Below are 57,671 nucleotides of genomic sequence, written 5' to 3'. Positions count from 1 at the left end.
GATTTTAGCTGATGCAGTAGGAACAAATGTCGTTTCGACCATAAATTCGTCACCGTATTTTAAAGGTAGCTTATGCTCACAGGAAGATTTTACGATAGGCGTTGCAAAGCCATTGGCTTTCGCGTCTAAATACGAAATATGGTGTCTGCGGGCAAAATCTTCGCGACCTTCTTCAAAATATTTCAGATAGTTGCCATGCCAGACAATTTGTAAAGAATCACACTCGCTAAAACGCACCTTTAATTGAGTTTGTATGTTTAATTCTTTATTCATTTAAGTAACATTGATCATAAACTTCCGGGCAAGTCTAAAAAGGAGGATTTTGAAAAGAATTTTATAGCTTCGAAGCCTCGCGGTAATGAAAGCAACGGGTAATGATAACAACGGGATCATCTGATTACCCCCTTAAAGCTTTAATCTACCGTTACGGTTTTCATTTCTGAAGTAGCGATCACCTGCTCGTTTTTATCTAAGGTTTTTGCCGTTACCAGGGTCACCTTCATTACTTCATGCAAAATTTCGACATGCGTGGTCAGTTCTTCCCCTGCTTTTGGTAATCTAAAGATTTCAACCGATTTGATCGCGCCTATAAACCCGGTTTGTGGTTTTTCCAGTCCGCTGATATAGCCCTGATAGCCGCGGTGCAGCGACATACTTTGTGCCATGTGCTCTATAAGGCCTGGTTCAGAAAAAATACCATTATCCACCAGGATATTATCATCCGGCACGAGGAAGCCCGTGATTCCGGTAAGTTTCGTATAATCATGCAACTTATCCACCATAACAAATGGTGGTTTCTGCGGAATTAATTTTATAATTTCCTGTGGATCTAAAATAGGAGCCTGAAGTAATTTTTCTGCCATAAAAATTGATTAGCTAAAATCGTTCCAATAATCGTAAAAATTATACCATTGATGTGGATAGGTTTTGACCATTTTTTCAAGATTTTCAAGATACGCTTTTAAAACTTCTTTTGGGGTATTTTTTTCGGGAATATAAGGCCTGGCATAAAAATGATAATGAAAATTTCGTTCGCGCATGATATGTACAAACAATACCGGAATATCATTTCTTACACCTAATTTAAAGGGGCCTTGTGGAAATTTAGCTTTAGCCCCCAGAAAATCAGCTTCCCAGGTTTTGGCTTCCTCCATATACCGATCTGCCGCAAATACCAAGAGCTCATTATTTTTTAGCGCCTGGTTCATTTTAAAAATATGGGATAAATCTTTTTGAAGCACGATAATTTTCACCGCCGATTTGCCGGTAACCGACTCCATATAATTTTTGATGTTTTCATGTTCAAAATCGCTAATCACCAGATTGATCACAGCGCTGGTATGCTGCTCGTCAAAAAAATGCTTTGCCAAATTAAAATTACCGATATGTGCAGTAAGCAGGATACCACCGCTATTTAATTTTCGAAGATTTTCAATATGTTCTATCCCATCAAAATCGAAGCTATAGCGTTCTTTCATTCCGGCCGTAATCAATACCCTATCTAATTGAACTTTCCCGTATTTGAAATAACTTTTGTATACATTTATAAAAGCACTGAACCCGGAGAATCCTAATCTTCTGCGGAAATAGTAATAGATGCTTCGGGTAGAGCTTGGTGCAAAGATGAAGAAATACAACGTGATAAAAATCAATAAAAAATAGGCCGGATATACCCCAAACGTCCGAATAATAAATACATATATTCGAATGCTTAAAAGCGTTCCGCGTGATTTTCCACTCCAACCTGCCATGGGTTATGAATATAATCCACCGTTGATATTAATGACTTCGCCCGTAATATACGATGCTTTTTTTGAGGCCAGAAAACTTACCAGCTCCGCAACTTCTTCAGCTTCTCCGAAACGTTGTAACGGAATCATTTTCTTTAATTCTTTTTCATCGAAATCGGCCGTCATATCTGAAGTTATAAATCCCGGTGCCACGGCATTTACCGTAACTTTACGTTTGCCGATTTCCTGCGCTAAAGCTTTTGTTGCAGCGATTATCGCGCCTTTTGCTGCCGAATAGTTTACCTGTCCCGGATTTCCTTTTACTCCCGATAAAGACACGATATTGATAATCCTGCCGTATCGTTTTTGCAGCATACTTTTTACAAACTGCTGGGTAACATTGTAAAATCCGTTTAAAGAGGTGTTGATCACCGAATGCCAATCGTCTTCTCCCATCCACATAAACAGTCCGTCTTTAGTGATTCCGGCATTATTTACAATAACTTCAACGACTGCTTCAGGATTCGATTTTTGCCAGTTTCCAAGGACATTCTTAGTCGCTTTGGCATCCGCAACATCAAAAGCTAAAAGTTCGCATTTTACATGGTTTTCTTCAATAATTTTAGCGGTAACTTTAGCCGCCTGGGTATTGGAATGATAATTCAGTAAAATATGATAGCCTAAATCCTGCGCCAGCTTTATGGCGATTGCTTTTCCTATGCCGCGGGAACCTCCTGTAACTAAAGCGTATTTCATTTATAAACGTCGTTTTCTTTTAAAGACTTTGTAACCTCCTTTATCGTTGCATATAACGGAAAATCATGTTGTTTTTTCAAAACTATTTTATCCTGAAATTGCTTAAAAACAGCCTTCGATCGTTCACTAAAGCCCTCTAAATCATCAATATATTTTATACCCTGTATAATCGCCATCATTTCTATCGCCAGTACCTGATAAGCATTATCGATCACCGTTTTAGTCATCGTTGCAGCATTGGTGCCCATACTTACGATATCCTGATTGTCATTATTATTCGGGATGCTATGCACATACATGCTATTAGAAAGCGTTTGATTTTCTGCTGTGGTGGAGACTGCGGTAAATTGTGCGCCTTGCAGACCAAAATTAAGTCCCAAGGTACCCAAATTGACAAATGGCGGGAATATTTCGTTGAGTTTGCTATTTAGCAGGTAATTTAACTGCCGCTCGGCCAACATCGATAATCGTGTAATGACCAGTTTTAATTTATCCATTTCCAGCGAGATAAAATCGCCGTGAAAATTTCCGCCGTGATAGACCATTTGCTTTTCTACGGAAACAATGGGGTTATCGTTAGCTGAATTTACTTCGTCCATCAAAATCTTTTCCGCAGCATTAATCGTGTTTAAAACCGGTCCCAGTATCTGTGGGATACAACGTAAACTATAATATTCCTGAACTTTCTCTGAAAAAATAGCTTCCGTATTCGACGAATCTCGATAGAGATGATCCTGTCGATTTTTAATGCGTTTACTATCCTTTAAGTGCTTCCGCATCATTTCAGCAATGCTATGCTGACTTTCATGTACTTTCGAAGCATTTAATTCTGCCGAAAAATGATCTGAATAGGCCGCCACTAATTCATTAAGCATTGAAGAACAACAAACCGACCATTCCAGTAATCGTCTGGCGTGAATTATATTTACAATTCCAATCCCCGTCATTACAGAAGTGCCGTTGATCAAGGCCAGGCCTTCACGTAATTTAATTTGGATAGGTTTAATATGTAACTTTTCAAAAACCGATATTGTTGATTTTCGCTCACCTTTATAAAAAACCTCGCCTTCACCGATAAGTACCAGGGCCAGGTGTGCCAGTTGCACTAAATCTCCCGAAGCCCCTACTCCACCATGTTCGAATATAAGTGGGGTAATATCCTGATTGATAAGCTGCTGCATGGTTTCTAAAACCGAGGTATGAACCCCGGAATATCCTAGTGAAAGCGTATGTAAACGCGCCAACATCGAGGCTTTAACATATAATGGGGCTATAGGTTTTCCGGTCCCTGAAGCATGACTTCTAATTAAATTATACTGTAATTGCAGGCGATCTTCGTCTTTTATTCGATACTGGGCCATCGGGCCAAAACCGGTATTTACTCCGTAAATCACTTTATCTTTCGCGAATTCCTGAAGAAAATGAAATGAATTTTCCGCTTTTTGCCGAATTTCGTTCGAAATTTCAAGTTTTTGGTTTTCAAACAAAACCTTTTGAAAATCAACTAATTTTAATGGAGCTTTGATGCTAAGCATAGTATTTAGAATAGATGTCACCGTATTGGTTAATCCGCAAATGTACTATATTTACTCGATAATCGAGATGAAATGCGCTGCGGCTTGCCTCGAATTAAAAACAATTTTATAATAAATGCTTCATGAATTTATGCTGAGCAGTTTATTACGAACGCTAATAAATTCCGTCTATTTCGAAAATGATGAAAAGAGAATTTACTGATATCCTAATCATTGGTGCCGGGCCATCGGGAATGGTTTCTGCCGGTTATCTTCAGCAACATAATGTTCAACTCAAAGTGGTCGAAAAACAACAATTCCCAAGGTTTAGCATTGGCGAAAGTTTGATTCCGCGTTGTATGGATAATTTTGCTGAAGCCGGCTTACTGGAAATTATCGAAAAACATGGATTTCAGAAAAAATTTGGGGCTCGTTTTATCAAAGATGATAAAGTGGGAGAATTTGATTTTAGTCAGAAATTCGGTGAAGGTTGGGATTGGACCTGGCAGGTGCCCAGAGCCGATTTTGATCATGTCTTAGCAAAAGAAATACAGTTTCGTGGCGTGGATATAGCTTTTGAAACCGAAGTTACTGCCGCAGATTTTAGTAACGAAAATCCCGTAATCACGATCCAGCATAAAGACGGAAAACAATCTGAAATCGAAGCAAAATTTGTGATCGATAGTAGTGGTTTTGGCCGCGTATTGCCAAAGTTATTGGATTTAGAACAGGCTTCTACGCTAGAATCTCACTCGTCTGTGTTCACTCATATCCAAGAAACGAATCGGCCCCAAGGGAAAGAAGGTGAATTGATCACTTTTGAGGTTTTAGAGACCCAAGTTTGGTTTTGGTATATCCCCTTCTCTAACGGAAAAACAAGTTTAGGTTTTGTGGCGCCAACTGAATGGTTTGATCAATTTGATAAAGATCCCGAAGTTAGCCTTACACAAATGATCTCAAAATTAAACTATTATAAAGGCAGATTTGATAATTATCCATTGGAGTTTATTCCGAAGAACATCAAACACATCGCTAAAAGCGTTAAATGTCTTTACGGAGATAAATTTGCTTTGACGGGTAATAGTGCCGAATTTTTAGATCCTGTATTTTCCTCTGGCGTTAGTTTTGCGACCGAATCCGGGCTTAGAGCCGCTAAACTTGCCTTAAAAGAGCTAAATGGCGAGCAACCAGACTGGCAAGCTGATTATGCCGAGTATATGAAGCAAGGTATTGCCGTTTTTTCCAGTTATGTAAGAGACTGGTATAATGGTGATTTACAGGATATTTTCTTTCATAAGTCTCCTAATCCCGAGTTTAAGCGACAAATTTGTGCGGTTTTAGCGGGTTATGTTTGGAATACGGACAATCCATTTGTCAAAAAACACGAGCGCATTATCGGTGCGGTGGCAAAATTTATACAACTGGAAAATTGATAAATTTTTATTGAATTTTAACTTACTGATAAAAAGAATCTTAAGGCCAAAATGAACGGAAGTACCGAAAAATAAAGAGAAAAAAGCGACAAAAGGTTTGCAGGCTTCGTAAGTTTGATATACATTTGCAACCGCAAAAATGCTTGCGAAACGTTCTTTTTAAGACTAAACGGAGAGGTGGCAGAGTGGTAATGCAGCAGCCTGCTAAGCTGTCATCCTTTTTGGATGCCTGGGTTCGAATCCCAGTCTCTCCGCTTCATCGCGTCCAAGTCGCGATTCATAAATAACTCGGGGTGTAGCGTAGCCCGGTCATCGCGCCTGCTTTGGGAGCAGGAGGTCGCAGGTTCGAATCCTGCCACCCCGACAATTACGGTGTCAATGGACACCAAATTATAGCTAATCTTATGAAAATCAAGGATTTTCATTTTTCTTGAAATCCTAAGATTGGCTTTAATATCAATTCAAAGGTTACCTATTCGGTTACCTAAATTGTTACCAGAATTTTTACTACATTGGTAATTCAATATACTTGACTTTCGCAGCGATTTGACTTTCGTAAACAAATCGATTATTCACTTAAAGCGAGAGTTTATGCAGACTTCAAAGACTTTTACCATTCATTTTTGGCTGAGTATGGCCAAGAAAAAAGATGATTTCGCCCCCATTTATGCCCGAATCACGGTCGATGGAAAACGTGCAGAAATCAGTTTAAAACGATTTACATCGGTTACCTATTGGGATACCCGTTCCAAAAGGTCAACACTTAGGACTTCCGATGGCAAGGCACTAAATGTTTACCTTGACCAAGTGTATTCCGATTTGTTGGCTTGCCACAAACAGCTTCTGGGCGAATCCAAATATGTTACCGCCCAAGCAATCAAGGCCCGTTACCTTGGGGAAGATGAACAGCACAAATCGCTGCTTCAACTGGTTACCTACCACAACAAGAATATGGTTTCGGTACTCAAGCCGGGAACGCTGAAAAATTATTTCACTACGGAACGCTACATTAAAAGGTATTTGAAGCACAAATTGAAAACCAATGACGTTTTCCTGAAACATCTTTCCTATAAATTCATCATTGACTTTGAACAGTTCCTGCGCAACGGAAAATCCATAAACCGTTCCCAGCCCCTAAAGAACAACGGGGTTATGAAACATCTGGAACGTTTGAAAAAGATGATGAACCTTGCACTTCGATTGGAATGGATCGAGAAAGACCCTTTTGTGAGATTCTCGCTAAAGTTCACAAAACACCAACGGGCATTTTTATCCCAGTCGGAACTTGAAGTTTTGGAATCCGGTAAGCTTTCCAAAGGGATGCACCAGAAAACAAGGGACGTTTTTGTTTTTGCCTGTTATACGGGCTTGTCCTATATTGATGTGAAATTGCTCTGTGATGACCATATTGTACGTGGCATTGATGGGGATTACTGGATATTTACTAAGAGGGAAAAGAACGGTGAGGCGGTTAAAATCCCCCTGTTGGATAAAGCCCTTGACATCCTGAAAAAGTATGACCAAGAACCTAAAGGCAAGCAAGAAGAACTGTTGCCGGTGTTTTCCAATCAGAAAATCAACAAGTATTTGAAGGAAATTGCGGCAATTCTAAAAATTAATAAAAAGCTTACGTTCCACGCGGCAAGGCATACGTTTGCAACCACCGTCACGCTTTCCAACGGGGTGCCCATTGAGACCGTTTCAAAATTGTTGGGGCATACAAAGCTTTCCACAACGCAAATCTACGCGAGGGTCATCGAACAAAAAGTGTCATCGGATATGCGTTCGTTGCGCAGTAAATTAAACACCACGGACAAGGCCGAAACAAGGGTGCATTATCAATAATTCGGTTTGTAAAATTCCTTTTAGGTTCTAATCCAGTCGGCACTCTTATTTTTTCTTGCCTGATCCCTTGCAGATTTCAGTTTTTATTGAGCCATAAATTTCTGCGTTAAGTCATTTTATTTTTCGGTCAGCTGAGGCCACCAAAACCAAACCGTGGGCAAATGTAGCCACATCCACCGCTTGTTCAAGGTCAAGCCCTTCGGGATGCCGAACATTTTTCTGCGAAAAATAACCGCTCATACCTTGCCCCTTCCTCCCCGTGGCTGTTGATGCCCTGTTTTGGTATTGCTAGTTGCCTAACAAGCTGCCAAAACGATTTAAAATAATGTTTAACTTAAAATTTTTAATTATGGCAACAACAGTAAAACAAAACGGAACTTCAAAAAAGGATACTGCATCCGTTAAAAAGGAAGTACAGAAAAAGCTGACAGATGAAGCTATCGGAAAAGCTGCTTCGACAGAAAAAACGGTAGCATCCAAAAAAGCTACCATCAGTTTGGATGACAGGATCCAAAATTTTGAAAAACTGAGAGGATTGGCCACCCAACGGGAACGGTTAACCCAGACCTTGAACGAATTGACGAAATTCAACTACAACCAAGGGGATTCAGCTTCATTTTACATCAGGGATTCCCACAATTTGGAGTTTAAAACGACCAATACGAACCTTATCAAATTGGTCACAACACACTTGCAATCCACTTTGGAGGAAAGAAAGTCTGAAATTGAGGAACAGATTTTACAATTTGAGCTCTAAGCTACTTTCAAATCCTTAAAAGAGGAAAGCCTACTTCACAAGAGTAGGTTTTTTTTTCTTAAAAGAGAGAGAGAGAGAGTATTCAATCAATATATGCGCAAAGGTAAACCCGTAAAATACTCCCATCAAAAGACTACGGCATAATCGGGCTCGTTTCTCGCTCCTTTTATATCCGTTTCCTTTTGAGCCGAGATTTTATCTTCCGTTTGGTTCTAGCTTAAATATTTATTGTTTAACTAAAATCAAATGTTATGTATTTATCAAATTTACAGCAGGATGACATCTTCGTTCCATCAGAAATGAAATCCTTGAAAAGCCTGACCCAGATGGAATCCCGACGGGGACTTGAAAATGCCATAATTTCCAATGGTAAAATTGTCAACGTAATATCAAACAGCTACGGCCACGTACCCAATGAGCTCTTCTTCAAGAAAGCCGAAGAAATGTTGACCGATGCCAAGCTGAATTATCAGAAACGAACGATCAACAGGGATGACAGGTCATTTATAACCGATTTTATCATCGATGACAACAGCCAATTCTCGGTCAAGAATGAAAAAGACCTGATATTGCCAATGCTGCGGTTCAAGAATTCCTATGATGGTAGCGAAAAGACATCGGGACATTTTGGCTTTTATAGGGAGGTTTGCTCCAATGGCCTGCACGTTTCACAGGCCGAAATCGAGTTCGCCATCAAGCATAGTAAGAACAATACCGACCTGATAATGCCAAGGTTGAATAATCTGTTCGATAAGTTCGTAGATAATGAATTCTACACGATTACTGAGAAGTTCGACAGAATGAGGGAATTTCAAATCATCGACACCAAAGAATTTGTAAGGAAAATTCTGGAAAGCACTAAATTGTTCCGGTATGAATGTAGCGATAAGAACAACGATCCTTCAAAGAAATCCCGTGAAGTCCTTGAAATTTTGGATAATGAAGCGTTGTTGCTCAATGAAGCTCCAAATTTGTGGATAGGCTATAATGCTTTTAATCAAATGCTTCACAATACATTGAAGAAAAGCTTTTCACAACAGGAACGCTTGGACAAAAAACTGTTCGATGCCGTTTATGAAATGGCTTAATGCCGATAAAGGTTTATCCAGTACCTTAAACTGGATTTTTTTTATTCTGAGCGAAAGAGTTTATTTGGAAAGTTGGTTTTGCAATCCCATTCAGCATATTCCCCTGCATTTCGCGAAATGCTACATTCCGGGCAAAGAACTTTCCTAACAAGATCTTGGACACAACCCCAAAGCTTCCGATTCCCATTCCACTTGCCCGCTTGTTCCCGAGAAAAGTCGGGAAGCGGCCAAACTCCATTCCCATCTACACCTTTGAAGTCAAGTCCGCTTTAAACCCTACTTCAAGAGGATAATGCGTTTTCATATTTCAGAGCGGAATTTCTGCATTGGCAGAACTGTTTTTATGATTTAATCATAACTTTTCTTAACTTTAAAAAAATCATTTTCAAGATGAAAAAGCTACTGATTGTATTAAGTATTTTGGGATTATTAGTTGCCTGCAATAATCGCAATGAAAAACCCAAAGAAGATAAAAACCCAAAAATTGAAAAATCTGTTTCTCGGGATTCAATGAATTTGGTTCAGCAAAATTCATTTAATGTTAATGAAATAGACGGTTTCTGGAACAAAAAACTTGCGGACAATAAAGAATTTTACAAAGTTACCTTTCCCCGTACCGATATTCACCTAAAAATTGATGGGGTGTCTGTGGAGGCGGGCTTGGCTTATACTTCCTGGATAGCCTACCGCCCAATGGGGAAGAATACGCAAATTATGGGGGATATGGTTTTGTTGGACAACGAAATTCCCAAGGTCATACCTTATTTAAAAGAAAACGGCATTTTAATAACCGCCGTTCATAACCATTTGTTACGGGAACAACCACGGCTGATTTATATGCACATCGCGGGAAATGGTGATGCTTTGGAGCTATCTAAAATTATGAAAGGTGCCTACGCGCTTACCGCCACGCCATTGACCGAAACATCAAATAAAAACGAAAACAAGGGAATGGATTGGGCTCCGGTTAAGAAGATCCTGGGGGAGAATGGCAAAGAAGGTGGAAATTTATTGAAATATGGTTTCCCCAGGAAAGGGGCTATTACTATGAACGGCAACACTATGCCTTCAACATTTGGGATTGCCACCGCAATTGGCTTTCAGGCCATCAATAAAAACGAGGCTGTTATCACGGGCGATTTTGTAATGAAGGCTGAAGAAGTAAATGCGGTCATTACAGAATTGGCAAAAAACAATATTGAAGTTGCAGCACTCCATAACCATATGCTTTTTGAGAAGCCCCGATTGTTTTATATGCATTTTTGGGCCAAGGGAAACCCGGAAGAACTTGCAAAAGGATTTAAGGCTGCATTAGATCAGACTTCTTCCGTGCAATAATTCGGAAAAACCCGAAATGGCCGGTAAAAATTACTGCGGTATTGTTCCCCAATGCAGCGATATAAATTATTTGTTGATTGTTGTATAACTTATTCGACCTCTCACTTCAGATAAAGTAACTGTTGCAATTAATTTAAGTGAATTGCTTTGATCCTGTGCCTTACATCCATTAAACAAGAGAAGGAACAAAAAGGAAAAATTTAGAATTACTTTGGTTTTCATTCATTGAAATTTAATGGCTTGGGACCATCTTGTCTTACTGTTTTCATATTCCCTTCAAGTCGTTTGAATCCCTACAAGATACAAATTTATAAGCCCAAATTCCAAAAAAAGTTATGAGTCAACTTCCCTTTTAATCCGAGGTTATTGGCACCATTAAATGGCAGTTTCATCCCACTCAGCCCATTCCCCTGCATTTTGCGAAATGCTCCCTTCCGGGAAAAGCGCTTCATTACAAAGGTCTTGGACCCAACTCCAAAGCCTCCGGTTCCCATTTCCCTTGCCCGCTTGTTCCCAAGAAAATTCGGGAAGCGGTCAAACTCCATTCCTATCTACACTTTTGAAGTCAAGTCCGCTTTACATCCTACTTCAAGGGGATAATCCGTTTTCATAGGACGGTCAGCACATTGCCTCTTCATTCCGCAAAAAGCTGCATTCCGGGCAAAGCGCTTTCCTACAATGGTCTTGGACACAACTCTAAAGATTCCGATTTCCATTGCGTTAACCCTGCCTGAAAAATGGCAGGGACACTTCATTCCCAATCTACATCTTTAAAGTTAAGTCCGCCTGATAGGAATTCCATTTATCATTTAGTCCCACTTCCTATGTTTTGGTACTTCACAAAAGTCATTTAGAAATACTCCCGAGCCACCGCTGTCCCTACCGTTTTTTTGTAAGCAAAATACCAACATTTGGAAGTTAAACGGAGTGCATAACCGGTCGTGCCTCCCTTTTATAACTCCTTATTAATTCCAAATATTGAAAATGTATCAGCAACAAAAAAAGGTAACAGCGGACGGCTCTATGGGAAGTAAATCTAAATCGAAAATTATGAAATCTTACAAAAACATCAAAAAGGAAGCGGGACTAAAAAAACAAAAAAAGGAAAACGCTCTGGATATAATAAGTAAATCACTTCAAAAAAACATAAACGCAAACTATCCGAAGGGTTCGGGTAGCATTTTAATTAATCTTTAAATTTTTTATTATGAGCACTTTAAAAAATCACGTACAGTTGATCGGAAACGTTGGCCAAGAGCCACAGATCACGAACCTTGAAAGCGGTAAAAAGGTAGCCCGTCTTTCACTCGCCACGAACGAGTATTACAAAGATGCCAAAGGCGAGAAAGTCCAAAGTACCGAATGGCACACGATTGTGGCCTGGGGCAAAACTGCCGAAATCATCGAGAAATATGCCGGAAAGGGCAAGGAAATCGGGGTAACGGGAAAACTAAAATCCCGAAGCTACGAGGACAAGGACGGTATCAAAAGATACGTTACCGAAGTGGAAGCCAACGAAATCCTTTTGTTGGGAGCTAAAAACGGTACTAATTCTGCCGAGTAATCTAAAATTAAAGAGGGCGTTCCTCTCGAAAGTTGCGCCCTCTTTTTCATTATTAACACTTTAAATAAATTTAAAATGAAAGCACAAGTTAAAGAAATCAAAGACGGATTACAACATTTTCACGGATCGGAAACCGTGTTTCAAATCCCATTATTAAGAACCCGTTACACCAACGGACTGAAATATTTGGCGGAAGCTGCGGAATGTTTTTGGTTGATAACCGATACCTCTGCATTTGCGAAAACCTTGATGGATAAAAGCTATTTTATAACCATCGACTTTCAAAGGTTGCCCAAGGAAAGACAGGATTATTCTGGGTACGAAGCCGAGATAACGTACAGCGATGGAAACGGGAACATTTTTGGAAAACACGGCTATCGAATAACGGATTTTCCACTTGATGAACTGCGGTTATTTTTTGTGGATAATACGTTGATGTTACCGAACGAATATTAACCCATTCAAAAACCTAAAAATTATGATCTACTTAAATTTTTCAGACCTGAACGGGGAAGCCCAAGAACGTCTTTTGGAAAGTTCAAAAAAGGACGTTGAGCATAAATTTGGCGATGATATTCGAAACTATGCAAAGGAGCATTGCACCAATTTTGAGGTGATGATCGAAGAGGAGGCACTTCGGAATCTATACAGTTATACCTATGTGTTTAATATCTGAAATTATCCAAATATGAACGGAAAGACCTTTGAAATTTCAAGGGTCTTTTTTCATTCTGTTGACATCAATTCAATAAAAAGCCTTATCTTTATTTCGCTGAAATTCAGCATTCAATTTTACGCAGGGGTATCCCATTTTTGACTTTCGCCGATAACCCTGCCCATCGAAAAATTACATAACGGGAAATCTTTTCCCTGAAATTGGCAATTGGCATTTAGCCAAATTGTACGAAATTTTTGTCCCGCCGGGCGGGACGAAAAGGAGTAGCAAGAGGGTAACACGCGATGCGATGTTAAGCATTCCTATTCCTTATTAATCATCTGATTTTTAGACACTTAAAAATTATCCGATTATTTAGATTTCTACAATTTGCGACAAATGCCACGTGAACGCCCATTTTTAGATAGGAATTTGCGACAAATCGGCGAAATATGGATTCATTTATCGGCATCAGATTCAAAAAGGAAACGGCGAAACGTTTCCAGCAATTTTCAAGAATACACTTCAAATCGCACACCGAGGCAATGGCCACGATGCTCGATTTTTTCTTCTACAACGAAATCTCGCCACGGGAAAAACTGGGCCCGACCGGAAGGACGATCGAGGCCAATTTAAAGAAACGGATCAATGCGGTAATCGCCATTATGCGGGATATGGAAAAGACCCAGACCAAACCCACCGTGGCGATGATCGAATCTCTTTTTCAGACCGAAGAACCTGTGAAAAAACCGTTGATCCTGGAGAAAAGATTTGCGGAAGAAAAGAAGAAGGTACGCTTTCGCGAAAAACGAAATCCTAATAACGAACTGTAAAATTTTGAGCTATGTACATCACGATCACACCTCAAAAATTGGGCGGGAACTACTCCCAAAGTTCCGTCGATTTTGTGGGCTATCTGGAAAAGGAAAACCAAGGTCTGGAGCAGGAGGATATGGAACATTTTTTCAATCAATATTACGATGAAATTTCAGCCGAGGAAGTGGTAAAGGAAATTGATGGAAACGGTGCCAAACTGAAAAAGAAAGAACCGAAATTTTATTCGATTACCGTCAGTCCTTCCAAATGCGAATTGAACAGGTTACAGAACAGCAGCGAAGATCTCAAAAAGTATACCCGTGAACTGATGAAGGATTATGTGGCATTCTTCAACCGGGAAATCAATGGGCGACCTGTAAACATAAATGATGTGAAGTATTACGCTAAAATAGAGCATCAACGAATGTTTAAGGGGACAGACAAACAGATCAGGGAAAATCAACCCTTTGCCACCAAAATACTTCAGCTAAAGAATGAAATCCGAAATATTGAAAATGGCTCGATGGAAGGAAGTGTCAGAAAGCGGGAAAGGCAAATCGCAAAATTAGAAAAGCAGGCCCCGCACCAACAGGACGGGAAACGGATTGTGCAGGGAATGTCCAAAGCCGGAAGCCAAAGCCATATCCACATTATCGTAAGCCGCAAGGATGCCAGCAACTCGTTCAGCCTTTCGCCCGGGAGCAAATACAAAGCTTCCAATGTTGAGATGAGAGGAAAAAAGGTCAAACGGGGCTTTGACAGGGACAGATTTTTTGAGCAAGCGGAAAAAACCTTTGACAAAACTTTTGGCTATCAGCGGAACTTTGCGGAAACCTATAAGGCCCGAAAGGATTTTATCAAAAATCCCAAAATCTATTTTGCTTCCCTAATGAAATTGCCCACCAATGAAAAGGTGATCGCTTTCAAGCTGATGCGGGAAACGGGCCTCCCGATAATGCCAAGCATCCCGACCAATCAGGCACAGTTTGCCCTAAAAGCTTTCAACAAGCTGCGCAAGGGTTTGGATGTGGCAATTAAATCAAGTTCAATCGGTATTTAAATTAGGATGATGGAAATAGATAATCTTTTTACAGTACTCTCGGTTATTGGCTTGACCAGTTTACTATTTTATTCGTTTTTCAGGATCAGTCGGTATGCGTTCGCACTGAATATACTGCTAATCGCAGGTCTGATTTTTTATCTTTCCGAAGAAAATCGGTTGATATTGACCCTGCTTTATTTAGGTTGTCCGATGATGCTAATTAATACAGGACTGTACGTTTTTTTGCACAAAACGGACAAGCCAAAAAATGACGATAGTAAATACCGCGTTAATTTTGCCACAGATAACGGAAGTTTTAAACTGGAAAACGTAAAACGTGGGGCATCTGTTATCGGCTCTGCCGGAAGTGGCAAGACCGAAAGCGTGGTTTATGGTTTTTTAAAACATTTCCGTAAAGAAGGATTTTGCGGAATTATCCACGACTATAAGGATTTTGAACTGACCGAAATGGCGCACCCACTTTTTAAGGATAGCGATATCCCATTTAAGGTTATTTCTTTTGATAAAATCATCCACAGGGTAAATCCTATTGCGCCACGCTATTTAGAGAACGAGGAAAGCGTAAACGAAGTGTCAAGGGTATTAATCGAAAACCTTTTAGAACAAAGAGAAAGTGGCGCTACCGGAACAACAAAATTCTTTAATGATGCTGCGGAAGGTTTGATTGGTGGGTTGATTTGGAAACTGAAAACCACCTATCCACAGTTCTGTACACTTCCCCATTTGATTGCCATTTACCAATATCTGGACACGGACAGCCTTATCCAATTTTTAGAAACCAACACCACATCGAAGGCGATGGCAGATGCTTTTATTAGTGGAAAGGATTCCGATAGGCAGACCGCAGGCGTTAAAAGCACGCTGGCCAATGCGCTGAAACGAATTAGTACACAACGGATTTTTATGGCTTTGTCAGCAGATGAAGTACCGCTCAATATCAATAATGAGGAAAATCCAGCAGTAATTTCTATCGTAAATAATCCCAAATTTGAAACGTCTTATTCGCCAGTAATCGCCACCATTATCCACACCATTACCAAGCAAATGAGTGTGCGCAATTCTCGACCATCATTCTTATTGATGGAAGAAGCACCGACCATTCGACTATTGAATATGCATCGCATTCCTGCAACGTTGCGTAGCTATGATATAGCGACCATCTACGTGATGCAGGACAAAATTCAGAACGATATGATGTATGGCGACAAGGCAAGCAAAGCGATTCTCAGTAATTTATCCTATCAGTTTTTCGGAAAGGTCAACGACCCGGACACCGCTAAATATTACGAACGCTTTTTTGAAATCATCAAGGATCCAACCAAAAGTATAAGTCGTGGTCATAACCTTGATTTTGACACCCGAATTACTACAGGCGAAAAGGAAATACCGAAAATACGGGCTGATGTTTTCTTTAGGTTGAAACAAGGCGAATTCATTACCTATGCTGATGGGAAGGATAAGAAAGTGCAGTTCAAACTATCTAAAATAAACAGGAAACTACCAGAAGAAGCCAAGCAATATTCAATTGCTGATATGAATGCTAATTTTGAGCGTGTTTATGAAGAAGTGCGGTCGATATTTAAATAATATGCTGTGCTTTCATTTTTATTGAAATCATTAACACTTTTATTAATTACAGTTCATTTAATTGGATAATCAATTACCTATCCGATTTTATGGAATATATCCAAATAATAGTAAAACTTCGATTATCAAAATCGCAAAATCATTTGTACCTTTGGAGTTAATTTAGTATGTAACTAACTATCAGATATTTTGGACAACTTTCGATATGATTGATTTTGATATAATAGAAAATTTAGGCTTGGACAAGGCCGTCTCTGTTACTTCGGAATCTAATCAAATTTCTGAAAGTCAGCTAGTTGTAATTAATCAAGTGAAAGACTTCGGTATTGATGAAATTTATTTCAGTACCGACGAAAATCATAATAGTTATCCTGCGGTTTTTTTAAAAAAGGTTGAAAAATTTGATGACCGTGCTCTTCATCAAATTGCAAAGACTCAAAAAAAAATCTGGAACTTCAAAAAGGTAATTTTTCTTTACGTTTATTCGGAAACTGAAATCCGTATATACAATTGTGCCGAGAAACCTCTTATAATCAAATCAGATGATTTTGACTATAAGAAGGAACTTAAAACGCTCGAAATTGAGTCTTATAAGCTCAAAGATAAAACCAAACTCACACAGCTTCAAAATCTTTTTTCCACTATTGCTATTGATACAGGTATCATATGGACATTAGAAGAAGCTTATGAGATTAGAAAGAAGATAAGCCTTCAGCGAAGGGTTGATAAATACCTTGTAGAGAGCCTTACCTATACCGCTAAGCAATTACAAGCGGAAGGCTTAGAAATAGACCTAATTCATAAAATAATAATGCGTTCTCTATTCCTATTGTATTTAGAGGATAGAGGCGCAACCGATGAAAAGTTCTATTCAGAAATCAAAAAAGGAGCGAAGTCTTATTTTGACATTCTAGACGATGCAGATAAAACATACTCACTATTTAAGAAACTGGAAGAATATTTTAATGGTAATGTGTTTACCATAGATAGCAATGAGTCAATTTCTAGAGAACATCTAAAAATTATCCGAAAGTGTTTTATCAACGGTAATGATAATACCTTACAGCAGAATCTTTTTGAAGATCTACGCCTATTCGATTTTAGCATTATTCAAATAGAATTATTAAGTGAAATCTATGAAAATTTCTTGGCTGAAATAAACCCTACTTTAAAACAAGATACTGGCACTTATTATACACCACCGTCACTAGTTGAACTCATATTAAATGAGAAATTACCAATCTCTAGGACAGAAAAAGAATTTAACATTAAGGTCTTAGACCCAACGTGTGGTTCGGGGATTTTTTTGGTTGAAAGTTTCAAACGTTTGGTAAAGCGTTACGAAAATGCCAATTCGGAAAAACTTACGGATTTTAATAAGCTGAAGAAGCTACTAACGGATAATATATTTGGTATAGAAATACATCCCCAATCCATCAAGGTAGCAGCTTTTAGTCTTTATCTGGCTTTAGTTGACAACTTGAATCCTAAGACGATTTGGCAAAACAAAGATTATCGCTTACCATATTTGATAAATGACCCTTTGGATGAGACTCTAGTTGAACAAGGTAATAATCTATTCCGAAGTGATACTATTCAACAAAATCCTGAAGTAGAACAAATCGAGTTTGATTTGGTGGTTGGAAACCCGCCTTTCGGCACTAAGAATCTATCTCAATCTATTCGAGATTATAGCGATAAATATGGATTCGCGAAGGAAATGGTTCTACCGTTTTTACACAAGGCAACCAAAATTGCAGAGAATGGCGAAATTGCCTTAATATTTAATACTAAGGTATTGACAAACACTAATGGTAAATATCAATCATTTCGACAATGGCTTTTTAATGAATGCTATGTAGAAAAGATATATAATTTTTCAATTCTAAGGAAAGTGCCTGAGGATTTTGGGGGTCAATTATTTGGTTCAGCAACTGGACCGATTAGCGTAATATTTTACAGAAAAAATGCCCCTAAAAAGAAATCTAACACAATTATTTATTACGCCCCAAAAACATATATAAAATCAAATGTTATTGAAGGTGTAAGTATTGATAGTACTGATTTAAAATATCTTCCTAGAGAGGAATGTCAAAAACCATCCACTAAAATTTGGAAGGTTGCTATGTGGGGCGGAATGAGCGACTTCGATATTATCAAGAGAATATCAAAGAAAACAGTCTCAATGGAGGCTTTTTTGAAAAACAACAAAAATGGTTGGAGCTTGCCTAGGGCAGGACTAAATGGAGACAGAGAGCATCAAGATTTTATTCCAGAGCAAGTAATTAATTCAAGGTACATCCAAAGATTTTATACACCTACTGATGCCTTGCAAAAGAATGATAAGTATTTTAGGAATATAGACCAAAATCTGTTTAAACCGCCATATGTATTATTTAAAAAAGGACAGAAGAATAGAAAGTTAACCGCATCATATATTGATTACTTCGCATATTGTACAACAGCCTGTTACATATTTAACGGAAATGTAGAGAGTGATGAAAAGAAAGCGCTGACAGCTATTTTCAACTCAAAAATTACTACCTATATTTTATTTATGGTTAGTTCTTCCTGGGGAATAGAAAGAGAGCAAATTTTTATGGATGAAGTGATGGATACGCCAGCAATTATAAATTTGCTCAATCAAGAAAACTTATCGAAAATTGTAGGTCATTTTGATAAAATTATGAGTGGGATTAAATCAGATTTTCTGAAAAAGGATTATTCCCAGTTAGAAGAAAAGATTGACAAGGTAATTTTGAAAGATGTTTTGGGAATGACTGATAGAGAAATGGTCATAATAAATGATAGTCTGGAATATAGTCTTGACCTATTCGAAAATAAGCAAAAATCCAAAGCTCTATTACCGATAGCAGATGTAACAAACTATGCAAAACGAATCTCTTCGGAAATAAACGAATTTCTTAATAATCAAGAAATCATTTGTGGTGCTACAACTTTTAGAATGCCATACTATTCACCATTGATGATGATTAAATTGTCTTTTGGAACTAAAAAGGGAGGTTTAATAAAATCTAAGGAAAATTTAGATAATGAACTAAGACAACTCGACAAGGTACTATGGCAAAAGAAGGCAACTAACATCTATTTCAGAAAAAAATTAAATTATAAAACAGGCAACGAGATTTTTATTGTTCGTCCCAATCAGAGACGATTCTGGACTCAATCTATGGCGATTGAAGACGCTTCGGAATTAATACTGGAAATTCTTAATGAGGTATAGTAAATGGGATTAAACAAAGTCATAGTTGCCAGCTTTAAAAGAGGCTTTGAAGAAAAATGCTTTCAGCTGATAACAGAATCTTATGTTTCAGCTATGGAAACAAAAGTCATCAAACTCAACTGGGATGAAAATGACATTACTTGGGAATTGCACAAATGCATTAAGGAAAATCCACTAAGATTAAAGTGGCGAATCGTTACAAATGTTGAGCAGCATTTGCCGAAAGACGATATAGAAAAGGAAAAAGGTTTTGCAGCGAAATTTCCTAGAATAGATCTTAGATTGGTAACTATAAATTCATCCCTAGAATTCGAATACCATATGGAAGCCAAAAACCTTAAGGAAAAAGATTCTGGTTTAAAACGACGATATATTGATACCGGAATTAACAGTTTTGTTACTAATAAATATGAGAACGGATGCCTACTTGGGTATGTACTCGAAGGAGATTTAGACAAAACCGTAAATGGGGTTAATAAACTTTTGAAAAAAGACGAAAGGGAACTTGAATTTTTGAAACTCAAACCCTATCATTTTCACGACAAGTATTACGAATCAGAGCATCCTGACGATATGTTAATAAAACATTTTATGTTTGATTTCACTTCTTTGAGTAGCGCCTAAAGGACTCTGGTATCCCGCGTATTTTGAAACACTATGGAAAAGAGAGCTTTAGTTTTTCAGATAACTTTCTTAGAATGACATTTATGGCCAGAGAAACTGCTGTTGAAGAAAGTGGCCAAATAGGTGGTGTAAGGGGTGGTCTAAAAGGTGGTCAAATCGAAAAAATCATAGATGCTATTTCAGAATTGACCCTTTGGCAAAAGCAAGTACTAAAATTGATTGCCGCAGATAACCGCATAAGCCGTTCAGGAATAGCAGAAGTCCTAAATGTAAATGAATCCGCAATTCAGAAGCATCTAAACAACTTAAAGGATGCTGGATATATAGAGCGTCAAGGGGGAACAAGGGGTTATTGGGAAGTTAATCTCGCAAAAAAAATAATACAGTCTATTAAAAAGGCCCTTTTTCTCTTGGTCCTTTATTAGTGACTTTCCATTGACTATTTTCCTTTATCAATTTGAAAACACCAGACTTTCCATCATAAGAGGTGGTATATTTTACCCAACCAGTTTCCCCATCTACAACTTCATCTAAAATTTCTACCTCAATGTCTTTATCAGAATCAGGCATCATATTTTGAACCGTAATCAAACTGGCATACCCTTCTGATGTGGTATGTTTTTTTAGAACTGATTCATCTTTTGAGAAAAAGCTTTCTGCAACAATCTTGGCAGTTTCTGAAGGCGACACATTCTTGTTTTCTGAACAGGAAATGAATAGAAGTACGAGTGAGCAAATGACGTTTTTTTTCATAACAGTATTAATTTGGGTTATTAATATATCTGTGTGATAGTTTCATTTCAATATTCCGTTCGCCATCCTTTTCATTCAGTTCTAAAATTGCCCTACGGTCATTGGATAATGAAAATTTGGGCAACACATAAACGAACCGTACCGTTTGACCTTCTACAATTTTTGAAGCCAGATTATGTTTATAAATTGGCTCTTGATACAAACGTTGTAGCGATTTTCTTTTTCCTTTCTGTCGTGTCTCAATCGAAAGGTTCAAGAAATTCAAATCATAATCCAAAGTAGAATTATTCTCAATCCGGATAACGAAGTACAGTTCTTCTTTATCAAAAACGATATTCTCAACATTCAAAACTATACCTTCACTTCGCTTTTTGATTCTACCTATGCGCTGTTTTCTGTTGAGCAAATACGAGCAGAATTTTTGGTAATAATAGGTTCTGTTATCTACACGCTCTTCAGAGGATTCAGCAAGAATTGAATCGGTTACAATCGGCCTTTCATTCCCGATACTATTGGATGCTGGAATGAAATAATTGAGCTTAGAAAGCTGTTTTTTATACCTTACAATATACGAAAAAATCGAGCCATTTCGGTTGACTACCAGTAAATTACTTTCCTTTCCAGGCTTGGCTTGTAACAGGCCAAAATACTGTTCTTTCTCACGATTGTAGGTAAAGACGAAATTATCTGAACCGGTTATGCCTTGCCGAATAGGTTCTGGAAAGAATAGTGCAACGTTTTTGGTGTCGTTCGCATAAATGGTATCAAGTAGGTACGTCTTTTGTGCATTCGCTGTAGCCTGCGCCGAGCAAGGTCGAGGTACGAAAGTGGAAATCATTATTGCTAATATTATAATTTTTGCTCTCATAATTTAGGTTTTAGAATTAATCTGTAATTGTTCAGTACGGTTACTTTTACCCTTCGGTTAGAACGCCTGAAAACTTGTGTAAGTTCGCCAACTTGTGGTACACTCGGGATATTAATATCACCAATAACATCATCGAGTACCTCTCTTGTAGCTTCTTCTCTAAAGTTGTTCTCAACATAGATACCCTCGCTACCGTCTTGCAAATCGAAGGCTTTAAGTTTGGTGGGATGGTGTTTTATATTCTCAATCTCAATCAATGCACGATTAGGCTGAAAACTGATAAACCCGAAAATGGGTGTGTTCTTTGGCATCAGTTTACCATTGATAGTAGCAGATTTGGTAAGGCGCATCCGTAATCGGGTATTTGCTTGAACAACTTGGTCGCCATCCACTACTACATAAATCGTTTCGTCCGTGTTGCCGATAATTGAAACTTCATTGGGTTTTGGCGCAGCGGCAAAGAACAGTTGATGTTCCAAGCCCAGTTCCTTAGCTTCAATTTTTTGAGTTCTTTTAACTTCAGCTGAATCCACTTTTGGTATAGTTTTTTGGGGTGCTCGCCTTTGCCCCAAATTTTGATATCGCTTTTCGGAATACTTAATCTTGCCTGCATCATAGATACTGTCAACAATGCGTTCTTTTTCACGTTCTATTAAATCTGGGTCGTAAAAGCCCAAGGAATCAATCAACTTTTCATCATAGATGCTGGGTGCATTGGTTTCGCGCACTTCCTTCAGGTCGTTAATCGCATCGAGCTTGGACTCGTATTCTTTCTGGTCTTCTTCCAAATCAGGCACTAAAGTCTGTTGTAGGCTTTCGTTCTCGCTGTCATCATCGCCCATTACCATTACGGAATAGGAAATGAGGAATATGAAAATCACGGCCAATACCGCTGCAAATACTATTTTGTTTTTCTCAACTTTCATCATTCAGTTTTTTTAAAGTGTTTTCGAAGTAATTCGTAATCAAAAGTCCGTGCGGATTATTGGGAAAGTTCCGGTCCACCATAATTAGGTTTCCGGTGGAAACCAATTCGTAGGTATCGATGATAGATCCTCTATTGATTTCAAAAATGGTAGTCGTAGTGAAACTGTACGCACCGTTGCTTTCTGAAATTTTTGAATCAATACTCAATACTTTTTGAACGAGCGAATATTGTAGTAACCGATTATAGACACCATCCGCTTTTTTCTGGCGATATAAGTTATCGACAGAACTATTGCCCAACCACAGCGCCTTTTCCAAGTTACGTTCATAATTGCTCGCATCTATGTTATAGAAGTAGTTGTGAAACAATTCCAGATGCGCCAAAGCTTCCACCCTGAAATTTTCTTTTTGTGTAACGAGTTTCAGCGGAATAATACTGCCATCAGTATTAATCGCAAATGCACTATTGAGCGCCTTTTGATTGGTGTTGAATACCATCCAAACCGAAAAAGTGCTTGATAATAACGAACATAAAACGACTGCTAAAACGATAAACCGATTCAGTTTTAGGACGTTGTAAATATTCTTATATGGTGTTTTCATTTTGAATTGAATTAGTTGGTAAATAATCTCAATGTGAAAGAGGTTGCCCGTCTGTACAATTTAAATTTCAGGAAGACGATAAAGCCAACAGAACCCAATTGAACGACTGGTGCAAAGAATCCACTTCCAACATCAGTACCGAATAAATTTGTCCAAAAGTTCGTGTTGATTTCAGTATATAGCGTATTTATGAATACATTGACAAGAAAAAAAGCTGGTACAAGCATATAAACCGCAGCATACAATTTGAAAAATGTATAGGCAAGCGAACGGAACTTTTCAAATACTGCCAAACTAATGACCAAAGGAAAAAATGCCTGCATTATTCCCAAAAGGAAAAAACGCTCTGCCAAAAACAGCGGATAGATAAACAAATCCAAAATCCAGAGGAAAAGACTAATAATAAAAGCAAATATTTTGAAGCCGTAAAGGGGTGTTACCAAGGCTTCGTATAAGAGCGTCATAGCTGCTTGCGCAACTTCAATGATGCTAACGTCTTCTTCAATAGGAATATCCTGCATTTGCAATGGAAGCAACGCAGGTGCCGTGCCCCTATATTGTCCCTCGATGGCTACCAATATACCATCAAAGAATCCTAGCACCTGCGTTGAAAATATGACCAATAGGACGATTGCGAAGTTCTTGGCCAGTTCGCCCGGACTCAATCCCCAAGTGTAACCATCTTTGTCTGCAATACCTTCGTTGTATTTTTTAAGAATATTGACCAAGAAAAATAGGACAGCAAGCGTTTTCATTCCAGCAATAGTATATTGCGAAAAGTCGCTGGCCTGTATGGTCTGAAACACCGTATCGATGTATTCCAACCCAATCCCTAAAATGATGGTCGCGGTCATTTTTAATATTCTGTTTCTCGGTTATTGACTTTATCCTGCATTTTTCTGAAAGAAATAATGTCACGATAGCGTTTCGTTTTTGTAGTGATGTTGGAAACCATTTGTTTGGATTCCAGTTCTTTTGCTTTCAATATTTCAGCACGTTCGGCATCGCTCATTTTCAGGTAATCGCTGGAAAGGACTTCGTCTATAAAATCCACCGTATCCAATGAATTTTGGACAATGGTTTCGAACGAGGCCACCACCCTATCAATTTCCTCGGGTTTGATGTATGGCGAATTCAGAATATCCTGAAGGTCATTTTGCATTACATTGATAAGGCGCTGATTGTTTTGTGCGATTTCCTCAACCGCCCTAAGCTGTTGCACAACGCTTGATACTTTCTCAATAGCTTCTTTAGCATCCTTTAAAAATTTGACGGACTTTATCATTTCTGCCGTCTGTTTTCCCGATTCCAAAAGTTGCTTTACCAAACTGATAAAGTTGGTATTGTCATAAACAGGCATTCCTTGGCACGCAGCGCGTGCAGGCAGTAAAAAGATGAATGCCGTTGCGATAATTAAGATTTTTGTCTTCATAATATTATGTTTTAGATGTGAATTGAATGATTGCTTTTTGCATATCCCGATGCTCGTTGTAGAGATTCATTATTTCCTCATTTTCCTTACCGTCTGTTAGGTAAGCGGCATATACTTCCTTCGGAACTTCGAGACGGAAAATGTTGCTTTCCCTACCTATTTTGATGAACATTTCGGTGTATTTCCGTGGTCCGGTAAGATTATTCTTGATGGATTTTAATTGGTTTAGGTCGTGGCTGGACAGATTGAGCCTTTTGACCAATTCGTCATAACCCTTCTCATTGTTTAGGCTATAAATGACCTGTGTGTTTTCAAGAATACTTGCCGAGGTGGAATTATTTGGAAGCTGATTGATAGACTGAAGAATAATCCCAATCGCACCATTCTGTTTTCGGATGGCTTGATAGTAGAACTCGACACTTTCCAGTACGTTATCAAACTTCAGTTGCTTGGCAAACTCATCAAAGAGGATGATACCTTTTTCTGCCCTGTTTTTCCAAATCGTTCTTTGAATAGCGGACTTAATCAGTTTCAACATCACGGACAAAATTTCCTTATTATCCTTGACTTCGTCCAGTTCAAAAACGATCAATCGCTTGTCCTCGATTTTATAGGTCTGGTCTTCGCTTACTTCAAATAGAAAACTATATAGACCATCGCCGACATATTCGGACATCACGTGCAAGAAGCTCGTAACATTGAAATAGTCGGGATGGATTTTAAGGGTGCTCAAAAGGTCTTTCTGATTCCTTTCTATAAAGCTGTAAAAACCATCCAAAGAGTGGTTTTCTGAAGTGCTGTCATAATAATGGCGCAGTATCTTTTTGACGGAAACCGATTGCGCTTTTGTCACTTTCAGATCCGAAGCAAACAGTTCAAAAAGGAACACCGACAAATCCTCTAACCGTTCCGGTGTGAGGTCATTTGCATTGCTGATGTAAAATGGATTTATGCCCAAGTTCTTTCCACTTTCATAGCGAAGCACGGTATATTTTTCAGGATAGAGTTTGGCAAACTTGGTGTAAGAACCACCCAAATCGATAATGACAAGGCGGACACCACTCTCAAAATATTGGCGTAAAATATTATTGGCCAAAAACGATTTGCCTTCGCCCGTTGGTGCAAAAATGGCAAAGTTCCGTGCCTTGATGCGTTTCTTGCGCTCGTCCCAGACATCTTTTAAAACAGGAATGTTATGCTCACGGTCGTTAAAGATGATTCCGGTTGGATCGGACTTGTAATTGGTGTTATTGATAAACAGGCAGAGTGCGTGTTTTAAATCTGTTACATATAAATCATTATTCGAGAAATTGGATGAAAAACAGCAGTAGCTGTTCAGAATATAATTCTTCCGTTCTTCGCCTCGTGGATAGTATGGGATGATATCCAGTTCCTTAAACTCGGTCTTGATTTTTGAGGTTATCTTATCGAGTTCTTTGGCATCTTTAGACCAATACACGATGTTCAAATGACCACGAATGATTCGTGCATTGTCATCTGCATTTATTTGGTCAAGGATACGTTGAATCTTCCCAAGCACCACTTTGTTCTGCGAACCGAAATTTGAACTTTTGTTCAGTTCCTCGATTTTCTTATCCAGCAGTTTTCGCCATTTCTGTTTGTCATCCAGATACAGGATTTGGTTGACGATGTGGTTCTCGTTTAGCGTAAGCCCTAAACCATCAATAAACCCTTGATGAAACACAAAATCGTCAGAAGTGAATTTCTCATTGGTCTTGCTACTCTGTACACTTTCGCCAAAGCACAGTTCGCTATTGATGGCCAGGGCATCAAAATGGTTTTTGCCAATATTGACGCTTTTCTTTTCTAATATGATGTCGGTATCAAAGCCTTCATTGAAACCATTGAAATAGTCATTTGTGAGTTGCTGAATCTCTTTCGCTTTAAGCGAAATGAATTCCATCTTTCGGCTATTATTGATAAAGGATACAGAATCACTTACCGAGTTGACAAAGCTCTTAACGTTGTCATCCAGTTCTTGCACGATTCCCTTTGAAACTTTTCTGAAAGGATTAACATATTTTGAATTATTAAGTGCCTTGTTCTTGGTCAAAATGAAGAACAGATAACACTTATGTTTTATGTATCCACGACCTTTAAAATGCTCGTGTGTTACTTTCTCTAAAAAAGTTTTATTCGGAAGCTGTTCTGAAGAATAGGATTTTTTGAGGTAGATATCCTGTTTATGAACCACAGTCCCAACAGGCAATGATTTCAGAGCCTGAAACCAAGCACCGTGCATATCCTCAAAATCCTTTTCGGACAACGAATAAATTTCGGGTAGATTCCCTTTATAGCACAAAACCACATTGCCATTATTGACAAACACGATATTGTCCTGAATATCTGCAATCGGTTGATATTTAGAAAGGTTAATCTTATTCATAGTTGAAGCCTGAATTTCTTTTGTTGCTTATAATTTTCGGGAATGCGTTGGCAGTTTGAAATAGCTGAGGGTTGTGGGTAATTCTTGTCAATGCTACATAGAGCGCAGCGTTAAAAACCAGTACGCCTATAATTATCCCAAATCTGAAAGAGAAAATAATGACCAAAAGGGAAGCAAGAATGGAAACCATCATCAATGCAAAAAGGGAAATGGGCAAGCCAAAAATGACTGCCCTTTTCCTTATGTTTTTATACGGTTCGAACTGCTTCATTATACCACGATTCCTATGAGATACGTGAATATGCCGACTACCGCACCGGCAATCAAAACAAAGACGAGAACTCGGGTAATCCCCTTTTTAAGGTCAGCATTTTCGCCAAAGAAATGGCCTGCATTAAAGAGGAAACCAACAAGGAAAATGACACCGAGTAAAATGGGAAATACGGTCCTGATGGTATCGCCCACATCGTTAACTGAATCTTCAATGCCACCAATTTGAGCAAATAGCGAAGTGGATAAGAGCGAAAGAAAGGATGCTAAATAGGGTGATTTTTTCATAACGTAACAGTTTAAATTTTTGTGTTGTTTTCGTTATGGGAAATTTAAATATATTTGAATATAAATAACTGAAAATCAAATATTTGTGAATAAAATATTATTTGGTTTTGTTTGAATTCCGTTGCTATTATTTGGCATCAAATGCTATGAATTTTTGAAGTGAAGTTGTTGATAACCCGAAAATTGAAAATGAAAAAAGTGCTCAAAAACGTCAGTTTTGTCTTTTTGCTTTTGAAAATGTGCATCGTTTTCGGACAGGAAACGAGTACTCAAAAACGAATTGTAATTGATGTTGGACACGGTGGAAAAGATTCGGGTGCAATTGGTATAAATGGCATCCAAGAAAAGGATGTTGCGCTCAATATTGCGAATACCATTCTGAAATTGAATGATAAATCGGATACCCCATTGGATATTTATTTGACCAGGTACACCGATACACTCATTTCTTTATTTGATAGAACGAAGTTGGCTAAAGCCCTTAAAGCTGATTTGTTTGTGTCCTTGCATTGTAATCATTCGGATAATTCGAGTGCAAGAGGCATTGAAATTTATGTGGCAGGTGCAACATCCAAATATTCTGATGATGTCACTTGGCTTGCATTTCAGCTACAAGCTGTACTCAATAAACAATTAGGATATGAAAGTAGAGGTGTAAAGTTTGCCGACTTCCAAGTGCTTCGGGAAACTATTAATCATTGTCCCTCGCTTCTTTTGGAATTGGGATTTTTGAGTAATGAGGATGAAGGCAAGTTTATTTCTGATTCCAATAACATCCAACCTATTGCATTGACCATATTACAATCCCTTCAAAAACATTAGAATTATGAAAGAACTATTTTTAGAGTTAACAAAGAGCTTAAAGGATATTGTATTACAATTCATCTCAGAAGTTATTCTGCTATATAAGTCCTTCATAAATTGAGCTACTTCCTTTTGTCCACAGCCTTTGTGTCAAAAGCAATCAGATTAAAGAACTCTCGCATTCTACTTCGGACACGGTTACCATAACGCACTTCCAATTCTTCGGCATTGAGGTTGGTAGTGGCGTGGGTTTTAATTTTGCGTTTCGTGTCAAGATAGAGTTCATATCGGGATAGCAGTACCTCGCCCATCACATTCAGATCCTTTCCGTAGAACCTACCGGAAGGTTCTACCCCTAAATCATCAAAACAATAGAATTTGGTGTTACCATATTCCTCAACTGTTTTAAATCCTAAATGGTTAAAGCTAAATGTTACGTTACGGCAGGGAATCATTTCATAAGGGCGTTGCAAGGGAACCAAATGGCGTAATAATTTCATCAAACTGGTTTTCCCACAACCTACCGGTCCAGAAAGTAAAATGCCTTTGTCTATATCTATGCCGTAGGTTGTACAGTTTTCTTTATCCTTGATAAAGTAGGAACAAAGCTTCAGTAAAATATCTTTGTCCTCATCATAAATCCTGAATTTCTTTCCGAACAACAGTTTGCCCTTGGCATTCAGGTAAATCAGAATTTTAGGGAAATCGTAGAGAACGCTTTTACCATCGAATTTTCCCAGCGAATATTCCACGCCACCTTCAGTAATTTTAGAGGGGTTGTCCATAGTCTTTGTTTTTAGTGGTTCGCAAGTTGTCCTTGATTTGGGACACTTCTTTTTTGTTTGGTTTGTTTTCTTCTTCGAAAAGCTCGGTTCTATCCATCCAGTTTGTAGCCAATGAGCGCCAATCCCGTATCGGTTTTCCGTCGCTCGTTTTCCATTCTCGGTCTGCATAATGCTCGTAGAATTTTTTTCCTTCATCAGCATCAAAACCTTTTTCTTCAAAAAATAAAATAGCGGCCTGCCTGCCCTTTGGCTGTTTTATATAGTTTTCTTGTTTGATATTGTTTGTATTAGATACCAGTGCTTGTCCATTGGTGGGACGGTGTTGGTACACGGCCTGTCCATTTTTGGGATGGTGGTGTCCCTCAAGCGGTACACCTCTGGGGTAGTACTGTTCCGCAAGCTGTTCCAATATGGGATTGTACTGTCCCGTAGCTGGTTCATCACTTGTCCCTAAAATGGACATCTTGATTTTACTGCCCTTGTATGGATTGTTGGAAGGAAAGTAGGATAGGTATTCCCAAGAATGAAGCTCTGTTATACACCTGTGGTAAGTTGATTTTGACCCAATCTTGGCCACGCGCATCAATTCCCTTCGGTTTACATAGAACTCGTCCATAAAGCGACAGCTGTTCCATTCCTGGAACAGCGCCATATACAGACTGATATGGGTAGGATTTAGGCGGTCATCAAAATAGAACGTTTCAAAAGCCGCGTTGAGTAGCTTTATGTAGTTCATATTCTCAGGAATTTATTCCGTGATGCACACGGTTGGCATCCATTACCTTTTGAATTTCCTCAGCATCATAATAGATGATTCCGCCTACCTTAGTGTATGGCAAGGTGCCATTGATGCGAAGATTTTGCAGTGTGCCAGGACTTACTTGAAGCAAATCCATTACTTCGGCAGATTTTAGATACTTCTTGATTTTTCCAGAAGCCTGTTTGGCTAAAAGACTTTTGATGTCATCGAGCAATTCCATCTTGAATTCCCGAAGGTCGTCTGTGGTGATGATACTTGTCGGCATAATAGAACGATTTTAAAAGAAAAGGACTATCATAGGTTTTAAATTTTTGATGATAGCCCTTAACCCGATTTGACTTTCGTTCTACAAATTTGATACGGATTAATCGATTTTCTTCCCCAGTACGACCGTAGTACGGTCAAAATTTAACATCTTGAAATTTGGGGTGTTTTGACAGTATTTGAAAGTGCAACTGCGAAATTCTATCTATAAAATGATTCATATTATATGAGCAATAGGCTGAAAACCAAAACACCGTAGGTCAACCGTACTACGGTCTTTTTTTAACATTTTGATTTGATGGATAAACGGCTCGCAGATAACACTATTTCTCGCTTTTATCCATTTCAGAAATAAGGGATGCGGACAGCTCATCGAGGAAAAGGGTTCGGCTTTTTTTCCTGTATTTGATGTCTTGATAGGTTTTATAGATGTCTTTCGGCTCAACATCGAAAATCTGGCTTAAATAATCTGAAATTTTAACGATACTCAGATTGTTTTTAGCGCCAAGCCCTTTAGCGTAAAGCGCATAAATGAGTTCCACATAGTCTGTATTACTGAACGGCCAGTGCATTTTTTCGATTTTAGATAAGGAAATATCATTTCCAGTCAACCCGTTCTTCAATTTATTTTGCTTATCCACTAAGTATTTGGTCAGGGACTTGTAGGCATTGTACTTGCCGAGCAACATATCTCGTGCTGTGCAAAATTCCGGGTCTTGAAAATAGAATTTGGAAAGCGTAATGTGATACCCGTTTAGGTAATCACGAGTATAATATTCTTTATCAAAATGTGTCTGTCCTGATTCGATATACCTGCCAAAATCGAGATTGTAGAGAAAAAATCGATTGAGTTTGTTGCTTTTCTTTTTGATGGACTTGAGCTGGCTTTTTAGGTCGATTTTCGGGAACTGGATTTCAAACGAATGGATTTCGGAATAATAGATTAACTCAACGAGAGGGGCTTGTTTAGTTACTTTAAAAAAGTATATTTCGTCTTGGATGGATTTGAAGCCTTCCGACTGAACCTCTTTTTTCAGCGTGCTTAATGAATCACGGCAGAGCCCAATGGAATGCTGTGCCCTTTTAAGGATGCTCTTATTTTGAAGTTTTATATCATCGAGATCATTTTTTAGTCGCTGTGTTAATAATTGAAAGTCCATAAGCAGGTGTATTTTGATATGAAACCATAGAAATGGGATTTAGTTGATGCGGTTGGTTAGATGATATTATAGTCCTGCAAAATGAAATAAATGAACGCCACAGTTCATTTAATTTGTGGCTCATAGGTGTATTTTAAGGAACTCTCACTAAAATAATTTTACTTCGTAAACGTACAAGGAAAACTTGCCGTATTTAATTACGGAACGAGCCGTATTTTTCTACGGAAACTCTGTGAGACACTGAATTTACTTAGGTTATTTCAGAGGTAATTTATTTATCTTTTTTTGCGAAATCGCTTTAAGAATTCACGACGGTTCTTTACACCGGTTTTTTTAAAGATATTTGAGGCGTGTTTTGATACGGTGCTTTCGGCAATGAAAAGTTCCACGGCAATTTTCTTATAACTAAGATTGCTAAGAATGGATAGCGCAACTTCAATTTCCCGCCGTGTCAAATCCTCATATATAATTTTTCGCTCTACGGATTCCTCGCGCTGTTTTTTCTTAAGGGCAAATACTTCATACATTCGAGTATTGTTTTCCAAAAAGTACAGATACCTATCTACTTCGATGGCTGTAATGGCAAAAAAGGCCAAGTTCATTACGGTAAAGGTTATCCATTGATAATCGCCTATGACGGTGCAAATGGGCAACAGGGCTATACTCGCTACGCTGACCATAGACAATTTGTTTCTCCTTAAAATAAAGGCATTCGGATTGCTCGGATTCGAAATACGCCTGTAAAAGATGATGAGAAATATAAATGCTATTAAGGAAATTGGAATAGTAAAAAGAAAGCGAGCCGCATCCAAAGAGTCTGTCAAAAAATAGGGCATCAAAAAAAGAACAACATAGCTGCCACTTGCTAAAAATGCGAGATTTTTAATGGATGAGTTGAATTTCAGCACAACAATGTCGTACTCTTTATATAGGTAGTAAACGATATATACGCATAACGCAATGGCCACGCCATACGTAATGATATATTGAAGGATCAATGGTCCTGGAAAGTTGTCTACGGGTAAAAATCCGCCCGTGGCATTGTACGCAATGAAAAGGATGCCGAGATATAAAAACCGTCGAAGGCTACTTCGTGTATTTCGTCTTGAAAAGTAAAAAGTGAGCAATACAATGACCATATCTATTAAAAGATAGAAGAAAGTTGTCCAATGTATTGATGTGCCAAACATTCAGGTTATCCATTTTTTAAAACATATTTATTAGTTTCCTTATTTTTAGTAACATTATCCCATAGAAAAATTCTCCCGTTCATAGCGATATAAACACCCTGTTTTAAGAATTGCAAAGCACAAATTGCAAAACCCAAATTAAAGGTCGCATCTGTATTTTTAGAAGACCCCATTATAAATGAGCCTACAAGAACAATGGTTTTCTTGATTTCTTGTTTTCCCAGGTAAACTGCAGTATCTTCCATAGTGAAAGTGCCGTGTGTTATTAAAATCTTTTCCACACTGGAACCATTTATTTTTTGAAGTAAAATATTTCTGTCTTCAGCGGTAATTGAACGGCTATCCTTTGCAAATGCCTTTTCAATAAGGTATGGGGTAGACACATTAGCATAATCAAGAAATTCTTTAATCGTTATTTTGCTTTGTGTATTGTTATTTTCTGGATTTTCATAATCCAAGTCCTCAATTGTGCCTCCTGTTGTAAGAATGTGTATCATTTTTAATTTTTTCGGTTTGTCAATTCCCTATTCAACTCAGTGCTTATGAATGTTACCTTTCAGCACAAAAAAGTAAAGCAGAAAAGCAGATATGACTAGGAGAAAAAGAGCAATAATACCTTTTATCTTATCTTTTTTCGTGATTTTGTCCTTAATTGGTTTTTGAACTTTTTTCTTTCGTCTATTTCTTCTACTTTGAGACACGGTATTATAGTGTTTTCAACTTATTTTCTAACTGTCTCGTATTGAGAATGGAAAGATTCAACATAGTACATACTCTCATCTAAATTGTGGCTATACAAAATTTACGCATAACAAATTTGTGCCTGCCAAATGGAAGGCTATTCCCATTGGGCTCAGAAATTCACCTTCCATTGCAGGACTTAATATTATAAAGTGTATTGACCTTTAAGCCTAAAATACACGGTCACGTCCTCATTGCTGTTATTCCTAAAAAACCAACCGTGTTTTCCTTCATAAGGGGCATAAAAAGTACCCACCATATTATTGGAATTGGCAATGGTGTAGCTTTCAAAGTAAACTTCTTTGACTTCCCCTTCTTGTTTTACCTCACCGTGAAAATCGAAATAGAGAATTTCATTATTAGAGGTTGTCCATTCGTATTTCATTTTTCCATACTTGAGCATATTTAGTTTGAACTCGATACCTTTCCCAGCAGGAACAATCACTTTGGTTTCATCTTCACGCAGATTTAATTGAGTGGTTGGAGGTGGATTATCAGCCTCTAAAGGCCTTTCTACATTAGGGCCTGAACCTGCTTTTTCAAGTTTGATTGTTTGGGCTGAAGTGTTTGATGCAATAGCCGCCAAATTGTTTGCTTGGGGGTCCTCAGGGACGTAAAGTTTGCTAAAGCCAATTAATTTTCCTGCTCCAGTCGGGTCAATCCCATATTCTGCCGGTAATACTGCTATTACCAATAATGCTGCACCTATAAGAAGTGATATAATGGTTGCTTTTATGATTTTATTTTTTTCCAATATTGGATGATTCATTTCTGACATAGTTATTTGTTTATGATGTAAAGTAGCCGGTTAACTGGAAGCCGAGAAGTAAAAACCCAGCAGCCATAAGAGCTGTATTTGTAATTGTTGAAAATTTCATAAAACTGCGTTGCCTTCGCCAAACGGTTATAAGAATCAATACAATTGCCAATGCTATAAACTGACCTATTTCTACACCGATATTAAAACCAATTAGATTGGTAAAAAGGCCTTCCCGGTCAAACTTGAATTCTTGTAGTTTACTTGCAAGGCCAAAACCGTGAAACAATCCGAATATCAAAACTGCGGCTTTGGTATTGGGTTGTTTGCCGAAGAATCTTTTGAAACCACCTAAATTATCGAATCCTTTATACACGATAGAAAGGGCAATTATGGCATCGATAAGGTAGGCGTTAATTGTGATGTCACTTAAAACACCAAACAGTAAGGTGGTACTGTGCCCGATAGTAAAAAAACTAACATATAACAATACCTCCTTAGGCTTGTAGAGGAAGAAGATGACACCTACCAAAAATAGTAGATGGTCATAGCCAGTAATCATATGTTTCGCCCCTATATATAAGAATGGCCCAAAGGCAACACCATTATTTCCCAACAAAAATGTTTGGGTGTTTTCATCTACTCCGTGGGCAAATGCACTTGTACAAAGTGTGCAAACGAGAGTCAATACCAAGAAGGATATTATCTTTTTTATTTTCATAGTAAACTCGATTAAATCTCAATACAAATTATGATGTAATGAGATGTGAATATTAATGTGCGTGCCCGTGGGATTTAACCTGTTCTAAGCTATCCATTGTTTTTTTTCTTGCCAATTGAATGCTGTCCTGAATTCTTATCATTTCTGCATTGTTGTCCTTCGGAGTGTTTTTTTGGACCGCTGGAGAAGTCTCTTCCTTTTTTGTTTCCTTGCAGGATACTAAAAGTGTCATTGCAACTGCTGTGATAAAAAGTACTCTTTTCATAATGTATTGATTTAGATATTAGTGTTTATGAATTATTATTCTATGCTTTTAATTTGTATTGATTTGAAATTTTAGGCTTCTTTCTTGGTCTAAGAAACAGGAACACAATCAGTAACAGTGAAAGTGTAAGCATCCCACCATAGAGAAAATCCTTTTCAGGCACTTTGGTCCCGAGAAATCCTGCAATAGGATAAGAAATCGCCCACCACAAATGTGAAAAGGCAAAATGGGAACCATAGACTTTTCCCTGTTCCTCTCCAGAAATGTTTTCGCCAATAAGGGTTTCCGAAGGTATCTCTGCCAAACTTTGACCCAATCCGGCAAGGACCCAAAACACAAGAAGTAGGGAAAAATTCAAGTAATTGGCAGCACTGATGGCGAGGCCTAGTACCAAAGCTCCAACTATTAGGGAAACCTGTCTGGATTTGGTCTTATCCACAGCTCCTGAAACAAATGCAGCCACCGCAGCACCAATCCCGAATGCGGCCATAGTCCAACCGTATTCCTTATCAGTTAGGTTCAACTCACCCTTTATTAAAACAATGGTATTGACCAGTATAAAGGCACCAGCCATTGCCGAAACTAGTTCTATGAAAAGAGCAAATCGAATGTATCTGTTACCAAATAAAAGTTTAATGCCTTTGGTAACCTCCTGCCAGGTTGTCGGGTGTTTTTTTGAAATATGTTCTTCTGGAGCATTTAGAAACTCTTTTGGGAGGGTCAAGAGCAAAATACCTGCTATTATAAATGTAGCCGCATCGACCAGAAATATTTCCCTGGCACCCAGCCATACGGCCAGTATCCCTGCTAATCCAGGCCCCAAAATACCCAAAATCTGATAAGTGGCAGCCGACAATCCAATTGCTTCCCGATATAACTTTTTGTCTACAACTTGCGGTATTACCGAGCGGTAAGTAGGACTGAAAAAAGCATTGAACACATTCATCAAAAATACCAAGGCATAAATTTGCCATTCTGCGGTAACGAATGGCAGTAAGGCCACAAGACCCATTCTAATAAAGTGGGTAACGTACAAAATCTTTTTTCGGTCAATCCGGTCTGCAAGAACACCTGCAAAAGGAGAGAATATGATAAAGGCTGTTACCCGCAAGGTGAGGGCCGTGGCTAAAATTACCGCAGCCCTTTCTTCCCCAAATTGATATGCCAACAAGGCCAAACCTACCCAGGTAATGGCGTCCCCCAATAAGCTAATGGTTTGTGCCAAGTATAACTTGGCGAATAATTTATTGTGCAGGGCCTGAAAAGGTTCTGTTAAGTTGGATAAAGCCTTGTTCATTTTTATTTTTAAAATTTTTGAATTGCCTTTTAAAATGAAATTATTCTTCCTCAGAATTGCGCAATGCCGACAAGATGGAATAAGCGTTCTTTGTTACAGGCTTTAAATTATCGACATCAGCACTTTCGGCAAACGTTATGGCCGTGTAGCCTTCCTGCTCGATTCCTTTTTTAACCTGTTCCAGTCTAAATGTATAACCGCTATCAGAGGTTTCGGTCTGGAAGATTACATAATCCTTTCCTTCATACTGGACTATTGCTTCTGAAGGAACGGCATTTTGTTTATTGGTGCCGCTTTCAACCCAGGCTTTTACATACATACCCGGTAAAATCCCATTTTCGTCCCCCTTTATGATATGACAGTGTACCGGTGTTATCCGGTCGTTGCCTGTAGCCTTTCCAATTAAAAAGACCTCTGCGGTACGATCGAACTCATTTTCATTGGCAAGTGAAAATTTAACGGTTTGCCCCATTTCTATTTTTTCCAAATCTTTTTCAAAGGCATTCAAGGCTAAATGGATGTCGTCCAAATTAACCAGTTCAAAAAGTACATCTTGCGGTGAAACATAATCGCCAATATTTACATAGCTCTCTTTTACATAGCCGCTAATGGGTGCATACAGGTTGGCAGTTCGTGTTATATTCCCGTTTTGTACTGAATTTTTACTGATTCCTATCAAGGCGAGCTGTTGTTCGTAAGCATTGACACGGCCTTGCATCACTTTATAATCAGAGGAAACTTCCTGAAAGGTTTTTGCTGAATTGATATCTTCTTCCCTTAATTGCTTTTGACGGTTGAATTCTTCTTCAAGAAATTCGAGTTTGCCCAAACTTTCCAAGTAGTCCTGTTGGATTTGGATAAATTCAGGATTTTCAATGGTGGCCAACACCTGTCCTTTTTTAATCTCTTCCCCGGGTAATCTTCCTGCGGTTTTTAAATACCCTCCTAAAGGTGCAGATACAGAAGCCATACTTTTTGGCTCCACATCAACAACACCATTAAGTTTAACAATGTTGCTAAGATTTCTCATCTCAATCTCCCCGGTCTCTATCCCTGCTAAATTGTATTGGTCTTTGGTAAAAGTGATTTGCTTCGAACCGTTGGGAATTGATTGCTCTTCTTTAGTAGAAGCTGAGGAAGAATCCATCTTTTCAGAATCGTTGTTTCCGCACGCCACCATAATTAGGGTACTTAAAATGAGTAGCGCATTTTTTGTATTGAATTGAATTTTCATTTTTTTATATTTAGTATGATGACATTTATTTAAAGGCCCAGTAAAGCTTCTATTACTATGATGGACTGATTATATTGATAAAGGGTGTTTAGATAGTCTGTGCGAATATCATTGGCCAAAGTGAGGTTTTGCAAGTATTGTGCATAGGAAACATTTCCACTTTTAAAGCTCTTTTCCGAATTATCAATAATAAGTTCGGCTTGTGGCAATGCTTCATTTTGATAATAATTTAAAGTGCCCTGAAGTTTATAGTATTCCTGTAGTAAATTTTGCAATTCCCCTTCCAATTGAGTCTGGTTGAGTTCAATTTTGGACTGAGCAATATCCTCTTCAATTTTGGCGGCTTTTATTTTTGAACGGTGCCCACTTGGAAATATAGGGATGGCGAGTCCAACTTGAAAGAAGGAGAACCGGTCATCTGAATTCAAACTTTCGTTTGTTCCACTCATAGTTTGAATTCCGTTAAAGGTTTGGCTATTATAACCGAACATTAAATCCGGTAGCATTTTATTCCTTTCCACATTGGTCTCCCGTTTCCTTACTTCTAACTGTTGTTTTAAGTAGACATATAATGGACTTTTCTTAATAGATTGACTTTCAATATCCAATTCTATGTCACGGGGTAACAGTTCCTCATCGGAGACACTAATGTTATCTTCAGTATTTAAAATCACTTGTAATCGCTTTTTGGCGATTTTCAAATCGGCCTCGTTTTGTTGAAGCTTGTTTTTTATCTGCATTGATTTTGTCGCAGAGGTAACGCTTTCCAGTTTTGTGGATTCGCCCGTTTCATAACGTCTCGAACTGGATCTTTCAAGATTGCTAAACAAACTGTCTTGGCGTTGCAACAAGCGTTCGTTCTCCACTAAGAATACGTACCTCAAATAAGCCGATTTTACATCGGCAATCAGATCATTTTTTTCTATAGCCTTAAGTTGTTCACTACTTTTTACCTTGGCCTTAGCTAATTTGAATTGACTGCTATAAACCGTAGGGAAATTAATCCGCTGTGAAACTCCATATAGGTTATCCTTTATATTAGGTGTATTAAACTCTCCATTTGAATAGGTGAATTCTGTTTTGGGAATGGTAATTGCACCATACTTTCCGGTTTTCTCAACATCTATCTCATATTGTGCAATTTTGATACGATTGTTGTTTTGAAGTGCAATTTCAATGGCCTGCTCCAAGGTAAGTGTGCGTTCTTGAGCTCGATTTATTTCTTGCGCCTGAAGCTGCGTCGCCGGAAAGAAAAGCCCGCCAATTAATATTAAAGTAGTGGCTACTTTTTTTCTTTTAAAACTGAATTTAACCTTACCTTCAGTAAAATATATGTACAGTACAGGGAGTACGATAAGGGTCAGTGCAGTAGCAGTTATCAATCCACCTATAACAACTGTAGCAAGCGGTCGTTGAACTTCCGCACCTGAAGATGTAGCCAATGCCATAGGTAAGAAACCTAGGGCAGCAACTGTTGCTGTCATCAATACTGGTCTTAGTCTAACACTAGTCCCTTTAAGGACACGTTCATAAGTATCTGTTATCCCCTGACTTTTGAGCCTATTAAATTCTGCGATAAGAACTATTCCGTTCAAAACTGCAATTCCGAACAAAGCGATAAAACCAACACCAGCAGAAATACTAAATGGCATTCCACGAATAAGTAGTGCAAAAACACCTCCAATAGCAGATAGCGGAATGGCTGTAAAGATGAGTAAGCTTTGTTTTAGTGAACCAAAAGCAAAATACAATAGAATTAAGATTAGTAATAAAGCTACAGGCAACGCAATCATTAATCTTTGATTTGCTTCTTTTAAGTTTTGAAATTGACCTCCATAAGTAACATAATAGCCAGAAGGCATATTTACATTTTTAGACATAATCTGTTTTATGTCGTCTATAATACTTTGCACATCCCTTTCACGTACATTAAAACCAATAGTAACGCGTCGCTTAGCATTGTCGCGTTGTATTTGAACTGGGCCGGGTTCAAAAGATATTTTGGCTACTTCACTAAGAGGAATCTGTTGGCCTTCAGGAGTACCTATGTACAGATTCTCAACATCAGTTATGTCGCTGCGACTTTCTTCCTGCAAGCGCACGACAAGATCAAAGCGCCTTTCTCCCTCAAACACCATTCCCGCTGCTTTTCCTGCAAACCCGGTTTCTATCGCGTTGTTTATAGTTTCTACGTTCAGTCCATATTGGGCGATTTTATCTCTGTTCAGTTGAATGTTGATTTGAGGTAATCCTGTAATCTCTTCAACATATAAATCATTAACCCCTTCAACAGGTCTTATTTTCTGTCCAACTTCATTTGCTAAGTCTGATAATGTTGACAAATCTTCCCCATATATCTTTAACACCACATCTTGTTTTGCACCAGTCAATAATTCATTAAAACGCATTTGTATAGGTTGCTGAAAACTAAAAGTAGCGTTCGGAATTACTGATAGGGATTCTTGCATTTCGGCTATTAGTCCTTCTCGGTCTTCAGCAGCGGTCCATTGGTCTTTTGGAGTAAGAATTACCATCATATCTCCAGCTTCGATGGGCATAGGATCAGTTGGTATTTCACCTGAACCGATCTTATTGACTACTTGTGTGACCTCGTCTGGATATTCATTAAGCAAAATTGTCTGCGCTTTTTGAGAAACATCCAACATCTGATTAATAGAACTCCCAACGGGCACTCTAGTTTCAACTGCGAAATCCCCTTCATCAAGTTGAGGAATAAACTCACTGCCCATATTAGAAAAAACAATTATTGTCACAATAAATAACCCTATGGCCAATCCGATTACTAGGAGTTTTGTACGAAGAGCTGCTTCTATTATAGGTTTATATACACGTTGAAAGAAATCCATTAATTTGTCAGAAAAATTTCTTTTATGTTCCGTTTTCCTCCCTAAAGCAAGAGCAGACATCATAGGTACATATGTGAGTGATAATATTAAAGCCCCCAAAATTGCAAACATTACCGTTTGTGCCATTGGGTGGAACATTTTTCCCGAAACACCAGTCAATGCTAAAATGGGTAAATAAACAATAAGGATTATAATCTGTCCAAATGCGGCAGAATTCATCATTTTACCAGCAGATTCTTTAACTTCTATATCCATCTGGTTTGATGATAACTTGGTTACTCCTTTATATTTCTTTTTGCTCGAATGTATTCCAAACATTACGGATTCTACTATAATTACTGCCCCATCTACTATTAACCCAAAGTCAATGGCTCCCAAACTCATAAGATTGCCCGAAACTCCAAATAAATTCATCATTACGATTGCAAAGAGCATTGAAAGTGGTATTACCGATGCTACGATTAGTCCACCTCTCAGATTTCCTAAAAAGAGAATTAAAACGAAAATTACTATAAGAGCACCCTCTGTAAGGTTTTTAGTTACTGTTCCTATGGCTCTATCTACAAGATTTTTTCTATCTAAATATGGCTCGATAGTTACCCCCTCAGGTAGGGTTTCCTTTATTTGCTCAATTTTATCTTTAACTCTATTGATGACCGCTGAAGAGTTTGCGCCCTTTAACATCATCACGATTCCTGTAACTACTTCACCTTCTCCATTACGTGTTGCAGCACCATAGCGAATACCGTGTCCAAACTGTACTTTAGCAACATCACGTATAAGTATAGGAGTCCCATTATTTTCTTTAACTACAATTTTTTCGAGCTCTTGAAGATTGTTTACGAGTCCTTCACTACGTATAAAATAAGCATTGGGACCTTTATCTATGTATGCACCACCTGTATTTTGGTTGTTTTTTTCAAGTGCGGCAAATATATCTTGAATGGTTATATCCATACTTTGAAGTTTGTTGGGATCAATGGCTATTTCATATTGTTTCACAAATCCTCCAAAACCACTAACTTCCGCAACTCCTGGTGTTCCTAATAACTGACGTTTAATAATCCAGTCTTGTATTGTTCGGAGTTCGGTTGCATCATATTGATCTTCGTAGCCTTTTTCTGGATGAACCACATATTGGTAAATTTCACCTAGTCCCGTTGTGACCGGAGCCATTTCAGGTTTTCCAACACCTTCAGGAATTTCATCTGCTGCAGATGATAAACGCTCTTGAACTTGTTGTCGTGCCCAATAGAGATCGGTTTTTTCCTCAAATACAATGGTTACAATGGAAAGTCCAAAACGGGAAAAGGAGCGCATATCCTTTATGTCAGGAATACTTACCATAGTTTGCTCGACAGGAAATGTCACAAGTTGTTCCACTTCTTGAGCAGCTAGTGTTGGGGAAACGGTTATTACCATTACCTGGTTATCAGTAATATCAGGTACAGCATCTATGGGGAGTTTTGTAAGAGAATAGGTTCCCCAGCCTATTAGGAATAGGGTTAATATTCCAATAACAAGTTTATTGTTAATGGAAAATCGAATGATTTTATCTAACATTATAATTGAACAAGTTAAAAATGAAAAAAAGAAAATGGGATTCACTAAGCACCAATTTTATACACTTGTTAGGAGGAAGTGTAATATTTAGAACTTAAGATGAATACGAGAAATGCTACAACAAAAGATTATTGCATAGCTATGGTGTAACAAGCGTTAATATCAAACTCGATTAAAAGCCTGAATAACAGTTGCGACCTTAAGGAATTAACAAGAAGGAGGTCCCCGAAGGGTGTGGGAGGATAATGTTGAAAAATATGGAATTAAAGGATAATCCCGAAAGCGTTGTTTTTCAAAATTTGCGTGCCAGATAAATTGATTGTCGATATCAATTATCAAAGCGGCATTTTGGAGAATCTTTGTTTTAAAATTAAGGTGCTTGGTAGCACCTGTTACATATTTTAAAGTCCTTTCATTTGAAGAATGCTGAAAGTGTTCAAATATATGGCTTAGCTCTGAATGTTCTTGAGCTATTTGTTGAGAATCTGCTGTTAAAGCAATAGAAAAAGAAATCTGTTCGCCATCTGGTGATACGTCAGTATGAGGTACGATATCGTGACCTATCATAATGAAGGCTGCGGTAAAGAACAGTATATTTCTAAATAGCTTCAAAAAATAATAATAAAAATTAGGGACAAATATAGTTATTTTGTTTCGTGTGACAAATTTTTAATGGGTATGATTAGTAATGAACATATGGCTATATAACAGTAATAAAAATAATAGTAGCACGAAAATAACAATTGCCACAATAAAGAAAGTTTTTAAAGCTTTATACTTTTTTCTGATTTCTGTTTCTGAATATTTTTTATTTCTTTCTTGTTTGCGCCTATTTTTGCGGTTTTCTGACATAAATATTGATATATAAGTAATTTCTAACGTAAAGATGAAAAAGGGAAAATGCTATGGCAAAAGATTGTTGCATAGCTAAGGTATAGCAAGCATCAATGTCAAACTCGATTAAAGCTTGAATGACAGTTATCACCTTAAGGAATTAACAAGAAGGAGGTCCCCGAAAGGTATAGGAGGATAATGTTGAAAAGTATGGAATTAAAGGATAATACCGAAAGCGTTGTTTTTCAAAATTTGCGTGCCAAATAAATTGATGGTCTATATCAACTATCAAAGCGCTATTTTGAAGGATCTTTGTTTTAAAATCAAGGTGCTTGGTCGCACTTGTCACATATTTTAGAGTCCTTTCATTTGAAGAATGCTGAAAGTGCTCAAATATATGGTTTAACTCTGAATGTTCTATGGCTATTTGCTGAGAAACTTCTGTCCGGAGCAATAGAAAAAGAAATCTGTTCGCCATCCGGTGATATGTCGGTATGAGGCACGATATCATGACCTATCATAATGAAGGCTGCGGTAAAGAACAGTATATTTCTAAATAATTTCAAAAATTGCTTCTAAATTATTTTGCGAAAATAGCGATAAGTTTTTTCTTAAAAAAATATAAAAAACCATAAGTGAGAAATATTAGCATAAACATCGCTTTTTAGTTTATCTGAATTTTATTTCTATAATTGCTCAAATAATATAGCATCATAAGAATCCCAAGTAAGACCAATTGAGATATTAAACTTTCCAATGTAGGATAGACACCCAACCAATCTATTTTAGGGGAAACAGGGAGACCTGTTACAGAAAGCCAGCCAGCTTCTTGAATGGCGTGAATACCTTTACCTATTAGAATTACCGCCAATAGGGTAATTACCCACGAGGAATATCTAAAAAGTTGCCGGACCGGTATTTTTTTTGAATATTTTAGAAAAAGAAACGCGAGCAGGCCTATCAAGGCAAAAGCCGCCAGCACCCCAAACCCGATGGATGATTGATCGCCAGATTGGGTTTCCAAACCAATGGCCTGTAAAAAAAGGATCGATTCAAAAGCTTCCCGGAAAACGACCATAAATGAAAAGAATGCCAGCCCGATCATTTTTTCACCCTTCAATTGTGCCCCGACCTTTTTTTCAATAAACTCTTTCCATTTTTTGGAATGGGAATAGTTGTGAAGCCAAAAACCGACAAAGGCGAGGACAATAACCGCTACCAATGAAATCATTCCCTCCATTATTTCCCTATTCTGACCACTTATGCCAATAATCCAATCTGAAAGGAACCATCCTGCTACACCCATTAAAATAGCGGTAATCCATCCACGGTGAATATAGGGCAGGGCTTTTTTAGCCTTTGGTGTTCTACGTATCAGTGCCAAGATAAGTGCAATGATCAAAAAAGCTTCCAGTCCCTCACGCAGCATTATGGATGCCGCCAAAAAGAAAGAAAGCCAATAGTTGAGCTTTTCATCTTTCATCATTTTTTCGGCGCGGTCAATAGTTGAGAGGGCACTATTTATTTTATATTCGACCTCACTTGAATTTTTGCCTTGTTCAATGACCTGCCTAACATCCATCATTTTTTGCTCCAATTGGGAAGTAAATTTAGGATCATTGGCTTTTAGGCGTATCTCGACGGGTTCAATCCCTTCTAAATAGGCTGCCAACGCTTTTTGACGGGCCTCATCTTTATTGCCATTTTTATAATTGGAAAATGCTTGATGAAGATAATCCCTCGCAACAGTCAAACTGGATTGCGATAGTTCTCCTGAAGGGGAAAAAAACCTCAATGCCTTTAGCTTTTTTTGTCCCTGTATATTCGAACCGAGTTTTTTGATTAATTGATTATCCGATAGCGTGGCAACATCCTTTAGTGAAGTTTTCCCATATTGCTGATTGAATATTTTTTTCAGGGATACAGAATCTATTTCTTGTTTTTGAAACCGTAATGATTTGACATAAAAGGCCAAATCCCAGGCTTCTTTATCGGATAGTTCCGTAAACGCCTGCATCGCTGTTCCTTCCACGCCCAGTTTGACCGTATTATAGGCTTCAAATGGGGACAGGCCTGCCATAAGGGAATCATTCAAAAAATTTGCGGGGGCTGGTTTTAACCCATTGGCCAAAGTTCCGTTTCCACCGCCTTTTGGTCCGTGGCATTGAACACAGTTCTGCGTATATAGTTTTTGACCATTTGCCGCGTCCGGCCAATTTAAGGGGGCAACTTCATAGCCGGTCGTTTTAATGATCGCCCATTTTACTTTTTCTGCTAAGTCCTTAATTTTTTTACTGGAAGCTTTATCCCGAACAAGGATTTTTAAATCATTTAAATCAGAAAGGATAGATTGCCCTGATCTGGATGGTAATTTTATTTTTTGTGTTAAGTTAAAAATCTTTGCGCTAAACTCCTGCATTTCGGCATATTCTGCCTTGTCGATTACTTTTCCTTCCCTCACGGCCATTGGATAATCTTTTGAAAGATAATCCAAAAGATGGATTACACTTTGGATATTACTATCCTTTTCCTTTGCAGAAATTTGAAGAGAAGAAAAGAATATAAAAATATATAGGACGTATGATGGTATGGAATACAAATACAATTTCATTAAGAAATTTTAAAAACAATTATTATTTAGACTAAATATAAACAAAAGCGTCGTATTTTGAAAACAACTAAACTTTATGTAATTTTTTTTTTTAAAAATCAACATTTACAAAACCCTATAAAGTTTTTCTTTTTACCTTAATAACCTCAAACCGCTAAGTATCACCAATACCGTACTTCCCTCGTGCCCGATTACACCTTCCGGCAAATTTATAATACCACCAATAAAATTTAAAGTAATAAGGGTAAGTGCCACGCCAATGGCAAAAATCACATTCTGTTTGATAATCCTGTTTGTTCTTTTGCCTAAAGAAATGGCAAATGGAATTCTCTCAATATCATCGGCCATTAAAATAACATCGGCAGTTTCTATTGCTATATCTGTGCCCGCGGCCCCCATAGCGATACCTACGGATGCGGCCGCCAAGGCGGGTGCATCATTGACCCCATCCCCGACCATTGCGACCTTGCCATATTTGGCGGTCATTTTTTTGATAAAATCAACCTTGTCTTCGGGTAAAAGACCTGAATAAATTTCTTCTATTCCAGTGCTTTCCCCAATGTTCTTTGCAGTTCTCTCATTATCGCCCGTTAAGAGCGCTACACGGATATTCATATTTTTTAATTCCTCGATTACCCTTCTCGCTTCAAGCCGTACTTGGTCGAAAATTGAAACCATTCCAATAAGATTATGACCGTTAGATACAAATATGATTGTTCTTCCTTGTTGTTCAAGCTTAAGGGCCAAATCTTCCTGTTCTTTGGTAAGGACTATATTGTTTAACATATCCCTTTTACCAACCTTATAACTGATTCCATTTAAAGTGCCCTGCACCCCCATACCCTTAAAAGACCGTAAGTTTATGGAATGCTCCAGTTCAATATTCTTATTTAGGGCGTGTTGCACGATGGACTTTGCAATGGGATGTTCGGATAAAGCTTCTATGGAAGCCGTTGTTTTCAACAATTCCATTTCAGAATAATTTTCGAATGAAATTATGTCCTGCACAACGGGTTCTCCATAGGTGAGGGTTCCCGTTTTGTCGAATATTACCGCCTTGACCCCTGCAATATTTTCAAGGTGCGCACCACCTTTGAACAAAACCCTTTTCCTGGATGCATTGGAAATTGCAGACAATATGGCCGGCATAATAGAGGATACCAATGCACAGGGCGAAGCCACCACCAAAAAGATCATTGCCCTATAAATTGTTTCCTTCCACGACCAATGTATTATAAAAGGAGGGGCGATCATTAGGATTATTGCCGTAATGACAACGATTTTTGCATAGATACTTTCAAATTTTTCAACGAAAAGCTGGTTGGGTGGTTTTTCGTTTTTAGCTTCCTGCACCAAGTGGATTATTTTTGAAAGCATCGTTTCTTCTGCTTGCTTGGTCACTTTAACCTCTATGCCACCGTAACCGTTCACAGTCCCAGAGAAAACTTCATCATTAACCGTTTTATCCACGGGAACGGATTCCCCGGTTATGGTAGCTTGATAAATTGCGGAATATCCTTGGGTAATAATACCGTCGGCAGCAATACGCTCCCCGGGTTTAATTAGAATGGTATCCCCTTTCTTTAACTCTTCTGCTTTGACCTCTACTTGTTTCCCATTCCTTAATAGAACCGCCTTTTCCGGACGAAGGTCCAGAATGGACCGAATATCTTTGTTCGTCCGTTCCATTGTATATCCTTCAAGCGTGCCACTCAAGGAAAAAATAAAAATTAAAATAGCCCCATCCATCCAATACCCAATTGCAGCAGCTCCTATTGCAGCAATTACCATTAGCAAGTCAACATCAAGGTCTTTTTCTTTGAATAGAGTACTGATGCCTTCAACCGCTTTTTGGTAACCACCAACAATATATGCAAACAGGAAGAGGATAATTTCAACAAATGTATAATCATTTATTCGCGCCAAGTATGCCAGGACAATAAATAGAAGACAAAATGAAGTAACGATTGCCGCCCCGTGACTTTCCCATAAACCAAATGAAAAACCCTTATTGGGCTTATGATTACTTTTCGTGATCATCGATTTTGATATAAATGAATTGATTCCACAAAAATATTTTATTAATCCCGAAATTATTAGGTAAAAAAACGACTTTTTTAAGTACCTTAGCGCAATGAATTCCAATCATATTTATACAGATATAAAAATTTCCACTAAGACAATCCATTCGAATGCGTCAAGATCGCATAAGCATAATTATTTTGAATTGATTTATGTATTGGAAGGAAAAGGTGTTCACATAATCAATAAAAATCACTATGATTTCTCAAAAGGAAATCTGTTTTTATTAACACCAGAGGATATACATAATTTCGATGTTAAGGAAACAACTACCTTCTGTTTCATAGATTTTACCGAAAGTTTTTTTGTCGAGAACCCAAAGAAGAAAAGTGGTAAAGCAGAATTAAGCGGGTTTTTTAAGAAACTGGAGTATGTTTTTCATAATCACCATAACACAAATGGAAATATTATTACGGGAAATGATGAATTGATCTATGAAGTACTCATTAATAAGCTAATTGATGAAGAACAAAATAACCGACAATACAAGCATATTATAGTTCAAAATATCGTTTTTTTACTACTTAATCTTGTAGCAAGAAATATTCAAGAAAATATTATCGTCCACTCTCAATTAGAGAATCCAAAAAACAAGGTTTATGAAATCATTACTTATATCCAACAAAACATCTATGAAAAAGATCTTATTAAGATAAAACCCTTAGCAACTCATTTCAATAAATCGCCTGATCATTTGGGAAGGTATTTTAAACGAGAGACCGGCAGAACAATTAAGAATTATATAAACGATTATAAAACCGAGCTTATAAAAACAAGGTTAAAGTACAGCAATTTAAGTATTTCAGAAATTGCTGATGAGCTGAATTTTACAGACGGTAGTCATCTTAACAAAATTTTCAAAAGGGCTTATGGCAAAACAGCATATCAGTTCAAGGAAAGCATTGATTAAATAAAGCGTCAATAGATAAAACAATCAATTGAGCCAATTCCGATGAAAGCTTCAATGCTTATGAATATTACCTTTCAGCACAAAAAAGTAGAACAATAAAGGCTACGATTATCAGAAGGACTAAGGCAATTATGCCTTTTACCCTATCACTATTTGTGATTTCGTCCTTAGTTGGTTTTTGAACTTTTTTCTTTCATCCGTTTCTGAGGCTTTGAGACATTTTTTATTTATTTCCAATTCATTTTCTGTAAAAGTATCGCATTCAGTATGGCAAGAAAGGCTGCGCCAACATCGGCAAAAACGGCCTCCCACATTGTTGCCATCCCAAAGGCACCTAAGACCATAACGGCGATTTTAACCCCGAATGCCAAACCGATATTCTGCCAAACTATTTGTCTGGTCGAACGGCCTATTTTTATTGCCCTTGCGATTTTGGAGGGTTGGTCGGTCTGGATGATGACATCGGCGGTCTCAATGGCTACATCGCTGCCCAAACCGCCCATAGCCATACCTACATCACTCGTGGCCAAAACGGGGGCATCGTTGATACCGCTATAAATAAATTAAGCATATTCAACTATTTCAATATTTGAAAAAAATTATGAAAGATCCAAAAAACCAATCAACACCCGTAATAGAATGATCATACCCCCAATTATCCAGTTATTTTTTTTTGTTCCATTTATACCCCTTTACTATTAACAAACACTCTGTTTTTACACCTTTGGGAATTAGACTTACGGCGAAATAAGTATCTATCGGGAAAAAGTCGGGAATCAGATCAATGGGACTTAGCGTATACCCAATATCGAAAAAAATTAAAACTTTGGCGGACCAAAGAGTTCTTCTGTCTTTGTAGGCCAAATGCAACATCACCAGTTGCTGCTTTAGTTTTTTTTGCCCAGACTTTTAATTTTTTCATAATACATTGAGACTGTTCTAAATACTTATGGAATCCTGCACAAAGGGGATGCCAAATAGAATTTGATCCTATTTATTGTTTTTTTAGTTTAAGATATTCATATATCTTTGTTTTCACGAATAAAATTGGTGCAAAGGTTACCTATTCGGTTACCTAATTTTATTGAATTAATATAAGTGTCTGGTTATTAAAATATTGTCTAGTGGCAAGTTAGTTCTGCCACCCCGACGAACTAAGTATCAAACTTTAGCAAAAACACTGAAAATCAAGTATTTTCGGTGTTTTTTTGTTTTACGGCATACCATCTAAAACCAAAGGTTATGGTTCTATTCAGTGAATGATTCGGTGAATGCTTTTTCTTCATTTATTTCTTACCTTAAGAGTGCATAACGGCTGATTTGATTTTCGTCTATAGTCATGTTTGTTTCATTAAAAAACCAGCTTATGCCAGAGTTTACCACCTTTTCCGTATTATTCTTTATCAGAAAGATCAGCAAAAATGCTGATAAACTTTCTATTTATGCCCGTATTACCGTCAATGGTAAATCAGCCGAAATGAGCCTCCAACGTAAAACTTCAGTGAATGAATGGGACTCATCCAAAGGGCGGCTTCGAGGATCAAGCGAACGCATCAAACAAATGAACCGTTACTTAGATCAGGTTTATTACCAATTATTAGAGACGCACAAGCGTTTATTGGAGAAAGACAACCTTATTAACGCCAAAGCCGTTAAGGCTGCTTACAGTGGACTTGATGAAGATCACAAAAAATTGAGTGATATCGTAGATTATCACAATTCACAGATGCAATCGGTGTTAAAGTGGGGTACGCTAAAAAACTATTTTACCACTGCTAAATACCTGACCGAATTTTTAAAGCAAAAAAGAAAAGTAGATGATATCTACTTAAAACATATCAATTACCGATTTATCACGGAATTTGAACATTTTTTGCGCACCTATTCCCCGAACAAAAAAAGAAAAACCTGTTCCACCAATGGCGTTATGAAACATTTGGAGCGGTTTAAAAAGATGATCAACCTAGCCATTAAATTGGAATGGATACAGAAAAATCCTTTTCAGAATTATAAAATGAAGTTTGAAAAGAATGAACGTCAATTCTTATCGGAACGGGAATTAAAATTAGTAGAAGACACCTATTTTAAAAGTGGTTCTTTGGAGCGCGTAAAAGATATGTTCCTTTTTTGCTGTTATACCGGGCTCACCTATGCTGAACTGAAAGAACTCACCAAAGAACATATCGTAAAAGGCATGGATAGTAAAGATTGGATTTATACCAGACGGGCAAAAACCAATGAGCCTGTAAAAGCTCCCCTACTGAGCAAAGCCGCAAGCATTTTAAAAAAATATAAGGATCACCCGTAGTGCATTTAGGATAACTTAATTTTAATGTTATTTATGTTTCTATGATATACGAACTTATTTATGTATTGTATCATTGTGAGCGCAGTAATTTTAGAAAGGATTCTAGTCTTAAAACCTTCAAAGGATTTGGCATAATTTCTACGAATCATAAATTGGTCGCATAGCTGAGAAAACAAGGTTTCAATTCTTTTACGACTTTTTCTAAAGACATAGGGCTGTTGTTTATAATTATATTGATTCTTTCTCATAGGAGTCGATAATTTGATGTTATATTCATCAAATAAATTCAGTTGTATATCGGCAGAGAGATAACCTTTGTCCCCAATAAGCAGACAATCATTCAATTGCGTTTTAATGTCTTTTAAATAATGAATATCATGTACCGAAGCAGGACTAATATCTAAACTTTTAAAAACACCTTTTACAGAGCACACCGCATGAAGTTTATAGCCATAATAAGATGTTGATTGTGTGGCACAATATCCTTTATCAGGAGTACAATAGGTTTGTTCTTTACAAATTCTAGAACGACCACTACGAGATAATTTACATACTTCTAAAGGCATACTATCAACAATAAAGCAATCCTCAAATTCATTAAAGAAGTTGGATAATTGTTCTCTAATAAGTTCAATAGCGTCAAATAATCTCCTTCGTCTGCGATTATAAACGCTTCTTTCTATTTTTGCTAATAATTTTTCAGGGAGTAATCGAAATAGTTGATATTCACTATCGATACTCATAAATTCCGATGTTAAATTTATAGCAATCAATTCTTTATCCGTAAGTTTTGGTTTTCTGATTTGATGTAAAAAATTAGATTTTGGTTCAATAGTATTTAAAACCTTTAAAATTTTGTCGTAATTTGTTTGAAAGTTGTGCATAGAAATTGTTTGTGTGGTAACTACAATTTACTGCCTTTTAGCAGTTTGCACAACTTTTTATAAATGTACTACGGGTAAGGATCATCAATATGATCTATTGGATGAATGTTTATTTCCGGTCTTATCCAATCAAAAGATGAATAGCTACGTCAAAGAAGTGATGAAAGCCGCACGGGTTCGAAAGCATATTACGTTTCATTCGGCAAGACATACTTTTGCTACGACCGTAACCTTAGCTAATGGTGTACCCATAGAAACAGTTTCTAAATTATTAGGACATACCAAACTATCCACTACCCAGATTTATGCACGAGTGATTGATTCAAAGATTTCTAATGATATGGATAAGTTGAGGGAGAAATTGTAAGCTGTTTTACAGCTTATAAGCAATTTTCAAAAGAACGGTTCGTGGTTGTAGATAAACACGCCTATCGGTAACGATGAATTCTGAAAAGGAATTTTCCCGGCGGAAGTTGGCATCTAGCATATTATTGACTTCAACCTCAAAACTCCAGGCACTATCTAATTTATTATAAAACAGTGAGGCATTTCCTATTTGAAAACGGTTCACCTGATCGTTTTCCTGATTTTTATAATAATTATATTCGTAATCGGCTTTCAGGATAAATCCGTTTAAAAAGTCGTATTCCAATCGGGCAAAAGGTTGAAATTGTACAAATCTATTCTGAAAATTATCAGATCCAAAAGCACTAAAATCATGTTCGTAACCCACATCTAAATTTGGGAGGTCGTCAAAAGTAGTTCGTATTCGTAGGCCATAACCATAATTTTCAGAATCATAAGCTATGGTATTCTGGTTTACGATTCGGCTATAACTGGACAGCGCAGCATCACCATCTACCGTTAATCGAAAATCCTTAATTCGCTTGGTAAAAGAACCGCGCAAGCTGTAGGTTTCATTAGGCAAATCGGTATACACCGGACTCGAGATCTGATTAATTCCTTCTAAAATGGTTGTATTTAAAATGGATCGTACCCTATTCGAATAATTAAAAAAGAAATTATAATTGATGCCTTTAAAAAGACTAAACTTATAATAGCTCAACGAAAGCCTATGATATAACTGATTCTCTAAATCTTCATTTCCACGGTAAATTCTGTTAAAACTACTTAAGCGATAGCGATTGGCATAACTTGATGCATTGGCAAAACTGGAGTTCATGCTGTAATTTAGTCGTAATTTTTCTGAACCGCCGAGTTTATATTCACTTTCAAATTCGGGTAACAAAACCGGTTTTGCTTCATTGGTAATTTCATCAGAAAACTGGGTCACCTGCCACAGGTAATAATGATAAAACAAGCCAGGTTTTAAAATAAGATCGCCAAACATGGTTTTATATTGAAAACCTACATATTGATCGACCAACCGGTAATGCACATCATTATTAAAATCGGCTTCAGTAAAACTATTGATTTCTCCGGAATCCAATTGTTGCTCGTCGAGCGTGCTAAAACGCTGATCTGAAAAACTAATCCCCAATGCCGGATAAATATGATTGGTATTGTTGAGCACCCAATAATGCTTGAGATCTAAACTGGCCTGGTTGAGCGTGGTATTTACCTGCTGAAATAAATGCAGACTGTCTTCTTCTACAAAAGGAATAATCGTATTAAAAATCGGCTCGTTAAACAACCAATCTTTTTCATTTTCGTTCTTTGAATATTTATAATCGACATTAAGCGTAGAGGTATGTTCGAAGGAAAACTGTTTGCTGTAATTTAAATGTTGTGTAAAATCGATTCCATCGGGATTTGCCATCGTATTGATAAATGTAGAATCTACCGGAGTAAATGAATTCAAAATTCCGTTGGCTGTAGCCGAAGATGTTTTTACATAAGCATCATAAGTAAGATCTTCATCGGGATTTGGGCGATAGCGCAATTGCAATTTATTTAGTGTAAAAAACAGATCGTTGTTTTGCCGGGTTTCGCGAAATTCATCCAACCCGCGCTCTTCATCGATGTAGGTAATATTGTATTCTTCAAGCGTTTCCAGTTTATTATTGGAGATAATACTGTAAGCATTTAGATCGAGATCGCTGGTAACTTCCTGGGCGATATTAAAAGCACCAAATTCATTTTTGTTATAGGTAAAATCTATATTCCGCAGAAATTTTGCAAAGTCGTCATTATAAATATTGCTTGCATTTGGGCGATCCATAAGCGATAAATAACCACCTTCAAAATTGACATAATCATCCATCGAAAAAGACTTTTGCCCGGTATTATTAAAATCTCCTATAACATTTACTGAAGTTTTTGGACTATAATAAAACAAGGTAGGATGCAATGAATAGCGATCTTCTACGCCACCGCCAACTTCGATATCACCAAAAGCAAATTTCTTTTTGCCTTCAGAGAGTTTAATGTTCATCGCCATTTTATCACTGTCTTCCAGACCTTTTAAAAATGAGATTTCGCTGTAATTATCCAGCACTTCTACTTCATCTACAGCATCGGCAGGAATGTTTTCTACGGCAAGTTTAGAGTCTCCGGTAAAAAATGTTTTACCATCGACCATTAATTTATCCACCTTTTTGCCATTTACGGTAATGGTACCTTCACGGTCTACTTCCACGCCCGGTAATTTATTTAAAACTTCACGGAGCTTACGCTCTTCCCCGGTTTTAAAAACATCGGTACGGTAAATTGTGGTATCTTCTTTTACCACCACCGCCATTTTCTTTTTGATAAGGACTTCTTCCAGGCTTTCGTTACTGGCCTGCATGGTATAATCTTTCTGAATATCACGGCTGGCAATAATCGAATCGATAATCTTTTGATAGCCCAAATAACTAATCTCGATCACATAGCTGCTGTCCTTTTCCAAGTTAAGACGATACCGTCCTTTTTCATCTGAGATAGAAAAGGCCATATTAAGATCGTCACTATTTGGAATCGCAATAAGGTTAGCACCATGAAGCGGCGCATTAGTAGAATCTTTAACGGTACCGGTGTAGGTAGATTGAGAAAAGCAAAAACCTGATATCAATAAAAAAATATTGAACACATTTTTTTTAAATCTCAATAGGAATGTTTTATAATCCAAGCCAGAAATTAAATAAATCTTTTAATCCTTCATAACTTTTATTAAGAAGAACGCCAATGAGCATATTAATAATTGATTATTTAAATAAAATTTAAAGATACTGTCTTTGAAAAAGTTGTAAAGTTTATTACCCTCTGCTCCTAATTTCTTTAATTACCTCAGAAAGTTTTTCCATATATTCCTGATTACTGAGCATCATCTTAAATTTTGGTTTTACTATTTCTTCCTCAGTATCAAAATTAATATTGCTGGCTTTAAAAACATATCTTGGGTTTCTATATCCTTCCAAAATAAGACCCGGCAGTCCATCAATATCTAAAGGCCCAGCATTTATAGGAATATCAGGGGTAAACCAAGCCTCTATATAAATTTGTTTTGGTTCTCCTCTATTACCGATTTCTTCGTAAGTAGTAGTTGCTTTAAAGCATTTAAAGTCTAATATTGTTTTTGTTTCTTTTGTAATATTCCAATTACTATACTTTTCTTTATCTTGCAAGATTGCGGATTCTTCACCAAAGATATCTCCAATCATAAGCTTTTGTTCTAAATCGGTATAATATTGATATTTACCAGAAACGAATGATTTCGCCATACTATAATTCCAATCATTATCTCTAAGTAGTTTTTCATCTAATTTGAATAGGGATGCATTATTTTTGATATTAAGCTTAAAATTTAAAGCTTCGATTGCTCTTTCAATTTGTTGTGCTTTAATTCTAGCAGCCTTATTTTCCAATTGATTACTATCCTTCATCACGAATATATTATATTCCACTCTCATATTTATTTGGGAGTATGAAAAAATAGGCATTAATAGAACTATAAAAAGTATTTTCTTTATTGAAAATGTAAAATTCATGGGGAATACATTTATAACCCCTAAATTAAATTTAGGGGCTAATTAATTTAATTAGTAACCATCAGCAATTTCTTCTTCCTCATCCATATCTTCACACCGATTATACATATCGTTGTAAGCATCAGTAAACTCCTGTCCTTCCTTACCTTCTGCAACTGCCAAAGCCATAGAATGGCATACTGAAAATACAGGTAATTCTTCTTCGAGTAAAACATTTTCGGGGGAATGAGCAAATAAAAAACTTGTATTGGCGAAAACCAATAATGCTAAAATTAATAGCTTTTTCATAAATAAAATTTTAAAGATTAATAAAATAAAAATAAACCAAGAAATGCGCAATAAACCTTTGGTTAACAATAAGCTACGGATATTTAAAAAGTAAGAGCACATACGGTGTGTTAAAATTAACGCCTTGATCTAAAATAGGGGAAAAACACCCTAAAAAGCTACTTTATGTATTTGGATAACATTGGTTTTTAATTAATTCCGAAGATTAATACCAAGTAAGAGGTATGATTAATTGGATTGTGAAAAGTACAGCAAGAGGATAACACGCAGAGCGATGTTATAGTTATTTATATTACTGATTTTCAATTATTTACGATTTATTCGTGAAACTTTTTTTACTAAATTTGCAGCAAAACCTCTGGGAAGCCTTATAAACAGGCAATTATTTACAGCAAAAATTAGTAAAAAATGAAATTAAAGGTATAAATCGGGCAATCCTCACCATATTTCCTTTCACTATGTTTCAGTCAAAAAGGTTCGTCAAAATGGTCTTGAACATAAGCCAAAAGCAAATAAAAATACAGATGAATTGAAGCGGAAAATTTGCTTTTGGCTCACGTTCGTTTTAGCAACATTCCGGTAAAGTTGACCGATCTTCATTACATAGTTTTGAGTTTACTTTGAATCTTACAGCCTTACCTTTTTGATCTCAAAAGAACAGGATTTAGCATTAGCGGGCGCATAAACCGGTCAGCTCCGCTTTCCTATTTATAGCCCTTTTGCTAATCCTAAATCCTGTAGAAAAATCAATATCAAAAAGGTAATGTGACGGCTCTAAAAGAAGTAAATGAAATAATCCTAAAGCCTATTTCATTCGATCTTTAGTAGTACTTCAATGGAGCTAAAAAGGCAAATGCTCTGGATAAAAAAAGTAAATAAACTATGTTTAGAAATAGAAAATAAATAATCCAACCTATAAAATTGGATAGATTATCGTAATTTTTGTGATGATACCCTAGTTACTTAGAAGTGAGCAATGAATATTTAATATCCCTCTGCTTTTTTATTTTATGAATTTGTCTTTCAAATTGTTTTTTAATTTAAATTTGATAGAGAATCTTTTAATAAATTATTCATGCTTAAAAAATTACTTATTGCAGTTGCAATTTTGACTTCTATGGTTTCTTTTGGCCAAGAAGTTAATTTTGGTGTTCAAGGAGGCTATATTAATATGGAGGGGAAATCTTCTAACTCTCTAGACGATGTTTCTTCTTCTGGGAATTCATCTGGATTTTATCTAGGTGCATTGGTTGATTTTACACTATCAGATAATTTTCATTTACAACCTTCTGTTAATTATGCAAATGCGGATGATGTCAATTTCATAATCGTTCCAGTTCTTGCGCAGTATTACATCCAAGATTCTGGCTTTTATCTTCAAGCCGGGCCGCAAGGTACTTTTTTGCTAGACAACGTCTCATTAGAAGGAATTGATCTTTTAAATACTTTTGGTCTAGATTTAGCTTTTGGGGCTGGTTACAAAATTACTTCTAATTTTTTCGTAGAAGCAAAGTACAGTTTTGAGCTAACTAACAGGTTCTCAAAGGAGGTAAAAGATGCCGCTGATTCTGAGGGTATCGAAGTTGATTCTCAATTTAATGCTTTCAGTATAGGACTAGGGTATAAATTCTAAAAAATCTAGAATGATATTTAGAAAACGAGGAAGTATCTATTTTCTCGTTTTCTTTTTTAATATTGAAAGAAAGGTGATTTTTTTTAATTATGCCTAAACTCGAAATTGATTATCCGCAATTAGTCATAACCTGTAATTCCTGCTATAACGAGCCTATCGAAGAGTTTTTCTCCGAAATATCTTCTGTTGAGTTTGTAGATAAATTCATTCAGGTATAACTGT

At 37.3% G+C, this 57,671-nt stretch carries 52 protein-coding genes, 2 tRNA genes and 3 pseudogenes (1 of these 57 running past the window's edge); 21 read left to right on the top strand and 36 right to left on the bottom strand.

The window, feature by feature from the left end; all coding sequences use genetic code 11:
• The 5 genes from L1967_RS13630 to flxA all read right to left on the bottom strand — a co-directional run.
• On the bottom strand, positions 1-273 hold the 5' portion of the coding sequence (locus L1967_RS13630) for an acyl-CoA thioesterase (RefSeq protein ID WP_013072191.1). Its footprint begins 144 nt before the window's first position; the window shows 273 of its 417 coding nt (coding positions 1-273); it begins with the start codon at positions 271-273; the stop codon falls past the left edge of the window.
• 140 nt (positions 274-413) lie between these two features.
• Positions 414-863 (bottom strand): hotdog family protein, encoded by a 450-nt coding sequence (locus tag L1967_RS13625; RefSeq protein ID WP_228251422.1) that lies wholly within the window; start codon positions 861-863, stop codon positions 414-416.
• Positions 864-872: 9 nt separating this feature from the next.
• The gene (locus L1967_RS13620; RefSeq protein ID WP_228251421.1) at positions 873-1,751 is read right to left on the bottom strand and encodes an LpxL/LpxP family acyltransferase; all 879 of its coding nucleotides are present in this window, start codon (positions 1,749-1,751) and stop codon (positions 873-875) included.
• 3 nt (positions 1,752-1,754) lie between these two features.
• Complete coding sequence (gene flxB / locus L1967_RS13615) at positions 1,755-2,486, bottom strand: flexirubin biosynthesis SDR family reductase FlxB (RefSeq protein ID WP_228251420.1); 732 nt, start codon at positions 2,484-2,486, stop codon at positions 1,755-1,757.
• Positions 2,483-4,021: a flexirubin biosynthesis tyrosine ammonia-lyase FlxA gene (gene flxA / locus L1967_RS13610; RefSeq protein WP_249602066.1), complete on the bottom strand. Its 1,539-nt coding sequence runs from the start codon at positions 4,019-4,021 to the stop codon at positions 2,483-2,485. The genes flxB and flxA overlap by 4 nt, the downstream gene beginning before the upstream one ends.
• 182 nt (positions 4,022-4,203) lie before the next feature.
• On the opposite strand from flxA, the gene L1967_RS13605 reads away from it, so the two are divergent.
• The 7 genes from L1967_RS13605 to L1967_RS13575 all read left to right on the top strand — a co-directional run bounded on the left by L1967_RS13605 (position 4,204) and on the right by L1967_RS13575 (position 10,461).
• Positions 4,204-5,433, top strand: a complete 1,230-nt coding sequence (locus L1967_RS13605) for an NAD(P)/FAD-dependent oxidoreductase (RefSeq protein WP_249602082.1) — start codon at positions 4,204-4,206, stop codon at positions 5,431-5,433.
• Positions 5,434-5,604: 171 nt separating this feature from the next.
• Positions 5,605-5,687: transfer RNA gene (locus L1967_RS13600), tRNA-Ser, on the top strand.
• A 35-nt stretch (positions 5,688-5,722) separates the two neighbouring features.
• Positions 5,723-5,797 (top strand) — tRNA-Pro (locus L1967_RS13595).
• 227 nt (positions 5,798-6,024) lie between these two features.
• Positions 6,025-7,278, top strand: a complete 1,254-nt coding sequence (locus L1967_RS13590) for a site-specific integrase (RefSeq protein WP_094998156.1) — start codon at positions 6,025-6,027, stop codon at positions 7,276-7,278.
• Positions 7,279-7,627: 349 nt separating this feature from the next.
• The gene (locus L1967_RS13585; RefSeq protein ID WP_094999276.1) at positions 7,628-8,035 is read left to right on the top strand and encodes a hypothetical protein; all 408 of its coding nucleotides are present in this window, start codon (positions 7,628-7,630) and stop codon (positions 8,033-8,035) included.
• 251 nt (positions 8,036-8,286) lie between these two features.
• Positions 8,287-9,123 carry a DUF932 domain-containing protein gene (locus L1967_RS13580; RefSeq protein WP_094998161.1) on the top strand — a complete coding sequence of 279 codons (837 nt, stop codon included), beginning with the start codon at positions 8,287-8,289 and terminating at the stop codon, positions 9,121-9,123.
• 390 nt (positions 9,124-9,513) lie between these two features.
• Positions 9,514-10,461: a DUF1259 domain-containing protein gene (locus L1967_RS13575; RefSeq protein ID WP_094998163.1), complete on the top strand. Its 948-nt coding sequence runs from the start codon at positions 9,514-9,516 to the stop codon at positions 10,459-10,461.
• Positions 10,462-10,769: 308 nt separating this feature from the next.
• On the opposite strand, the gene L1967_RS13570 is transcribed toward L1967_RS13575, so the two are convergent.
• Positions 10,770-11,006 carry a hypothetical protein gene (locus L1967_RS13570; RefSeq protein ID WP_094998164.1) on the bottom strand — a complete coding sequence of 79 codons (237 nt, stop codon included), beginning with the start codon at positions 11,004-11,006 and terminating at the stop codon, positions 10,770-10,772.
• A 662-nt stretch (positions 11,007-11,668) separates the two neighbouring features.
• Between L1967_RS13570 and L1967_RS13565 the strand changes: the two genes are divergently transcribed.
• The 9 genes from L1967_RS13565 (at position 11,669) to L1967_RS13525 (ending at position 20,439) form a co-directional block, all read left to right on the top strand.
• Positions 11,669-12,025 (top strand): single-stranded DNA-binding protein, encoded by a 357-nt coding sequence (locus L1967_RS13565; RefSeq protein WP_094998166.1) that lies wholly within the window; start codon positions 11,669-11,671, stop codon positions 12,023-12,025.
• Between the two features lie 75 nt (positions 12,026-12,100).
• Positions 12,101-12,481 (top strand): DUF6876 family protein, encoded by a 381-nt coding sequence (locus L1967_RS13560; RefSeq protein WP_094998167.1) that lies wholly within the window; start codon positions 12,101-12,103, stop codon positions 12,479-12,481.
• 22 nt (positions 12,482-12,503) lie between these two features.
• A complete protein-coding gene (locus L1967_RS13555) occupies positions 12,504-12,701 on the top strand; it encodes a hypothetical protein (protein WP_094998168.1) in 198 nt (65 codons plus the stop codon).
• A 431-nt stretch (positions 12,702-13,132) separates the two neighbouring features.
• Positions 13,133-13,513, top strand: coding sequence for a BfmA/BtgA family mobilization protein (locus L1967_RS13550; RefSeq protein WP_094998169.1), 381 nt, complete (start codon positions 13,133-13,135; stop codon positions 13,511-13,513).
• Positions 13,514-13,524: 11 nt separating this feature from the next.
• Positions 13,525-14,556, top strand: a complete 1,032-nt coding sequence (gene mobB / locus L1967_RS13545; protein WP_094998170.1) for a MobB family relaxase — start codon at positions 13,525-13,527, stop codon at positions 14,554-14,556.
• A 9-nt stretch (positions 14,557-14,565) separates the two neighbouring features.
• On the top strand, positions 14,566-16,146 hold the full coding sequence (locus tag L1967_RS13540) for a type IV secretory system conjugative DNA transfer family protein (protein ID WP_094999277.1): 1,581 nt from the start codon (positions 14,566-14,568) through the stop codon (positions 16,144-16,146).
• A 205-nt stretch (positions 16,147-16,351) separates the two neighbouring features.
• Entirely contained in the window at positions 16,352-19,390 is a 3,039-nt protein-coding gene (locus tag L1967_RS13535; protein WP_094998171.1) for an HsdM family class I SAM-dependent methyltransferase, read from the top strand.
• Between the two features lie 3 nt (positions 19,391-19,393).
• On the top strand, positions 19,394-20,014 hold the full coding sequence (locus L1967_RS13530; protein WP_094998172.1) for a hypothetical protein: 621 nt from the start codon (positions 19,394-19,396) through the stop codon (positions 20,012-20,014).
• 83 nt (positions 20,015-20,097) lie between these two features.
• Entirely contained in the window at positions 20,098-20,439 is a 342-nt protein-coding gene (locus L1967_RS13525) for a winged helix-turn-helix domain-containing protein (protein WP_229702472.1), read from the top strand.
• Here the strand turns inward: L1967_RS13525 and L1967_RS13520 are convergent.
• The 8 genes from L1967_RS13520 to L1967_RS13480 form a co-directional block, all read right to left on the bottom strand.
• On the bottom strand, positions 20,405-20,767 hold the full coding sequence (locus L1967_RS13520) for a hypothetical protein (RefSeq protein WP_094998174.1): 363 nt from the start codon (positions 20,765-20,767) through the stop codon (positions 20,405-20,407). The two genes, L1967_RS13525 and L1967_RS13520, sit on opposite strands and share 35 nt — an antisense overlap.
• Positions 20,768-20,774: 7 nt before the next feature.
• Complete coding sequence (locus L1967_RS13515; protein ID WP_094998175.1) at positions 20,775-21,635, bottom strand: DUF4138 domain-containing protein; 861 nt, start codon at positions 21,633-21,635, stop codon at positions 20,775-20,777.
• Complete coding sequence (traM, locus tag L1967_RS13510; protein ID WP_094998176.1) at positions 21,632-22,561, bottom strand: conjugative transposon protein TraM; 930 nt, start codon at positions 22,559-22,561, stop codon at positions 21,632-21,634. The genes L1967_RS13515 and traM overlap by 4 nt, the downstream gene beginning before the upstream one ends.
• On the bottom strand, positions 22,551-23,165 hold the full coding sequence (locus tag L1967_RS13505) for a conjugal transfer protein TraK (RefSeq protein WP_094998177.1): 615 nt from the start codon (positions 23,163-23,165) through the stop codon (positions 22,551-22,553). The genes traM and L1967_RS13505 overlap by 11 nt, the downstream gene beginning before the upstream one ends.
• 11 nt (positions 23,166-23,176) lie before the next feature.
• Entirely contained in the window at positions 23,177-24,019 is an 843-nt protein-coding gene (locus L1967_RS13500; protein ID WP_094998178.1) for a hypothetical protein, read from the bottom strand.
• 2 nt (positions 24,020-24,021) lie between these two features.
• A complete protein-coding gene (locus L1967_RS13495; RefSeq protein WP_094998179.1) occupies positions 24,022-24,597 on the bottom strand; it encodes a conjugal transfer protein in 576 nt (191 codons plus the stop codon).
• A gap of 4 nt (positions 24,598-24,601) precedes the next feature.
• Positions 24,602-27,004, bottom strand: coding sequence for a TraG family conjugative transposon ATPase (locus L1967_RS13490; RefSeq protein WP_094998180.1), 2,403 nt, complete (start codon positions 27,002-27,004; stop codon positions 24,602-24,604).
• A 270-nt stretch (positions 27,005-27,274) separates the two neighbouring features.
• Positions 27,275-27,562: a hypothetical protein gene (locus tag L1967_RS13480; RefSeq protein ID WP_094998182.1), complete on the bottom strand. Its 288-nt coding sequence runs from the start codon at positions 27,560-27,562 to the stop codon at positions 27,275-27,277.
• 189 nt (positions 27,563-27,751) lie between these two features.
• On the opposite strand from L1967_RS13480, the gene L1967_RS13475 reads away from it, so the two are divergent.
• Complete coding sequence (locus L1967_RS13475; RefSeq protein WP_094998183.1) at positions 27,752-28,384, top strand: N-acetylmuramoyl-L-alanine amidase family protein; 633 nt, start codon at positions 27,752-27,754, stop codon at positions 28,382-28,384.
• A gap of 104 nt (positions 28,385-28,488) precedes the next feature.
• Here L1967_RS13475 and L1967_RS13470 read toward each other — a convergent pair whose 3' ends face one another.
• The 15 genes from L1967_RS13470 to L1967_RS13400 all read right to left on the bottom strand — a co-directional run bounded on the left by L1967_RS13470 (position 28,489) and on the right by L1967_RS13400 (position 47,455).
• Positions 28,489-29,151: an ATPase gene (locus tag L1967_RS13470; protein WP_094998184.1), complete on the bottom strand. Its 663-nt coding sequence runs from the start codon at positions 29,149-29,151 to the stop codon at positions 28,489-28,491.
• The gene (locus L1967_RS13465) at positions 29,135-29,887 is read right to left on the bottom strand and encodes a hypothetical protein (RefSeq protein ID WP_094998185.1); all 753 of its coding nucleotides are present in this window, start codon (positions 29,885-29,887) and stop codon (positions 29,135-29,137) included. Before L1967_RS13465 ends, L1967_RS13470 begins: the two co-directional genes overlap by 17 nt.
• Positions 29,888-29,891: 4 nt before the next feature.
• Positions 29,892-30,176, bottom strand: coding sequence for a helix-turn-helix domain-containing protein (locus L1967_RS13460; RefSeq protein WP_094998186.1), 285 nt, complete (start codon positions 30,174-30,176; stop codon positions 29,892-29,894).
• A 322-nt stretch (positions 30,177-30,498) separates the two neighbouring features.
• Positions 30,499-31,335, bottom strand: coding sequence for an RteC domain-containing protein (locus tag L1967_RS13455; protein WP_094998187.1), 837 nt, complete (start codon positions 31,333-31,335; stop codon positions 30,499-30,501).
• A 275-nt stretch (positions 31,336-31,610) separates the two neighbouring features.
• Positions 31,611-32,525: a helix-turn-helix domain-containing protein gene (locus L1967_RS13450; protein WP_229702473.1), complete on the bottom strand. Its 915-nt coding sequence runs from the start codon at positions 32,523-32,525 to the stop codon at positions 31,611-31,613.
• A gap of 5 nt (positions 32,526-32,530) precedes the next feature.
• Positions 32,531-33,022, bottom strand: coding sequence for an asparaginase domain-containing protein (locus L1967_RS13445; protein WP_094998188.1), 492 nt, complete (start codon positions 33,020-33,022; stop codon positions 32,531-32,533).
• 389 nt (positions 33,023-33,411) lie between these two features.
• Complete coding sequence (locus L1967_RS13440) at positions 33,412-34,035, bottom strand: hypothetical protein (RefSeq protein WP_249602065.1); 624 nt, start codon at positions 34,033-34,035, stop codon at positions 33,412-33,414.
• 19 nt (positions 34,036-34,054) lie between these two features.
• Positions 34,055-34,744 carry a HupE/UreJ family protein gene (locus tag L1967_RS13435; protein ID WP_094998190.1) on the bottom strand — a complete coding sequence of 230 codons (690 nt, stop codon included), beginning with the start codon at positions 34,742-34,744 and terminating at the stop codon, positions 34,055-34,057.
• Between the two features lie 52 nt (positions 34,745-34,796).
• Positions 34,797-35,009 (bottom strand): hypothetical protein, encoded by a 213-nt coding sequence (locus L1967_RS13430; RefSeq protein WP_094998191.1) that lies wholly within the window; start codon positions 35,007-35,009, stop codon positions 34,797-34,799.
• Positions 35,010-35,049: 40 nt separating this feature from the next.
• A complete protein-coding gene (locus L1967_RS13425) occupies positions 35,050-36,306 on the bottom strand; it encodes an MFS transporter (RefSeq protein WP_094998192.1) in 1,257 nt (418 codons plus the stop codon).
• A 40-nt stretch (positions 36,307-36,346) separates the two neighbouring features.
• Complete coding sequence (locus L1967_RS13420) at positions 36,347-37,540, bottom strand: efflux RND transporter periplasmic adaptor subunit (protein WP_094998193.1); 1,194 nt, start codon at positions 37,538-37,540, stop codon at positions 36,347-36,349.
• Positions 37,541-37,569: 29 nt separating this feature from the next.
• The gene (locus tag L1967_RS13415) at positions 37,570-41,970 is read right to left on the bottom strand and encodes a CusA/CzcA family heavy metal efflux RND transporter (protein WP_094998194.1); all 4,401 of its coding nucleotides are present in this window, start codon (positions 41,968-41,970) and stop codon (positions 37,570-37,572) included.
• Positions 41,971-42,177: 207 nt separating this feature from the next.
• Complete coding sequence (locus L1967_RS13410; RefSeq protein WP_229702474.1) at positions 42,178-42,582, bottom strand: hypothetical protein; 405 nt, start codon at positions 42,580-42,582, stop codon at positions 42,178-42,180.
• Positions 42,583-43,468: 886 nt separating this feature from the next.
• Positions 43,469-45,223, bottom strand: coding sequence for an FTR1 family protein (locus L1967_RS13405; RefSeq protein ID WP_249602064.1), 1,755 nt, complete (start codon positions 45,221-45,223; stop codon positions 43,469-43,471).
• Between the two features lie 324 nt (positions 45,224-45,547).
• Positions 45,548-47,455, bottom strand: a complete 1,908-nt coding sequence (locus tag L1967_RS13400; RefSeq protein WP_094998198.1) for a heavy metal translocating P-type ATPase — start codon at positions 47,453-47,455, stop codon at positions 45,548-45,550.
• 94 nt (positions 47,456-47,549) lie between these two features.
• Between L1967_RS13400 and L1967_RS13395 the strand changes: the two genes are divergently transcribed.
• On the top strand, positions 47,550-48,407 hold the full coding sequence (locus tag L1967_RS13395) for an AraC family transcriptional regulator (protein ID WP_094998199.1): 858 nt from the start codon (positions 47,550-47,552) through the stop codon (positions 48,405-48,407).
• Between the two features lie 227 nt (positions 48,408-48,634).
• Here the strand turns inward: L1967_RS13395 and L1967_RS13390 are convergent.
• Both L1967_RS13390 and L1967_RS22490 read right to left on the bottom strand, forming a co-directional pair.
• Positions 48,635-48,970: pseudogene (locus L1967_RS13390) on the bottom strand (heavy metal translocating P-type ATPase); the annotation flags it as partial.
• A 100-nt stretch (positions 48,971-49,070) separates the two neighbouring features.
• Positions 49,071-49,280, bottom strand: a complete 210-nt coding sequence (locus L1967_RS22490) for a YkvA family protein (RefSeq protein WP_094998200.1) — start codon at positions 49,278-49,280, stop codon at positions 49,071-49,073.
• A gap of 493 nt (positions 49,281-49,773) precedes the next feature.
• Between L1967_RS22490 and L1967_RS13385 the strand changes: the two genes are divergently transcribed.
• Positions 49,774-50,715, top strand: a complete 942-nt coding sequence (locus tag L1967_RS13385; protein ID WP_249602063.1) for a site-specific integrase — start codon at positions 49,774-49,776, stop codon at positions 50,713-50,715.
• 5 nt (positions 50,716-50,720) lie between these two features.
• On the opposite strand, the gene L1967_RS13380 is transcribed toward L1967_RS13385, so the two are convergent.
• A complete protein-coding gene (locus L1967_RS13380; RefSeq protein ID WP_249602062.1) occupies positions 50,721-51,599 on the bottom strand; it encodes an IS982 family transposase in 879 nt (292 codons plus the stop codon).
• Positions 51,600-51,702: 103 nt separating this feature from the next.
• On the opposite strand from L1967_RS13380, the pseudogene L1967_RS13375 reads away from it, so the two are divergent.
• Positions 51,703-51,966 (top strand): annotated as a pseudogene (locus L1967_RS13375) (site-specific integrase); the annotation flags it as partial.
• 6 nt (positions 51,967-51,972) lie between these two features.
• On the opposite strand, the gene L1967_RS13370 reads toward L1967_RS13375, so the two are convergent.
• The 3 genes from L1967_RS13370 to L1967_RS13360 form a co-directional block, all read right to left on the bottom strand.
• Positions 51,973-54,648: a TonB-dependent receptor gene (locus L1967_RS13370; RefSeq protein WP_249602061.1), complete on the bottom strand. Its 2,676-nt coding sequence runs from the start codon at positions 54,646-54,648 to the stop codon at positions 51,973-51,975.
• A 148-nt stretch (positions 54,649-54,796) separates the two neighbouring features.
• Complete coding sequence (locus tag L1967_RS13365; RefSeq protein WP_262917446.1) at positions 54,797-55,528, bottom strand: GLPGLI family protein; 732 nt, start codon at positions 55,526-55,528, stop codon at positions 54,797-54,799.
• Positions 55,529-55,579: 51 nt separating this feature from the next.
• Complete coding sequence (locus tag L1967_RS13360) at positions 55,580-55,816, bottom strand: hypothetical protein (RefSeq protein WP_249602059.1); 237 nt, start codon at positions 55,814-55,816, stop codon at positions 55,580-55,582.
• A gap of 1,075 nt (positions 55,817-56,891) precedes the next feature.
• On the opposite strand from L1967_RS13360, the gene L1967_RS13355 reads away from it, so the two are divergent.
• Positions 56,892-57,449 carry a porin family protein gene (locus L1967_RS13355; RefSeq protein WP_249602058.1) on the top strand — a complete coding sequence of 186 codons (558 nt, stop codon included), beginning with the start codon at positions 56,892-56,894 and terminating at the stop codon, positions 57,447-57,449.
• A gap of 119 nt (positions 57,450-57,568) precedes the next feature.
• Here the strand turns inward: L1967_RS13355 and L1967_RS13350 are convergent.
• Positions 57,569-57,671 (bottom strand): annotated as a pseudogene (locus L1967_RS13350) (IS1595 family transposase); the annotation flags it as partial.

It is taken from the genome of Zunongwangia pacifica (genome assembly GCF_023499215.1).
GTDB classification, from domain to species: Bacteria; Bacteroidota; Bacteroidia; order Flavobacteriales; family Flavobacteriaceae; genus Zunongwangia; species Zunongwangia pacifica.
The sequence above is the reverse complement of the archived record's forward strand: the minus strand, read 5'-3'. Positions and strand labels throughout refer to the sequence as shown.

Excerpts from the sequence above, each read along its gene's own strand:
- mobB (WP_094998170.1), top strand. The coding sequence starts at position 13,525 with ATGTACATCACGATCACACCTCAAAAATTGGGCGGGAACTACTCCCAA.
- L1967_RS22490 (WP_094998200.1), bottom strand. The coding sequence starts at position 49,280 with ATGTTGCATTTGGCCTACAAAGACAGAAGAACTCTTTGGTCCGCCAAA.
- L1967_RS13465 (WP_094998185.1), bottom strand. The coding sequence starts at position 29,887 with ATGAACTACATAAAGCTACTCAACGCGGCTTTTGAAACGTTCTATTTT.
- L1967_RS13520 (WP_094998174.1), bottom strand. The coding sequence starts at position 20,767 with ATGAAAAAAAACGTCATTTGCTCACTCGTACTTCTATTCATTTCCTGT.
- L1967_RS13495 (WP_094998179.1), bottom strand. The coding sequence starts at position 24,597 with ATGAAGACAAAAATCTTAATTATCGCAACGGCATTCATCTTTTTACTG.
- L1967_RS13500 (WP_094998178.1), bottom strand. The coding sequence starts at position 24,019 with ATGACCGCGACCATCATTTTAGGGATTGGGTTGGAATACATCGATACG.
- L1967_RS13400 (WP_094998198.1), bottom strand. The coding sequence starts at position 47,455 with ATGATCACGAAAAGTAATCATAAGCCCAATAAGGGTTTTTCATTTGGT.
- L1967_RS13550 (WP_094998169.1), top strand. The coding sequence starts at position 13,133 with ATGGATTCATTTATCGGCATCAGATTCAAAAAGGAAACGGCGAAACGT.
- L1967_RS13380 (WP_249602062.1), bottom strand. The coding sequence starts at position 51,599 with ATGCACAACTTTCAAACAAATTACGACAAAATTTTAAAGGTTTTAAAT.
- L1967_RS13565 (WP_094998166.1), top strand. The coding sequence starts at position 11,669 with ATGAGCACTTTAAAAAATCACGTACAGTTGATCGGAAACGTTGGCCAA.
- L1967_RS13515 (WP_094998175.1), bottom strand. The coding sequence starts at position 21,635 with ATGAGAGCAAAAATTATAATATTAGCAATAATGATTTCCACTTTCGTA.
- L1967_RS13355 (WP_249602058.1), top strand. The coding sequence starts at position 56,892 with ATGCTTAAAAAATTACTTATTGCAGTTGCAATTTTGACTTCTATGGTT.
- L1967_RS13605 (WP_249602082.1), top strand. The coding sequence starts at position 4,204 with ATGAAAAGAGAATTTACTGATATCCTAATCATTGGTGCCGGGCCATCG.
- L1967_RS13430 (WP_094998191.1), bottom strand. The coding sequence starts at position 35,009 with ATGAAAAGAGTACTTTTTATCACAGCAGTTGCAATGACACTTTTAGTA.
- L1967_RS13585 (WP_094999276.1), top strand. The coding sequence starts at position 7,628 with ATGGCAACAACAGTAAAACAAAACGGAACTTCAAAAAAGGATACTGCA.
- L1967_RS13475 (WP_094998183.1), top strand. The coding sequence starts at position 27,752 with ATGAAAAAAGTGCTCAAAAACGTCAGTTTTGTCTTTTTGCTTTTGAAA.
- L1967_RS13505 (WP_094998177.1), bottom strand. The coding sequence starts at position 23,165 with ATGAAAACACCATATAAGAATATTTACAACGTCCTAAAACTGAATCGG.
- L1967_RS13575 (WP_094998163.1), top strand. The coding sequence starts at position 9,514 with ATGAAAAAGCTACTGATTGTATTAAGTATTTTGGGATTATTAGTTGCC.
- traM (WP_094998176.1), bottom strand. The coding sequence starts at position 22,561 with ATGAAAGTTGAGAAAAACAAAATAGTATTTGCAGCGGTATTGGCCGTG.
- L1967_RS13580 (WP_094998161.1), top strand. The coding sequence starts at position 8,287 with ATGTATTTATCAAATTTACAGCAGGATGACATCTTCGTTCCATCAGAA.
- L1967_RS13490 (WP_094998180.1), bottom strand. The coding sequence starts at position 27,004 with ATGAATAAGATTAACCTTTCTAAATATCAACCGATTGCAGATATTCAG.
- L1967_RS13365 (WP_262917446.1), bottom strand. The coding sequence starts at position 55,528 with ATGAATTTTACATTTTCAATAAAGAAAATACTTTTTATAGTTCTATTA.
- L1967_RS13425 (WP_094998192.1), bottom strand. The coding sequence starts at position 36,306 with ATGAACAAGGCTTTATCCAACTTAACAGAACCTTTTCAGGCCCTGCAC.
- L1967_RS13420 (WP_094998193.1), bottom strand. The coding sequence starts at position 37,540 with ATGAAAATTCAATTCAATACAAAAAATGCGCTACTCATTTTAAGTACC.
- L1967_RS13470 (WP_094998184.1), bottom strand. The coding sequence starts at position 29,151 with ATGGACAACCCCTCTAAAATTACTGAAGGTGGCGTGGAATATTCGCTG.
- L1967_RS13460 (WP_094998186.1), bottom strand. The coding sequence starts at position 30,176 with ATGCCGACAAGTATCATCACCACAGACGACCTTCGGGAATTCAAGATG.
- L1967_RS13360 (WP_249602059.1), bottom strand. The coding sequence starts at position 55,816 with ATGAAAAAGCTATTAATTTTAGCATTATTGGTTTTCGCCAATACAAGT.
- L1967_RS13435 (WP_094998190.1), bottom strand. The coding sequence starts at position 34,744 with ATGAAAATAAAAAAGATAATATCCTTCTTGGTATTGACTCTCGTTTGC.
- L1967_RS13480 (WP_094998182.1), bottom strand. The coding sequence starts at position 27,562 with ATGAAAAAATCACCCTATTTAGCATCCTTTCTTTCGCTCTTATCCACT.
- L1967_RS13415 (WP_094998194.1), bottom strand. The coding sequence starts at position 41,970 with ATGTTAGATAAAATCATTCGATTTTCCATTAACAATAAACTTGTTATT.
- L1967_RS13620 (WP_228251421.1), bottom strand. The coding sequence starts at position 1,751 with ATGGCAGGTTGGAGTGGAAAATCACGCGGAACGCTTTTAAGCATTCGA.
- L1967_RS13555 (WP_094998168.1), top strand. The coding sequence starts at position 12,504 with ATGATCTACTTAAATTTTTCAGACCTGAACGGGGAAGCCCAAGAACGT.
- L1967_RS13405 (WP_249602064.1), bottom strand. The coding sequence starts at position 45,223 with ATGCAGGAGTTTAGCGCAAAGATTTTTAACTTAACACAAAAAATAAAA.
- flxB (WP_228251420.1), bottom strand. The coding sequence starts at position 2,486 with ATGAAATACGCTTTAGTTACAGGAGGTTCCCGCGGCATAGGAAAAGCA.
- L1967_RS13395 (WP_094998199.1), top strand. The coding sequence starts at position 47,550 with ATGAATTCCAATCATATTTATACAGATATAAAAATTTCCACTAAGACA.
- L1967_RS13440 (WP_249602065.1), bottom strand. The coding sequence starts at position 34,035 with ATGAATCATCCAATATTGGAAAAAAATAAAATCATAAAAGCAACCATT.
- flxA (WP_249602066.1), bottom strand. The coding sequence starts at position 4,021 with ATGCTTAGCATCAAAGCTCCATTAAAATTAGTTGATTTTCAAAAGGTT.
- L1967_RS13590 (WP_094998156.1), top strand. The coding sequence starts at position 6,025 with ATGCAGACTTCAAAGACTTTTACCATTCATTTTTGGCTGAGTATGGCC.
- L1967_RS13445 (WP_094998188.1), bottom strand. The coding sequence starts at position 33,022 with ATGATACACATTCTTACAACAGGAGGCACAATTGAGGACTTGGATTAT.
- L1967_RS13525 (WP_229702472.1), top strand. The coding sequence starts at position 20,098 with ATGGCCAGAGAAACTGCTGTTGAAGAAAGTGGCCAAATAGGTGGTGTA.
- L1967_RS13625 (WP_228251422.1), bottom strand. The coding sequence starts at position 863 with ATGGCAGAAAAATTACTTCAGGCTCCTATTTTAGATCCACAGGAAATT.
- L1967_RS13530 (WP_094998172.1), top strand. The coding sequence starts at position 19,394 with ATGGGATTAAACAAAGTCATAGTTGCCAGCTTTAAAAGAGGCTTTGAA.
- L1967_RS13560 (WP_094998167.1), top strand. The coding sequence starts at position 12,101 with ATGAAAGCACAAGTTAAAGAAATCAAAGACGGATTACAACATTTTCAC.
- L1967_RS13570 (WP_094998164.1), bottom strand. The coding sequence starts at position 11,006 with ATGGAGTTTGACCGCTTCCCGAATTTTCTTGGGAACAAGCGGGCAAGG.
- L1967_RS13455 (WP_094998187.1), bottom strand. The coding sequence starts at position 31,335 with ATGGACTTTCAATTATTAACACAGCGACTAAAAAATGATCTCGATGAT.
- L1967_RS13385 (WP_249602063.1), top strand. The coding sequence starts at position 49,774 with ATGCCAGAGTTTACCACCTTTTCCGTATTATTCTTTATCAGAAAGATC.
- L1967_RS13540 (WP_094999277.1), top strand. The coding sequence starts at position 14,566 with ATGGAAATAGATAATCTTTTTACAGTACTCTCGGTTATTGGCTTGACC.
- L1967_RS13535 (WP_094998171.1), top strand. The coding sequence starts at position 16,352 with ATGATTGATTTTGATATAATAGAAAATTTAGGCTTGGACAAGGCCGTC.
- L1967_RS13450 (WP_229702473.1), bottom strand. The coding sequence starts at position 32,525 with ATGTTTGGCACATCAATACATTGGACAACTTTCTTCTATCTTTTAATA.